55 protein-coding genes and 3 tRNA genes (2 of these 58 only partly in view) are annotated in these 57,671 nt (G+C 40.0%); 35 read left to right on the top strand and 23 right to left on the bottom strand.

Translation table 11 applies throughout. The features are described from left to right. The 11 genes from ACK2WI_RS14170 to ACK2WI_RS14120 form a co-directional block, all read right to left on the bottom strand. A protein-coding gene (locus ACK2WI_RS14170; protein WP_409151412.1) for a WD40 repeat domain-containing protein crosses the window boundary here: on the bottom strand, window positions 1-73 show its 5' portion. The gene continues 845 nt to the left of window position 1, outside the view; only the first 73 of its 918 coding nucleotides appear in the window; the start codon lies at window positions 71-73; its stop codon lies beyond the left edge, outside the window. 917 nt (window positions 74-990) lie between these two features. Continuing rightward, on the bottom strand, window positions 991-1,578 hold the full coding sequence (gene hisIE / locus ACK2WI_RS14165) for a bifunctional phosphoribosyl-AMP cyclohydrolase/phosphoribosyl-ATP diphosphatase HisIE (protein WP_093100628.1): 588 nt from the start codon (window positions 1,576-1,578) through the stop codon (window positions 991-993). A 13-nt stretch (window positions 1,579-1,591) separates the two neighbouring features. Next, window positions 1,592-2,347 carry an imidazole glycerol phosphate synthase subunit HisF gene (gene hisF / locus ACK2WI_RS14160; protein ID WP_093100629.1) on the bottom strand — a complete coding sequence of 252 codons (756 nt, stop codon included), beginning with the start codon at window positions 2,345-2,347 and terminating at the stop codon, window positions 1,592-1,594. A gap of 1 nt (window position 2,348) precedes the next feature. Further along, window positions 2,349-3,101, bottom strand: coding sequence for a HisA/HisF-related TIM barrel protein (locus ACK2WI_RS14155; RefSeq protein WP_093100631.1), 753 nt, complete (start codon window positions 3,099-3,101; stop codon window positions 2,349-2,351). A gap of 15 nt (window positions 3,102-3,116) precedes the next feature. Further along, window positions 3,117-3,707: an imidazole glycerol phosphate synthase subunit HisH gene (gene hisH / locus ACK2WI_RS14150; protein WP_093100632.1), complete on the bottom strand. Its 591-nt coding sequence runs from the start codon at window positions 3,705-3,707 to the stop codon at window positions 3,117-3,119. A 39-nt stretch (window positions 3,708-3,746) separates the two neighbouring features. Continuing rightward, window positions 3,747-4,886 carry a bifunctional histidinol-phosphatase/imidazoleglycerol-phosphate dehydratase HisB gene (gene hisB / locus ACK2WI_RS14145; RefSeq protein WP_093100633.1) on the bottom strand — a complete coding sequence of 380 codons (1,140 nt, stop codon included), beginning with the start codon at window positions 4,884-4,886 and terminating at the stop codon, window positions 3,747-3,749. Between the two features lie 6 nt (window positions 4,887-4,892). After that, complete coding sequence (gene hisC / locus ACK2WI_RS14140) at window positions 4,893-5,945, bottom strand: histidinol-phosphate transaminase (protein ID WP_093100635.1); 1,053 nt, start codon at window positions 5,943-5,945, stop codon at window positions 4,893-4,895. A 55-nt stretch (window positions 5,946-6,000) separates the two neighbouring features. After that, window positions 6,001-6,915 carry a ribonuclease Z gene (locus ACK2WI_RS14135; RefSeq protein ID WP_409151411.1) on the bottom strand — a complete coding sequence of 305 codons (915 nt, stop codon included), beginning with the start codon at window positions 6,913-6,915 and terminating at the stop codon, window positions 6,001-6,003. 1 nt (window position 6,916) lies between these two features. Next, window positions 6,917-7,294, bottom strand: a complete 378-nt coding sequence (locus ACK2WI_RS14130; protein ID WP_093100638.1) for an STAS domain-containing protein — start codon at window positions 7,292-7,294, stop codon at window positions 6,917-6,919. Between the two features lie 31 nt (window positions 7,295-7,325). Further along, window positions 7,326-8,273 (bottom strand): phosphoribosylaminoimidazolesuccinocarboxamide synthase, encoded by a 948-nt coding sequence (locus ACK2WI_RS14125; protein WP_312697350.1) that lies wholly within the window; start codon window positions 8,271-8,273, stop codon window positions 7,326-7,328. Window positions 8,274-8,305: 32 nt separating this feature from the next. Continuing rightward, window positions 8,306-9,277 (bottom strand): PhoH family protein, encoded by a 972-nt coding sequence (locus ACK2WI_RS14120; protein ID WP_093100641.1) that lies wholly within the window; start codon window positions 9,275-9,277, stop codon window positions 8,306-8,308. A gap of 256 nt (window positions 9,278-9,533) precedes the next feature. Here ACK2WI_RS14120 and ACK2WI_RS14115 point away from each other — a divergent pair, with 256 nt between their 5' ends. After that, window positions 9,534-10,322: an S-adenosyl-l-methionine hydroxide adenosyltransferase family protein gene (locus ACK2WI_RS14115; protein ID WP_093100642.1), complete on the top strand. Its 789-nt coding sequence runs from the start codon at window positions 9,534-9,536 to the stop codon at window positions 10,320-10,322. Window positions 10,323-10,627: 305 nt separating this feature from the next. Here the strand turns inward: ACK2WI_RS14115 and ACK2WI_RS14110 are convergent, their stop codons facing one another. Both ACK2WI_RS14110 and ACK2WI_RS14105 read right to left on the bottom strand, forming a co-directional pair. Next, on the bottom strand, window positions 10,628-11,242 hold the full coding sequence (locus ACK2WI_RS14110) for a hypothetical protein (protein WP_409151410.1): 615 nt from the start codon (window positions 11,240-11,242) through the stop codon (window positions 10,628-10,630). A gap of 6 nt (window positions 11,243-11,248) precedes the next feature. Further along, window positions 11,249-12,550, bottom strand: coding sequence for an LVIVD repeat-containing protein (locus tag ACK2WI_RS14105; RefSeq protein WP_409151409.1), 1,302 nt, complete (start codon window positions 12,548-12,550; stop codon window positions 11,249-11,251). A gap of 209 nt (window positions 12,551-12,759) precedes the next feature. On the opposite strand from ACK2WI_RS14105, the gene ACK2WI_RS14100 reads away from it, so the two are divergent. The 18 genes from ACK2WI_RS14100 to ACK2WI_RS14015 all read left to right on the top strand — a co-directional run bounded on the left by ACK2WI_RS14100 (window position 12,760) and on the right by ACK2WI_RS14015 (window position 30,235). Next, window positions 12,760-13,311: a hypothetical protein gene (locus tag ACK2WI_RS14100; RefSeq protein WP_093100647.1), complete on the top strand. Its 552-nt coding sequence runs from the start codon at window positions 12,760-12,762 to the stop codon at window positions 13,309-13,311. A gap of 58 nt (window positions 13,312-13,369) precedes the next feature. Then, window positions 13,370-15,205 carry an ABC transporter ATP-binding protein gene (locus ACK2WI_RS14095; RefSeq protein WP_093100649.1) on the top strand — a complete coding sequence of 612 codons (1,836 nt, stop codon included), beginning with the start codon at window positions 13,370-13,372 and terminating at the stop codon, window positions 15,203-15,205. A 96-nt stretch (window positions 15,206-15,301) separates the two neighbouring features. Beyond that, window positions 15,302-15,679, top strand: coding sequence for a YtxH domain-containing protein (locus ACK2WI_RS14090; protein ID WP_093100650.1), 378 nt, complete (start codon window positions 15,302-15,304; stop codon window positions 15,677-15,679). Between the two features lie 53 nt (window positions 15,680-15,732). Beyond that, window positions 15,733-16,392: a heme exporter protein CcmB gene (locus tag ACK2WI_RS14085; protein WP_093100652.1), complete on the top strand. Its 660-nt coding sequence runs from the start codon at window positions 15,733-15,735 to the stop codon at window positions 16,390-16,392. An 11-nt stretch (window positions 16,393-16,403) separates the two neighbouring features. Further along, entirely contained in the window at window positions 16,404-17,066 is a 663-nt protein-coding gene (gene ccsA / locus ACK2WI_RS14080; RefSeq protein ID WP_093100653.1) for a cytochrome c biogenesis protein, read from the top strand. Between the two features lies 1 nt (window position 17,067). Beyond that, entirely contained in the window at window positions 17,068-17,271 is a 204-nt protein-coding gene (locus tag ACK2WI_RS14075; RefSeq protein WP_093100655.1) for a CcmD family protein, read from the top strand. A gap of 14 nt (window positions 17,272-17,285) precedes the next feature. Then, window positions 17,286-18,269, top strand: coding sequence for a DUF6427 family protein (locus ACK2WI_RS14070; RefSeq protein WP_312697345.1), 984 nt, complete (start codon window positions 17,286-17,288; stop codon window positions 18,267-18,269). Between the two features lie 175 nt (window positions 18,270-18,444). Next, window positions 18,445-19,788 carry a hypothetical protein gene (locus tag ACK2WI_RS14065; RefSeq protein ID WP_409151408.1) on the top strand — a complete coding sequence of 448 codons (1,344 nt, stop codon included), beginning with the start codon at window positions 18,445-18,447 and terminating at the stop codon, window positions 19,786-19,788. 18 nt (window positions 19,789-19,806) lie between these two features. Beyond that, window positions 19,807-20,391, top strand: a complete 585-nt coding sequence (gene lptC / locus ACK2WI_RS14060) for an LPS export ABC transporter periplasmic protein LptC (RefSeq protein ID WP_236736560.1) — start codon at window positions 19,807-19,809, stop codon at window positions 20,389-20,391. 148 nt (window positions 20,392-20,539) lie between these two features. After that, window positions 20,540-22,639 carry a SurA N-terminal domain-containing protein gene (locus tag ACK2WI_RS14055; protein ID WP_312697343.1) on the top strand — a complete coding sequence of 700 codons (2,100 nt, stop codon included), beginning with the start codon at window positions 20,540-20,542 and terminating at the stop codon, window positions 22,637-22,639. Window positions 22,640-22,704: 65 nt separating this feature from the next. After that, window positions 22,705-23,220, top strand: a complete 516-nt coding sequence (locus tag ACK2WI_RS14050; RefSeq protein ID WP_169918970.1) for a DUF2480 family protein — start codon at window positions 22,705-22,707, stop codon at window positions 23,218-23,220. A 30-nt stretch (window positions 23,221-23,250) separates the two neighbouring features. Beyond that, window positions 23,251-24,042 carry a DUF3108 domain-containing protein gene (locus tag ACK2WI_RS14045; RefSeq protein ID WP_093100662.1) on the top strand — a complete coding sequence of 264 codons (792 nt, stop codon included), beginning with the start codon at window positions 23,251-23,253 and terminating at the stop codon, window positions 24,040-24,042. Between the two features lies 1 nt (window position 24,043). Further along, window positions 24,044-24,610, top strand: coding sequence for a DUF3109 family protein (locus tag ACK2WI_RS14040; RefSeq protein WP_185211363.1), 567 nt, complete (start codon window positions 24,044-24,046; stop codon window positions 24,608-24,610). A gap of 53 nt (window positions 24,611-24,663) precedes the next feature. Continuing rightward, window positions 24,664-25,638, top strand: coding sequence for a polyprenyl synthetase family protein (locus ACK2WI_RS14035; RefSeq protein ID WP_312697342.1), 975 nt, complete (start codon window positions 24,664-24,666; stop codon window positions 25,636-25,638). Window positions 25,639-25,641: 3 nt separating this feature from the next. Then, window positions 25,642-26,697: a TerC family protein gene (locus tag ACK2WI_RS14030; protein ID WP_093100666.1), complete on the top strand. Its 1,056-nt coding sequence runs from the start codon at window positions 25,642-25,644 to the stop codon at window positions 26,695-26,697. Between the two features lie 164 nt (window positions 26,698-26,861). Further along, window positions 26,862-28,043: an aminopeptidase C gene (locus ACK2WI_RS14025; protein ID WP_093100668.1), complete on the top strand. Its 1,182-nt coding sequence runs from the start codon at window positions 26,862-26,864 to the stop codon at window positions 28,041-28,043. Between the two features lie 101 nt (window positions 28,044-28,144). Further along, complete coding sequence (locus ACK2WI_RS14020) at window positions 28,145-29,380, top strand: thioredoxin fold domain-containing protein (RefSeq protein WP_409151407.1); 1,236 nt, start codon at window positions 28,145-28,147, stop codon at window positions 29,378-29,380. A 213-nt stretch (window positions 29,381-29,593) separates the two neighbouring features. Continuing rightward, the gene (locus ACK2WI_RS14015; RefSeq protein ID WP_409151406.1) at window positions 29,594-30,235 is read left to right on the top strand and encodes a hypothetical protein; all 642 of its coding nucleotides are present in this window, start codon (window positions 29,594-29,596) and stop codon (window positions 30,233-30,235) included. Between the two features lie 54 nt (window positions 30,236-30,289). Here the strand turns inward: ACK2WI_RS14015 and ACK2WI_RS14010 are convergent, their stop codons facing one another. Continuing rightward, a complete protein-coding gene (locus tag ACK2WI_RS14010) occupies window positions 30,290-32,437 on the bottom strand; it encodes a prolyl oligopeptidase family serine peptidase (protein ID WP_409151405.1) in 2,148 nt (715 codons plus the stop codon). A 288-nt stretch (window positions 32,438-32,725) separates the two neighbouring features. Between ACK2WI_RS14010 and ACK2WI_RS14005 the strand changes: the two genes are divergently transcribed. From ACK2WI_RS14005 to ACK2WI_RS13955, 11 genes are all read left to right on the top strand, one after another. Next, window positions 32,726-35,860 (top strand): SusC/RagA family TonB-linked outer membrane protein, encoded by a 3,135-nt coding sequence (locus tag ACK2WI_RS14005; protein WP_093100672.1) that lies wholly within the window; start codon window positions 32,726-32,728, stop codon window positions 35,858-35,860. 10 nt (window positions 35,861-35,870) lie between these two features. Beyond that, a complete protein-coding gene (locus ACK2WI_RS14000; protein ID WP_093100674.1) occupies window positions 35,871-37,484 on the top strand; it encodes a RagB/SusD family nutrient uptake outer membrane protein in 1,614 nt (537 codons plus the stop codon). 25 nt (window positions 37,485-37,509) lie between these two features. After that, entirely contained in the window at window positions 37,510-38,190 is a 681-nt protein-coding gene (locus ACK2WI_RS13995; RefSeq protein ID WP_409151404.1) for a hypothetical protein, read from the top strand. An 18-nt stretch (window positions 38,191-38,208) separates the two neighbouring features. Continuing rightward, window positions 38,209-39,204 (top strand): DUF5007 domain-containing protein, encoded by a 996-nt coding sequence (locus ACK2WI_RS13990; RefSeq protein ID WP_093100677.1) that lies wholly within the window; start codon window positions 38,209-38,211, stop codon window positions 39,202-39,204. 168 nt (window positions 39,205-39,372) lie between these two features. Beyond that, window positions 39,373-40,128, top strand: coding sequence for a UDP-2,3-diacylglucosamine diphosphatase (locus ACK2WI_RS13985; protein ID WP_312697338.1), 756 nt, complete (start codon window positions 39,373-39,375; stop codon window positions 40,126-40,128). Beyond that, window positions 40,110-40,673: a Crp/Fnr family transcriptional regulator gene (locus ACK2WI_RS13980; protein ID WP_093100680.1), complete on the top strand. Its 564-nt coding sequence runs from the start codon at window positions 40,110-40,112 to the stop codon at window positions 40,671-40,673. The genes ACK2WI_RS13985 and ACK2WI_RS13980 overlap by 19 nt, the downstream gene beginning before the upstream one ends. Window positions 40,674-40,743: 70 nt before the next feature. Continuing rightward, on the top strand, window positions 40,744-41,073 hold the full coding sequence (locus tag ACK2WI_RS13975) for a multidrug efflux SMR transporter (protein ID WP_312697336.1): 330 nt from the start codon (window positions 40,744-40,746) through the stop codon (window positions 41,071-41,073). Between the two features lie 91 nt (window positions 41,074-41,164). Then, window positions 41,165-42,238: a peptide chain release factor 1 gene (prfA, locus tag ACK2WI_RS13970; RefSeq protein ID WP_093100683.1), complete on the top strand. Its 1,074-nt coding sequence runs from the start codon at window positions 41,165-41,167 to the stop codon at window positions 42,236-42,238. Between the two features lie 73 nt (window positions 42,239-42,311). After that, a tRNA-Asp gene (locus tag ACK2WI_RS13965) sits at window positions 42,312-42,385 on the top strand. A 58-nt stretch (window positions 42,386-42,443) separates the two neighbouring features. Next, a tRNA-Asp gene (locus tag ACK2WI_RS13960) sits at window positions 42,444-42,517 on the top strand. A gap of 54 nt (window positions 42,518-42,571) precedes the next feature. Next, window positions 42,572-42,648 (top strand) — tRNA-Asp (locus ACK2WI_RS13955). Window positions 42,649-42,709: 61 nt separating this feature from the next. On the opposite strand, the gene ACK2WI_RS13950 is transcribed toward ACK2WI_RS13955, so the two are convergent. Next, window positions 42,710-42,937, bottom strand: coding sequence for a (4Fe-4S)-binding protein (locus ACK2WI_RS13950; protein ID WP_093101640.1), 228 nt, complete (start codon window positions 42,935-42,937; stop codon window positions 42,710-42,712). A 186-nt stretch (window positions 42,938-43,123) separates the two neighbouring features. Here ACK2WI_RS13950 and ACK2WI_RS13945 point away from each other — a divergent pair, with 186 nt between their 5' ends. The 3 genes from ACK2WI_RS13945 (at window position 43,124) to ACK2WI_RS13935 (ending at window position 45,358) form a co-directional block, all read left to right on the top strand. Beyond that, a complete protein-coding gene (locus tag ACK2WI_RS13945) occupies window positions 43,124-43,483 on the top strand; it encodes a DUF4870 domain-containing protein (protein WP_093101642.1) in 360 nt (119 codons plus the stop codon). A 205-nt stretch (window positions 43,484-43,688) separates the two neighbouring features. Next, window positions 43,689-44,273: an RNA polymerase sigma factor gene (locus ACK2WI_RS13940; protein ID WP_409151403.1), complete on the top strand. Its 585-nt coding sequence runs from the start codon at window positions 43,689-43,691 to the stop codon at window positions 44,271-44,273. An 11-nt stretch (window positions 44,274-44,284) separates the two neighbouring features. Further along, window positions 44,285-45,358: a S1C family serine protease gene (locus tag ACK2WI_RS13935; RefSeq protein ID WP_093101645.1), complete on the top strand. Its 1,074-nt coding sequence runs from the start codon at window positions 44,285-44,287 to the stop codon at window positions 45,356-45,358. 398 nt (window positions 45,359-45,756) lie between these two features. Here the strand turns inward: ACK2WI_RS13935 and ACK2WI_RS13930 are convergent, their stop codons facing one another. Next, entirely contained in the window at window positions 45,757-46,392 is a 636-nt protein-coding gene (locus ACK2WI_RS13930; protein ID WP_093101648.1) for a peroxiredoxin, read from the bottom strand. Window positions 46,393-46,652: 260 nt separating this feature from the next. On the opposite strand from ACK2WI_RS13930, the gene ACK2WI_RS13925 reads away from it, so the two are divergent. Next, window positions 46,653-47,789: an acyl-CoA dehydrogenase gene (locus ACK2WI_RS13925; RefSeq protein ID WP_409151402.1), complete on the top strand. Its 1,137-nt coding sequence runs from the start codon at window positions 46,653-46,655 to the stop codon at window positions 47,787-47,789. Window positions 47,790-47,885: 96 nt separating this feature from the next. Here ACK2WI_RS13925 and ACK2WI_RS13920 read toward each other — a convergent pair whose 3' ends face one another. The 5 genes from ACK2WI_RS13920 to proB all read right to left on the bottom strand — a co-directional run bounded on the left by ACK2WI_RS13920 (window position 47,886) and on the right by proB (window position 55,574). Beyond that, window positions 47,886-49,370 carry a RagB/SusD family nutrient uptake outer membrane protein gene (locus ACK2WI_RS13920; RefSeq protein WP_409151401.1) on the bottom strand — a complete coding sequence of 495 codons (1,485 nt, stop codon included), beginning with the start codon at window positions 49,368-49,370 and terminating at the stop codon, window positions 47,886-47,888. A gap of 3 nt (window positions 49,371-49,373) precedes the next feature. Continuing rightward, window positions 49,374-52,547, bottom strand: coding sequence for a SusC/RagA family TonB-linked outer membrane protein (locus ACK2WI_RS13915; RefSeq protein WP_409151400.1), 3,174 nt, complete (start codon window positions 52,545-52,547; stop codon window positions 49,374-49,376). A gap of 347 nt (window positions 52,548-52,894) precedes the next feature. Next, a complete protein-coding gene (locus ACK2WI_RS13910) occupies window positions 52,895-53,278 on the bottom strand; it encodes a hypothetical protein (RefSeq protein WP_409151399.1) in 384 nt (127 codons plus the stop codon). 2 nt (window positions 53,279-53,280) lie between these two features. Continuing rightward, window positions 53,281-54,531: a glutamate-5-semialdehyde dehydrogenase gene (locus ACK2WI_RS13905; protein WP_409151398.1), complete on the bottom strand. Its 1,251-nt coding sequence runs from the start codon at window positions 54,529-54,531 to the stop codon at window positions 53,281-53,283. An 11-nt stretch (window positions 54,532-54,542) separates the two neighbouring features. Continuing rightward, window positions 54,543-55,574, bottom strand: a complete 1,032-nt coding sequence (proB, locus tag ACK2WI_RS13900; RefSeq protein WP_409151397.1) for a glutamate 5-kinase — start codon at window positions 55,572-55,574, stop codon at window positions 54,543-54,545. 308 nt (window positions 55,575-55,882) lie between these two features. Here proB and ACK2WI_RS13895 point away from each other — a divergent pair, with 308 nt between their 5' ends. Then, a complete protein-coding gene (locus ACK2WI_RS13895) occupies window positions 55,883-56,389 on the top strand; it encodes a hypothetical protein (RefSeq protein ID WP_409151396.1) in 507 nt (168 codons plus the stop codon). Window position 56,390: 1 nt separating this feature from the next. Here ACK2WI_RS13895 and ACK2WI_RS13890 read toward each other — a convergent pair whose 3' ends face one another. Together ACK2WI_RS13890 and ACK2WI_RS13885 are read right to left on the bottom strand one after the other, a co-directional pair. Continuing rightward, on the bottom strand, window positions 56,391-56,648 hold the full coding sequence (locus ACK2WI_RS13890; protein ID WP_409151395.1) for a hypothetical protein: 258 nt from the start codon (window positions 56,646-56,648) through the stop codon (window positions 56,391-56,393). 676 nt (window positions 56,649-57,324) lie between these two features. Then, on the bottom strand, window positions 57,325-57,671 hold the final stretch of the coding sequence (locus tag ACK2WI_RS13885; protein WP_093101614.1) for an exodeoxyribonuclease III. The gene runs 418 nt beyond the window's last position; the window shows 347 of its 765 coding nt (coding positions 419-765); its start codon lies beyond the right edge, outside the window — the gene reads right to left on this strand; it ends in the stop codon at window positions 57,325-57,327.

Raw genomic sequence — 57,671 nt, 5'->3', positions numbered from 1 at the left:
CCAAAGCAAATACTGGATTTTGATGACCGGATAAGGTCCCATTTAGGTTGATATTAATCTTTTCTAGATTCATGTTATACAAATATACCCTTGATTGCACAGAAATAAAAGGAATGTCCGCCTCTATCCCAAATGCTGACATAAGTCTTACGATACGGGCGATTTGAACCAGGATGCCCTTCGACGACGCTCAGGGTACGGGATGGGAGGATAGACCAAGATCTGGGTGGAACCAGGATTAATGGGATGCGGAGTTCGGCTCCGCTCACCCACCGGATGGACCAAGATCTGGGTTTGAAAATGGCCTCCTAGACTATTTTTGGCCACAATTCCGTAGGGGCGTATCGCATACGCCCGCCGCATATTTTGAATAAATAAAAGGTTTGTATTGGCGAACAGTTCCTGTACCTTCGGTACCGGATGACAGGACATGAAGGTGATGAACCGTTCAGATTCTTCACTTATCATTCAGAATGGGAAATTCGCTAAGGAGTGATTCTTCGTTTCACTCTGAATCTATTTTTTATTATTTTAAGGGTCAGTGTCATCGTAAGTTTGAGAAAACCATTTCAAATGAAGAGTGGATTATTCCGAGACCCATCGGGCAGGCCTTACCAATAAATAATTTAATAAAAATGTTTTTCAAGCCATTCAGGCCCATATTTATTTATCAGAAGAATATTTTTATCCGCCATACATCCCCTGCGGGGATGAATTATTTTAGCTATGGTATTGAAAAATATAGGGCTAATGCAAAAACGATGTTCGATTAATCGAACATCGTTTTTGCGCGACTTTCAGGCTAACGTACCATGCTAGCTAAAATAATGGAACCCCAAGAGGGGTTCAATTACGCAGTTCAATTAAATTTGAAATGGGAGTATCGAATAAGTCTGCCACATGCAGATGAACCAGGGTTCGGTTCGGCTCCCAAACAAAAAATCCCCAGCCAATGGCCAGGGACTCCTCTATTAAAAATATCTTGACCTCTTATTGATGCCTTCCTTCTAGGTTCTTTGCAATAGTTTCCAGGCTCATACCTTTCTCCTTCAGCAATACGATCAGGTGGAACATCAAATCGGACGTTTCATTGATGAAATCCTTTTCGGTTTCGGTTAATGCCGCAATAACGGTTTCAACTGCTTCCTCGCCGACCTTTTGTGCAATTTTATTGATCCCTCTAGATCTCAAGCGGTTCACATAGGATTCATCAGTAGGAAAGTCGATACGATGCTGAACGATCCGCTCCAATTGCAATAAAAAGTTTTGGTTGAATTCCGTATTAAAGCAGCTACGGTTTCCTGTATGGCAAGTAGGCCCTACGGGGTCTGCTTTGACCAAGATGGTATCTTGATCACAGTCGATATGAGTACTAACAACATGAAGAAAGTTTCCGCTTTCTTCGCCTTTTGTCCATAGTCTATTTTTGCTCCTTGAAAAGAAAGTCACCTTTTTCTCCTCTTGGGTTTTGTTCCAGGCCTCTTCGTTCATATAGCCAAGCATCAGCACTTCCAAAGTCTGGTTGTCTTGGATAATTACTGGAACAAGTCCGTCACCTTTGTTAAAATCAATACTCATGTTTTATGTATTATCAACGCCTAATGGAAATTCCATTGGCGTGCAATGTTTCTTTTAATTCAGGGATCAGTATCTCCCCATAGTGAAATACCGAGGCTGCAAGGGCTGCATCCACATTAGACTGTTGGAATACATCAACAAAATGTTGCTGATTACCTGCTCCACCCGATGCAATCAATGGAATATGTATAGAATCATTGATCTTTTTCAACAAGCCATTATCAAATCCATTTTTAGTTCCATCATGGTCCATGGAAGTTAACAGGATTTCACCTGCACCTCTATTTTCTGCTTCCTTGATCCAATCTTCGGTTTCAATATCGGTAAGGTCCCGTCCTCCACGTAAGTGGACAAAATTCTTACCATTTACTAATCGGGTATCAACCGCCAACACCACGAATTGAACCCCAAATGCCTTTGCAAATTGATCCAAGAGTTCCGGATTACGTACCGCAGCTGAATTGATGGAGATTTTATCCGCACCAGCATTCAGCAGTACATCCGCATCCGAAAGCTCATTGATTCCACCTCCAATGGTAAATGGAATATTGATCTGACTGGCTACTGCCTTTACCAAATCCACAGTCGTCTTACGACGCTCATGGGTGGCTGTAATATCCAGAAAAACCAGTTCATCAGCTCCCTGTTGCGAATATTGCCAAGCTAATTCAACAGGATCTCCTGCATCTCGAAGGTCTACAAAGTTCACCCCCTTTACCGTTCGGCCATCCTTTACATCCAAACAAGGAATAATCCGCTTTGCTAGCATGCTATAAACTGATTAATGCTTTTAGATTCCAAGCCTTGATCTCTTCAATGCTGATCCTATTTTCATAGATCGCCTTTCCAACAACCACGGACTCCATTTTACCTAAATTGTTCAATTCTTCAATATCTGCCATAGAGCTGATACCACCAGAACCGATCAGTTTGATAATTGGTGAATGATCCAATAATTTCTTGTACAATTCTACACCAGCACCACCTAATTTCCCATCTTTACTGATATCAGTGCACAAAAAGCGGTAAAAACCTAAGGCTAAGCATTTATCAATGTATTCGATTAATTTGATCGGGGAACTCTCCAACCATCCTGAATATTTGATGACTTCATCCAATACATCGATGGCGATCACAATGTGATCAGCATATTTAATCCTTCCTTCGTTCAGCTTGCTCAGCTCTTCCAAAAAGGTCGGGTTTGTAATAGCTTGCGTACCGACAATAACGCGATAAACACCTGCATCAACCAATTCCTTAACTTTCTCGATACTACGGACACCACCACCATATTGGACTTTCATTTCGGTTCTCCTAATGATGTCAAACAAGTACTCTTGATTACTGAAATCTCCTTTAGCACCATTTAAATCAATGATATGGACGATTTCAGTACCATTTGCATGGTATTTCTCAATTTGTTCTTCCAAAGTAATGGAGTAAGTTGTAACATCTTCATAGTTACCCTCTCTCAAACGGACAACCTGTTTGTCCAATACATCAATTGCAGGTATAATATACATAGTCTAAAAATTCATTTATAATTCATTAAAATTCAGCAACAATTGCTCCCCAAATTTCCCTGATTTCTCAGGATGAAATTGTACCGCCCAGAAATTATCCTTTGCTATTGCTGCCGAGAATGGCAATCCGTACTCACAAGTTGCTATGCCGTAGGTTAATTCATGTTCAATGTAATAAGAATGAACGAAATAAAAATAGGAATTATTAGGAATTTCCTTAAAAAGTGGACAATTCTCGTCAAAATTAATGCTATTCCAACCCATATGAGGCACCTTCTCTTTTACCCTATCTTCAAAATGTAACGTCTTTAATGGAATAATCCCCAATAGGTCCGCATTTCCTTCCTCCGAATAATCTGTCATCAGTTGCATCCCCACACAGATCCCTAAAACAGGCTTTTTTAAGGTTCTGATCGTTTCGGAAAGGCCAGAATCCAGCAATTTTTGCATGGCAGCCCCTGCATGTCCGACCCCTGGAATAATAATCCTCTCATACTGCTCAAAATCCGCTGGAACATTGATCATTCCATAAGAAATGTTTAGGCGCTTTAAGGCTGCAGTTATGGAGAATATATTTCCAGCTCCATAGTTTACTATCCCAATCATAATTCCTTTATATATAACCCATCAAATCCCATTTCGTTTTTATAGAAGTCCTTTTGTACTTGGAAGTTGCATATTGTCAACATCTCTGCGTACTGCTTTTTTGATGGTTTTCGCGAAAGCCTTGAAGATCGCCTCTATTTTATGGTGTTCGTTATCTCCAGTTGCCTGTATGTTCAAATTAGATTTTGAAGCATCTGAAAAGGATTTAAAGAAATGGAAGAACATTTCTGTTGGCATGTCTCCTATTTTCTCACGCTTGAATTCAGCATCCCAGACGATCCAATTCCTACCTCCAAAATCAATGGCAACTTGCGCTAGACAATCATCCATCGGTAAGGTATAGGCATAACGTTCAATTCCACGCTTATTTCCCAGCACATTCAAAAAGATTTCACCCAATGCAATCCCTGTATCTTCGATGGTATGGTGCTCATCGATATGCAGATCACCTTTGGCTTTAATCGTTAGATCCAAAGCACCGTGGCGGGCTAATTGATCCAACATATGGTCGAAAAATGGAAGTCCGGTCTCTATATCGGATTTTCCACTTCCGTCTAAGTTCAATTTAATATAGATATCCGTTTCATTGGTCTTACGATGGTGCTCACCAGTACGGCTACCCAATTTCAAGAACTCATAGATGGATTTCCAATCACTGGTTTCCAATCCAATGCAATCTTCCGAAATCGCTACATTTTCGAGTTTACCCAATTCATCGTTATTCCTTAACCAAATGGCTTTTGCGCCAAGGTTCTGGGCCAACTTCACATCATTGACACGGTCTCCGATGACAAAGGAATTCGCCAAGTCAAACTTGCTTTCATCGAAATATTCTTTTAACATTCCAATTCCTGGCTTACGGGTCTCCGCATTCTCATGCGGAAATGTCTTGTCTATATGTTCTTTGACAAAGGTCACCCCTTCACCTGAAAAGGTATCCAATACAAATTGGTGTACTGGCCAGAAGTTTTCTTCTGGATGGGAGGAAGTCCCCAATCCATCTTGATTACTTACCAATACCAATTCAAAATCTAGTTCTTTTGCAATTTTAGGCAAGTACTGCAAAGCTCCCGGATAAAACTTCAACTTAGCAAAGGAATCGATCTGCTCATCCTCCGGCTCTAATATCAAAGTTCCATCTCTGTCGATAAACAATATTCTTTTTAATTGATCAGCCATGCTTACTTATTTATAAAATTGTTGGATCTCTTCTAATAATTTTTCGTTTTCAACCTTAGTACCGATCGTAATCCTTAGACAACCCTCACATAAGGCCACTTTGGAGCGGTCGCGAACAATAATGCCTCTACCCACCAAGTGTGCATATAATTCTTTAGGTTGCTCCAGTTTGACCAAGATAAAGTTGGCATCTGATGGTGTGATATGTTCAACCTGCGGAAAGGCCTCCAGTTTCTTGGCCAGCTCTTCCCTTTCTGCAACAGTTGTTTTAATCCACTCATTGACCACCTCTACATTTTCCAAAGCTTCCAGAACTAAATCCTGTGTAGCTTGATTGATGTTATAAGGAGGTTTGATCTTATTGAAGACCTCGATGATTTCCTTACTCGCAAAAGCCAAGCCTAAGCGCAATGCAGCCAAGCCCCAAGCCTTTGAAAGGGTCTGTAAAATGACCAAATTTGGAAACTCCGGTAAAGAATGGGTAAATGATTTCTGTTTCGAATAATTGATATACGCCTCGTCTACTACTACTAAGCCGGAGAAATTCACCAAAAGTGTTTCTATATCTAATGGATCGATACTATTCCCTGTTGGATTATTTGGCGAGCATACAAAGATTATTTTAGTATGCATATCAATAGCTTCTGCAATTCCGTCCAAGTCCAATTGAAAATCTTTGGTCAGATTGACTTTCCTCGTTTCAACATCGTTGATATTGGCGGAAACCTCATACATCCCATAGGTTGGAGGCACCAAGATCACATTATCTAATTTCGGAGTGCAAAAAGCACGGTATAGAATATCAATGGCTTCATCAGAACCGTTCCCCAAGAAAATATTTTCCGCAGGCACGCCCTTGATCTTGGAAAGTTTATTCTTAAGTTGATGTTGTAGGGGATCTGGATAACGGTTGTAATCATGTGGAAGTGGGGAGCCAAAAGAGTTCTCATTAGCATCTAAAAAGACAGATGCTTCTCCCTTAAATTCATCTCGTGCCGAAGAATAGGGCACAAGGTTCTTGATGTTATCTCGAAGAAGTGCGGTTAAGTTGAATGACATTGTAGTAGTCTAAAATTTTTCGAGCTGTAAATATGGCCAAAAATAAACAAAATCACTAAACTAAAAACCATTTCCCTTCTACTGAAAGTTCGGTGTTCGGAAAAACCTGCTGCGCTTCCTCCAATAGTGGCTGTAAAGTCCTGTATCTTGCTGAATAATGGCCAAGTAAAAGCTTCTTTACATGGGCTTCCTTTGCTATTTCTGCTGCCTCTAAAGAGGTGGTATGGAAAGTTTCCTTGGCTCGGTCTACCATTTCATGTAGAAAGGTACTCTCGTGGTACAATAGATCAGCTCCTTCTATTGAATTCAGATAAATCGGATGCCTTACGGTATCCGAACAATAGGCATAACTTCTTGATGCCGGTGCAGGCAAGGTCAAATCACTGGCTGCATAGACCTTTCCTTGGGGATCCACATAGTCAATCCCTTTTTTCAAGGCTGCAAAGTATACTTTTGGTATTTGTAATTCCTCGACTTTATCCGCTCGCAGAGTAGCAGCTCGCTTGCCTTCATCAAATCGAAATCCAGTACAGGAAATTCGATGGATCAAAGGAAAGGTCCTGACAGTTAACATTCTCGATTCAAATATTACCTCTTCCTGATCTGGATTCGTTTGGTGGAAGATGATATTATAACGGATAACCGTTTCGGAATATTTAAAATGTAGTTCCAAGATTTCCTGCAAAGGTGCAGGCCCATAGATATGAAGATCAGCCTTTCTTCCAACCAAATGCATGGATGATACCAAGCCTACTAGGCCCAGATAATGATCTCCATGCAGATGGCTAATAAAGATATGATCTATGCGATTGCTCTTGATCCCATATTTTGAAAGTTGCATCTGCGTGCCCTCGCCACAATCGATCAAAAACAATTGCTCGTTATAATTTACCACTTGAGATGTAGGATGACGCTCGAACATAGGTGTTGCCGAACTGTTCCCTAAAATTAATACCTCAAATCGTAACATATTACTCTTGCTCTTCTTTTAAATCTAAACGGATCTCGTTTCCAAAGATCAAGTCTTTGGCTTTTTCAATGTTCTTTGTAATGATCAAATATTTATCCAAACCCAATGATTTGATATACGTCAATATCTCCTCATTCAGATTGGTCAAGATAAATAATCCCCCTAGTGATTTACATAGACGACGAGCCAAAAGACCTGTGCGAATCCCCGTTTCGTCCGTAGACTTCACGTTGTTCATGTCTAATACTATATTGCGTTGCCCACCAGTATTGCGCAACATAAACTCGCCTTTCAAACTTGCGGCAGTTTCTCCGTCCAACCTCTCTTGTAGAGGCTCTATTACAACATATCGATCGTATTTGTCTACCGTAAATTTCATCTTTTCAATAAATTAATAGTTGTGTTAATGCTTAAATTAGTTTTTCCAAAGCTTTCTCTACATTCTTTTCCACCCTCACAAGCACATCAGCTTCTTCTGGAATCAGAAATTTCTCTCCAGTAATGTGTTCGTAAAGCTCAATATAGCGCTCAGAAATGGATTTAACAATTTCCTCGGTCATTTCAGGTACTTTTTGTCCATCTTTTCCTTGGAATCCATTTTCAATCAACCATTGCCTCACAAATTCTTTGGACAGCTGTTTCTGAGGTTCTGCCTTTGCTTGGCGTTCCTCATAGCCCTCTGCATAGAAATAACGAGAAGAATCTGGTGTATGGATTTCATCAATCAAATAGATCTGACCGTCTTTCTTCCCAAACTCATATTTGGTATCCACCAAGATCAAGCCTCGCTCAGCAGCAATCTCAGTTCCCCTTTGGTATAAAGCATGGGCATACTTTTCCAGTTGCGAATAATCCTCCTCCGAGACAATCCCTCTTGCAATAATATCTGCTCTGGAAATATCCTCGTCATGACCCACATCAGCTTTAGTTGATGGAGTAATGATTGGCGTTGGCAACTTATCATTCTCTTTTAATCCCTCAGGAAGTTCCACTCCACAAAGCACTCTTCCTCCATCACGGTAGGTTCTCCACAGATGACCTGAAACATAACCACGGATTACCATTTCAACCTTGAAGGGTTCACATTTTTTTCCGATTGTAACATTAGGATCTGGAACGGAAGCGACCCAGTTTGGAAGGATATCAGAAGTGGCAGACAGAAATTTGGACGCAATTTGGTTCAATACCTGTCCTTTATAAGGAATTGGCTTTGGCAAAACTACATCAAAAGCAGAGATGCGATCAGATGCTACCATAACTAGGTAGTCCTCGCCGATGCTGTATACATCCCTTACTTTTCCTCTATAAAATGCTGTCTGTCCCTTGAAATTAAAATTTGTTTCTTTTATTGTATTCATTGTGTGTGCGTCTGAAACGCGTTAATTTAATCTTAAATGTCACCGTAAGCTTCCAAGATCCGTTTCACCAACTTATGGCGAACGACATCCGAACCGCTTAGGTAAATCATGTCTATCCCTTCGATCCCATCCAAAATTTTCACGGCATTTACCAAACCAGATTGGGTCTTTTTAGGCAAATCCACCTGGGTCATATCACCAGTCACGATAAACTTTGCTGTTGGTCCCATACGCGTTAAAAACATCTTCAACTGCATATCGGTAGCATTTTGTGCCTCATCGAGAATAACGAAGCAATTGTCCAAGGTTCTACCACGCATAAATGCCAATGGTGCCACTTCAATTGTTCTGTTTTCAAGATATCCCTTAAGTTTTTCTGCTGGAATCATATCATCCAAGGCATCATATAATGGACGTAAATAGGGATCAACCTTTTCTTTTAGGTCTCCCGGCAAGAAACCTAAGTTCTCTCCGGCCTCTACCGCGGGTCTGGTCAGGATAATACGTTTGATTTCTTTATTCCTTAACGCCCTTACCGCTAGGGCAACTGCAGTATAGGTTTTTCCGGTACCAGCTGGGCCGATCGCAAAGAGAATATCATTCTTATTGATACTGTCCACCATCCGTCGCTGATTTGGGGTTCGAGCACGGACGACGATACCATTTGGACCATAAACGATTGGTTCACCTTTAAAAGCCGCAGCCTTCTGTTCGCCTTCTTCCTTTTCTGCAATTACGGGTTTTACACTCGATACAGATCCTAACAAACTTTCCAATTCCAACAAGGAAAGCGTCTGAAATTGGTTGATATGAGCTAGAATATCATCAAATACCTGTTGAAACCTTGTCCGCTCCCCTTCTTCACCTAAAACCTTCAAGGTACTCCCTCGCGCTACTAGACGTAACTTCGGAAAAGCTTTCTTTATAAACTCAAAATTTTCATTCTGAGCCCCCCACAATGTCACCAAATTGACAACATCTAAATTGATTTCTAATTCGCTCAAATTGTTTCCTAATTAATTTCCTGAATATTTCACGTCCTGTCCGATTGGCGTGCAAATAAAGATATCAAAAAAACGAAAATATTATGTCCTTTTCACTCTTTCTTGAATCAAAAATACAAACTAATTGAGCAGAATTAAAAGCAATTGCAAGTATTAATTCATAATAGATTTAGCAATCGATTTACTTTTTCTATTTTTGTAATTCGCTTAACAAAATAACAATATAATTTTTTTAGCTTCAGGCTTGCTGAACACTATGGGAGTAATTACGTTAACCACCGATTTAGGTCATCGCGATTTTTATCAAGCTGCACTCAAAGGCAGTATCATTTCGCAGTTGCCGAATGTTAGGCTTGTTGACATATCACATGATATCCCTTCTTTCAGTATACAACATGCGGCTTTCGTCATCAACAACGCTTATCCGTACTTCCCTAAGAACACCGTACACTTAATCGGTATCGACACCGTCTTCCAAGAAGACTCCCGTTACCTAGCTATGGCCTACAAAGGTCAGTTCTTTGTCGGTGCTGATAATGGGATCTTCAGTATCATCATCGGAGAAGACAAACCCACTGAAATGGTCGAGATCAATATCATGCAGGATCTGCGGTACCTGCATTTCCCGCTTGCTGATATCCTGACCAAAGCAGCCTGTCATATCGCGGATGGCGGTAAACTCCAAGATATTGGCCTCCCAATCGACAATGCGGTACAGAAAGTTACTTTTCAACCCATCTACAACCAGAACAGCATCAAAGGTCATGTCACCTTCATTGACTCCTTTGGTAATGTCATCAGTAATATCAGCAAGGACCTGTTCAACCAAGTCCAACAAGGTCGAGATTTTATCCTACGATTCAAACGAAACGAAACGATCAGCAACCTGTCTTGGCACTATAATGAAGTTGCCGAAGGCGAGAAGCTATGCCTTTTCGGAATCAGTAATTTCTTGGAGATAGCGATCAACAAAGGCCATGCAAGCCAACTACTAGGACTTTATCAAGATGAAACCATTCTTGTGGAGTTCTTGGACAAGAAATAAGTTTCTTGTCTCCGTCTGAACGATAAAATGTTCCACGTTTTTTTCCCGCCTGCAATCCACTAAACGATAAATTGTTAAGTGTGAATTTTACAGGTAAGTCCCGCTAGAATTTATCCCAATCTCATTCGAGAATCATTCCGAAATTTCCGAACGCGAATCGGATTTCCCCGAACATGTCTCGAATAAGACCAAAAGAAAACCCGAATAAAGAACCCCTTTTCTGACCTTAAAAAACAAAGGCTAGCAAATCACTTTGCCAGCCTCCCAAATTATGGTTATTAGGATTATTTTAACGTGAAATTCGCTTAGAAACCGAATCCAACTTTTAGGGAGAACCTATGCACATCCATTTTTTTGGTCTCCTCATAACCCTCAATGGGATAAGCCTGGATGTAGTCCATGTGGGGCTCAAAAATAGGTGGCTTTTGTTGGGTATATTTAGCTTTAATGGCTTGGTATTGATAACCTAGAGTGAACGATATAAATCCAGTCCCTTCGGATAATTTCAATTTAACACCCAATTCCGGTGCAATCCGTATTCCACCAGCTATATCCGCCTTTCGTCGAGGTTCATCTTCCCAAATAATACCGTAACCTGCATCTAATCCGGAAATTAACCGAGCTTTACCGGGCTCCAAAAAGGTATAGCGTACAGCAAGGGAAATCGGGACCGAGGAAAAGGTATGGATGCCATCAACAGCATATTTTTCGAATCCTGCAGTTCCGCCAATGGCAAGGTCCGGATTCAACAGGTATCCATTAAAGGTTTGGGCTGTAATGCCGGCTTCCCTAAAAGTCATATCATAGGCCATGACCCCAAATTCGGTATGGTTCATATATCTTTTCTCTTGGGCTATTAAAACTTGAATACCGTTCAGTCCTAATAGGAGGACTAAAAACAATTTGAAACATTGCTTCATAAAGGGTTATTTTTTCTGGTTAATGGAAATACAGCTCAATTGTTTCAAATTGGCTTTGTTAGCATAATCAAATTGGCAAATACCTTCAGGGCCGAATACAATCAATGATTTCGGTCCGGCAATGACATCAAAGCTCTTTAGGTTTTCTAAATTCTGCATGATGTTTTTATCAATGGCATTGACATCCGACACCTTGAAGCTCTTCAAACCGAATTGCCCTTCACAAACATAGAGGTGATCACCCGTCAAAGCCAATCCATGTGGGTTTTTAAGCGTATAGCTCTTCAATAACTGTGGTGCGGTCAGATCACGGATATCGACAACCTCCAGGACATTTTGGTTGCCATTACAAATATTACCGGTCCGCAAGGTCACAAAGGCATAATGATCATTGACAACAACAGGATCACATGCAAAGGCATGACTATAGTTAGCAAGCTCTTTTGGGTTCGTTGGGTTGCTGATATCTAAGATATGCATGCCATTATTGGCACCGACAAACAGAGATTTCTTGAATGGGAACAAGGTTTCGATCCCAAAACCTAAACTCACTTCATTGATCAATTTTGGAGCACGGGCATTTTGCAGGTCGAAGTTTTTCACTTTATCCTGGAAAATGGCAAAAAGGAAGTTTTCAGCAATGGCAAACCTTGCCAATGAACCTGCCTGTCCAACGCTGTTTCCACCGCTACCCCCTCCATTTGAAGTGGTATAATCATTTCCTAGATTTTCATAAACCAAATAACGTTGTCCATCCGGCTTATATTCGCGACCATCGGCAAAGCTCACCAAAGAGTCCCGGTAAGCCACCGGTACAGGATCATCATCTCTTAAAACATTAACCGGTTTGTTGTCAACAATATATTTGACTGCGAACACATCCTTTTGCCGATTAACCAAAACAGGCTTGTTGATATTGGAAATGTCAAAGGTCAACAGATCGACGATGTTATCAACATAGAGTAAATCATTTTGAACCCCGAGATCAAAATTCCCAACGATCGGCAGAAAGCCTAGGGCCTTGGGCGTGGCAGGATTGCTATTATCATAAATATGAATACCTTTATTAGGTTCATTGATCAATAAGTAATCTTTATACAGATAAATTTTACCGGTTGCTGCCATCGTTTGAGGCTGAGCCATGCTAATATTGCTTGCCCTGACTTCACGTAAGGTTTTGTAGATGGGAATCTTGGCGATATAGCTTCCCTCGGAGTCAATTTTGTCACAGCCCCAAAAAAGAGAAAATAGCAGGACTGGCAAAATCAGCAATAAGCATCTTTTCACAGTTAGTGTTGTGGATTTCATAAGTTTAAGAATTGGAGTATATAAAATGATATACGTTAATCAAAGTCCAAGTGCTACAGCTGCTTGTATTTTTTCACATGGATGAGATTTCATTGATCAAATCCGGATAAACTGACCAAAAAACGACATCATTACAAAAATAGGCAGCAAAATTGCGGGTAATGAACCCATGTTAAAAAAACAATAAAGCAAGCATCATCCATACGAATATGAAAAAACATAGTCTCTTCATTATAATTGCACTCTTTTTTGTCCAGCTGCTACACGCTCAAGATAGCACGGCGGTCAAGGCAGACTCCTTAACTTTCGAGGCACAGCGCGAGCGCGTGAACCATTTGTTGAATGAACGGAGCCGCCGATTTGGGGAATATGATCAATCCTTGGAGAAAAAAACTGGGGTCTTCGGACTGTTCAAGACCAAGAAGGACATGCAGAAATCCATTGATATCCTGAGGCAGGTTGTACTGAACGACAACAATATCTTTTTGGAAACAAGAAAATTACTAGATCTGAAGGATGCCCAAAGTGAACGATATCAGCGTTTGGCGAATGAATACGACATGCAGGTTTCTGCGTATATGAAAACCATTACCAAACTTCAGAATGAAAATGACAAACTACGGGAGGAGTTGAAATCTATGGAAAGCACGGATACAGGCAATGGCGTGTTGATTTATTTGGCTGTTATCGTCATCATAGCATTAATAATCCTTCTGATTTATCAGTACAATAGGCATAAACCCAAAAAATTGACGGAATAGTGATAAGAAGACCTATTTATATTGGTACTTTTGCTCAAAAAGAGAAAGAAATTAGTACATGGCCAGACCGAGATTGAACAGTGGAGACACCCATTCGGGGGATTTACCCAAACCGAAGCTGAACAAAGAAATTTTCCAGAAAGCATTACGGATATTTTCCTACATCAAGCCTTTTAAATGGAAATTTATAATTGGGATGGTTTTCCTTATCCTTTCCAGTTTGACGATGTTGACCTTTCCTGCGCTTTTGGGTGCTATGATTGATGCAGCACAAGGAAGGGTAAAATACGAATGGCTACCGGCCAGTGTCATGTACATTGGCGGATTATCATTGGTTATTCTTTCCTTTCAATCGGTAATTTCTTTTTTTCGGATCCGATTGTTTGTGGAGATTGCCGAAAAAGCATTGGCCAATATCCGCAAAGATACCTACCATCGCTTGATTACCTTGCCTATTGATTTCTTTGCTAACCGTCGGGTTGGGGAATTGAACAGCCGTCTATCATCAGACCTTTCACAGATCCAGGACACGATGACAACCACTTTGGCAGAAATGCTGAGGCAAACCATTAGTCTAGGTTTTGGCGTAGCCTTATTGATTTGGGTATCGCCTAAGTTGGCTTTGATGAACTTGTGCATCCTGCCCTTGATCATTATAGTGGCGATTGTTTTCGGAAGATTCATCCGAAACCTATCTAGGGAAGCACAGGATAAATTAGCAGAGTCCAATTCTGTCGTTCAAGAAACTTTATTGGGCATCAGCAATGTAAAGGCCTTTGTGAATGAATTCTTTGAATCAAAACGTTATGCAGAAAAGCTGAACCAATCGGTGGCACTAGCGGTAAAAGGCGCAACTTACCGTGGTATTTTTGCCTCCTTTATCATATTTGCCATCTTCGGAGCGGTCATTATCGTAATTTGGTACGGGGCGTCCTTGGTATCCATCCATGAAATTTCAGTTGGAGATCTAACTACATATATCCTTTATTCCATGTTTGTTGCAGGCTCAATGGGTAGTTTCCCGGAGCTCTATGCGACCTTGCAGCGCTCTCTTGGAGCAAGTGAACGTGTCCTAGAAATATTGAACGAGCCCAAGGAAGATATCCAGGTTAGTGATGAGGATAAAGAGATCAAGGTTGAATTGCATGGTGACATCCAATTTGACCATGTCAGCTTCGCCTATCCAACTAGACCTGACCTAACCATATTAAAAGACATTTCCTTTCATGTTGCTGCGGGTAAAAAGTTGGCGATCGTTGGTCCTAGTGGTACTGGGAAATCGACCATTGCTTCCTTGATTTTAAAATTTTACCAACCAAGCAGTGGACAGATCAAGTATGATGGCATTCCTGCAGACCAGTTGGCACTGACCGATATCCGGAACCAAGTAGCCATTGTTCCCCAGGATGTACTCTTGTTTGGCGGGACCATCCGTGAGAACATCAGTTATGGCAATCTGACTGCCGATGCGGAGGACATCATTACTGCAGCAAAACGTGCGAACGCGCATCAGTTTATCATGGACTTCCCAGAAGGCTATGATACGGTCGTGGGTGAGCGCGGGGTCAAATTATCAGGCGGACAAAGACAAAGGATTGCGATTGCTCGTGCCCTATTAAAGGACCCAGCTATCTTGATCTTGGATGAGGCAACCTCTTCTTTGGATTCAGAATCTGAAAGAATGGTTCAACAAGCTTTGATCGAGCTGATGAAGAACAGAACGTCTATTATTATCGCACACCGACTGTCCACTATTCGAGACGCTGATAAGATCATCGTAGTGGAAGATGGCATTATTTCAGATATGGGAAATCACCAAGAATTAATGGAAAAAGGCAGCGGATTATACCATCATCTCTATACCTTACAGTCCCTTCACGTGGTTGAAAGTTAATTTTTGTTAATTTAGGGAAGCAAAAAACATTTTGGCTTATACCTTGTTTATCATTAACAGAACATATTAGACTAAATAGGATAAAATAATAGAATCATGGAAAAAAATAGAAACGGATTAGTGGCATTTGCCTTACTAGGTTTAGCAGTTGGTACTGCAGCATACTACTTATTAGGAACAGAAGACGGAAAGAAACAACTAGATCGTGCGAATGATGGCATAAAGAGCTTAACTAAATCGATCAAGGATCTTTCTAAAAAAGAAGCAAAAAGAGCACAAAAACTTGCTAAATCAGCGAAAGATGATTTAGAAAACCTTAAAGACCGTGCTAAGAATGCTGGCCGTGATGCTTTAGACAAAGCTTCATCAAAAGCAAACGAATGGGCAGGTAAAGCATCAGATGCGGCGCATAATTTAGCAAACAGAGCTGAAGACGCAGCAGACAAAGCGAAATCAGAAATTAAAAACGCTTAATTTCTAGCGCAATCATACATTGCTCAGCAGATTGATTTGTATCTTTGCGATACATGAATCTGCTCGAACAAGTAAAAACATTAATATATAAAGATGTTATTTTAGAATGGCGATCTAAATATGCCATCAACAGCATCTTACTTTATGTGGTATCCACAGTATTTGTATGTTATCAATCATTCAAATCTGTGGATACTATAGTTTGGAACACTTTGTTCTGGATCATCCTCTTATTTGCGGCAATCAACGCCATGAGCCGTAGTTTCATCCAGGAAACCGGAAATCGCCACCTCTATTATTATGCGATCGTTGGACCTAAGGCAATCATCTTAGCCAAAATCATTTACAATTCATTGGTGATGATCTTGATGACCGCCATTGCCTTTATCGTCTATAACCTGATCTTCAAAACCGAAATTGGAAACCTGCCGGTCTATCTATTAAGTATATTCTTGGGCAGCATTTCCTTTGCCACAGTTTTTACGATGATTGCGGGAATCAGTGCAAAGGCAGGCAACAACAGTACGATCATGGCGATATTGAGTTTCCCAGTGATCATTCCTTTATTGATCATCTTGATCAAACTTTCCCGATCTGCATTAATGGGCGGCTTTTTATCGGGCAGCTGGGCTGATATTGCTGTTTTATTGGCAATTAATGTCGTTACAATTGCTATTTCTTTGCTGTTATTTCCTTACCTTTGGCGAGATTGATTTTTGTTCTTATGAAAAAAAGTTGGTGGAAAATTTTAGGGGTTGTCATGGTCGCTAGTACCATAATTGCAGGACTCCTTGGCCCCGTTCCCGTATTATCTATTTTAAATGAAACCATTCGTAATGTATATTTCCACGTTCCAATGTGGTTTACGATGATGGTTTTGTATTTGATATCCCTGATCTATAGCATTAAGTATCTGAATACTGGCAAACGTGAGTACGATTTTATGGCAGTTGAGGCTGTAAATACAGGTATTTTGTTCTGTGCATGTGGATTGATGACGGGTATGCTGTGGGCAAACATAACTTGGGGTGCTCCTTGGACCAATGACCCACAATTGAATGGTGCAGCTATTGCCACCTTGATGTACTTAGCTTATTTAGTACTTCGAAATGCAATGGAAGAAGAGCAGAAACGCGCCAAGATCTCAGCGATCTACAATATTTTTGCTTTCCCGATCATGATCGTATTGATCTATATCTTACCCAAGATGAATGATTCATTGCATCCAGGAAGCGGAGGCAACTCTACTTTTGGGGATTTGGATATGGATAATTACATGCGCCCCGTGTTTTACACGGCTGTTATTGGCTGGATCTTGATTGGTTGTTGGATAGCGAGCTTACGCTACCGTGTTCGTATAATTGAAGATAAAAGAAATAGTTTTTAATATGAGAAATTTCCTATTGTCCCTAGTGGCTTTAATGATCAGCTTTTCGTTGAATGCCCAAGAAAAGGTACAGATGGCTGATGGTCTTCGTGCTGAAGGAAAAATCTATGTAGTAGTAGCGGTGATGCTGGTAATCTTTTTATCGGTTGCCATCTACTTATTTAGCATAGACAAAAGAGTCAAAAAACTAGAAAAAGATAAATAAGGGAGTACACCTCTATGCTGATCAACCAACATCGAACTCTTTCGGGACTGAACGTATTCCTCGTTATTTTTGTTGGTACGGTATTATGCTTGGGGGTCTTCTACCATCTTCCTGAAAAACTAACGCCAGTTTTATTTGAACCTGGACTAGACCGATTGGCTGGCATCCGCTTAGGGTCTAACTTTTCACCATCGGGAAATGTCTTGATCACCTTGGTCCTGACTTTGCTTCAAGCCTTTTCCTTGAATCGGGTGGTAAACCATTTCAACCTATTGGGCAAACCTAGTTTCCTGACGGCATTGATGTTTATGACCTTGGTGAGTCTGTTCATTCCCTTTTTGGTTCTATCGCCTACCTTAATCTGTAATTTCATCACTATTTGGATGCTCCAAAAGCTGTTCAATATCTACAAACATGTGGATATTAAAGGGATCATGTTTGATCTTGGCCTATTGGTGGCATTAGGGAGTTTGATCTATTTCCCATTCATCGTGATGTTGTTATTGATCTGGTCGAGCTTGGTTATTTTCAGACCTTTTTATTGGCGGGAATGGATTACTCCATTATTAGGCGTAATAACGGTTTATTTCCTATTGGCGGTCGCTTATTTCTGGTTGGAAAGAATGGATGAGTTCTATCAGATATTCTTACCCTTTACCTATGCTTTTCCAACGAAACTGAACATGGATGTGCACGATTATTTTGTGCTGATCCCTATCGTTATTTCTTTGGGAGGTTTCTTGTTTATCCTAAAGGACAACTTTTTCAAGAGTGTGGTACAAATTAGAAAAAGCTTTCAGTTATTGTTTATCATGCTGTTATTGATCTTTGGTTCATTTTACCTGAATGAGGAAAGATCGATCAATCACTTTTTGCTCTGTGTACCCCCTCTATCCATTTATCTGGCCTATTTTTTCACGCATGCCAAGGTCAAATGGTTTTACGAAACGCTATATTTAGTCATATTATCCACAATTATCTATTTTCAGTTTTTCTAAACAACTGACCAATAGGTGTTTAACCTTTTTTAACAAACAAAAAGCTTGTGATATTTAAAAAATAGATAGTTTTGTAGCAAAAATTCGGATAATACAGCCATCATATAAGATTTAAGCACATCGATTTGTACAGAAGATATTTTGAAAGAATGATGCAGCGATAAATCCACTTAAAATGTTAGAACAGTTGAAACTATTTTACTCTAATACGTCCTTACTTATTTTATTAGGAATAAGTTCCATCTTACTCTCGAGTACACGCTCTTATGGACAGTCCTCAACCTCACATTCGCCATATTCTCAATTTGGATTGGGACAGATGCGCGAAGATTTACTTCCTCAGACCCGAGGAATGGGAGGGATTTCTACAGCGGTTAGATTTCAAGGCGGCTTACCGGTTTTAAATATTTCAAACCCTGCATCCTATTCTGGATTCAACAGAACGATTTTAGATGCTGGACTGTATGGCAACGTGACTCAATTGCAAAAAAACAACCTGACTGACCATACTGCAGACTTTGCATTCAGTCATTTTGCGTTTGGATTCTCTTTGAACAAGAACAATGGACCAAAATTAGGCGGTATCTCCTTCGGATTGATGCCCTATTCTGATGTAGGTTATAGCATTTCATCTAAAAGAGATATCAGCAATACCCCTTATTTGACCAAATTGGTTGGGGAAGGTGGCTTGAACAAAGCTTATGTGGGTTATGGGGTATCTCCATTCAAGAACTTCAGCATTGGTGGTAATATCGGTTTCCTATTTGGTAACCTTTATGACAAATCCATTATTGAGTTCCCAAGCAACTACGATTTCTACAACACCTCCAAGACCGATACCAGAAGAGTTACCGGTATTGTCTATGATTATGGTGCACAATATTTCATTCCATTGGGAAACAGAAAGAACTTAACGATTGGTTATTCAGGATCATTGGATAATTCAGTAAAGAGCAAGGTTTCTACGATTGTGACCCGTACGATGACCGGAACTGGAAACATTACGGAGCAAGTTCCTATTGATACTTCTTATTCCGATATTTTATCAAACCGTAAAATCAACTTACCTTTAAGACATAATGTAGGTTTTACCTTCAGCAAAGGTGTCAACTGGATGGTTGGTGCAGACTTTAAATATGCAGATTGGTCGAAGTACCAAGTACGCCAAGGTGAAGATCCATTAGGCAAGAATATTGGTTTTGCAGTGGGTGGACAGATCAAGCCAGATCCAACCTCTTTGAATTATTTAAAAGTGATCGATTACCGTTTAGGTTTCAGATATAACAAAACACACATGACCATCAACCAGCAACGTATCAATGATATGGCGGTGACAGTGGGACTAGGTTTACCATTACCAGAAACAGGCTTTGGTAGGACCTTCTCGAATGTGAACATTTCGGCTGAGTTTGGTCAACAAGGAACAATACAGAGCAATTTGGTGCGGGAGCGATATATCAATATCAACTTAGGCTTCACCATCAATGATGCTTGGTTTATCAGAAGAAGTTACGATTAACAAATGCGAATTACAGCAATGAAAATATCGAGAATATTGCCCCTAACAATTGTTTTGCTAGGGGCAATCTTGTCAATTGCCTGTGAAAATGACACCAAGGACATCGATCGTTTGGCGAATATCAAGCAGGAAGAGGCTGTGGATATATCCAAGGATGTAACGGTGGTATACAGTGATTCGGCGAAAGTAAAGGCGGAATTAAAGGCACCTGAAATGCGGGTATACCATGACAGTACAGGAAATTATGAATTCAAGAAAGGTGTTTTGATCATATTCTTTGATGATCAAGCCAAGGAGATGCAAAGGGTGACCTCCGAGTATGCTTTGCAGAAAAGGATTGAGGGATTGACTGAATTCAGGAAAAATGTGGTGATCACCAAGGTTGATGGGACGATTATCAAGACGGAAGAGTTGATTTACGACGAAAAGAACAAGAAATATTATGGTAGCCAACCCATTACCGCTGAATATAATGATGGCCGGACCTCTGCGCAGGGCACATCATTTACAGCAGATGCAGATTTCAATGACATTCGATTCATGAATGGTACTGCTATTCATATTCCATCGGCAGACTCCCAACTTCCTTCATTTGGGAACTAGCAGAAATTGAAGGAATTGGCGAAAAGAAAATAGAAATAGGCTAAATATAAATTTTTACCTTATTTTTTTATAAAAGTTGTATCTTGCGCCTTGTTTTTAAGAAAAACAAATTAATTAAAATATTAGCATAAAATTATAGAATATCGTTATGGGATTAATGACCTCTTTGCGAAACCGTGCGGGCTTAGTCATTTTCGTGATTGGTTTGGCAATTGTTGCATTTTTATTGGGTGATGCCATCAATGTTGGTACCCCATTTTGGCAAAGAAGCCAAAATGAAGTGGGTAGTATCAATGGAGAAGGTATTGATTATCAAAGCTTCAATGGACAAGTTGACCAAGCAAGCCAAATGTATCAACAACAGATGGGAGGGGCTGCCTCACCACAGATGCGCGGATTTGCGGTTCAACAAGTTTGGAACCAATTTTTAACACAGAACTTATTAAATCAAGAAATTGATAAAATCGGTCTACAAGTAGGTAAGGAAGAGTTGAACAGCTTATTGTTCGGCAACAATCCTTCTCCACAGATCATTCAAGCCTTCACTAACCCTCAGACTGGACAGTTTGACAAGAACTACCTTTCAGCGGTTATTGAACAAGCGAAAACTAACCCAGAGATGAACGCTCAATGGGAAGGTTTATTAGAGAATGTGAGAAACGAACGTTTAAACCAAAAATACACGAACTTAATCAACAACAGCATCTACACCACTTCTTTAGAAGCTGAATATGATTACAATTCACGTAATAAGCTTGCTAACTTCAAGTATGTGATGTTAGACTATGCATCGGTAAAAGATTCAGAGATCAAATTGACAGATGCTGACTACAAGGAATATTATGACAAAAACAAAAATGCGTTCAAAAATCCAGAGGAGATTCGTACGTTAGAGTATGTTTTGTTTGATGCAAAACCTAATTCGGCTGACTCAGCATTGGTATTAGGCGAGATCCAAAAATTGAAAACTGAATTACAGGCTTCAACCAATGATTCAAGCTTTGTAACGATCAACTCGGAGAACAAATACCCAGTAAGATATTATACAAAAGGTCAATTGAGTCCAGCATTGGATTCAGTAGCTTTCAAAACAGCAGCTGGTACCGTTGTAGGTCCATTCTTGACTCAGAATGTTTATGAGATAGCGAAAGTAATCGCAGTAAAAAACAGTCCGGATTCAGTGAATGCAAGTCATATTTTGATCAATCCAGCTACAGAAGGTGGTGTTGATAAAGCGATGGCGAAAGCAGATTCCATCAAGAACTTGATTCAAGGTGGAGCCAACTTTGCAGCATTAGCTGTTGAATTTAGCGCAGACCCTAACAGTAAGAACAATGCTGGCGAGATCGGTACATTAACTCGCGGAGCATTCCCTGAGCTAGATGAAACGTTATTCGAAGGTAAAGCTGGAGATGTAAAAGTAGTATCGACCAATTATGGTGTGCATATCGTTAAGATCAACAGACAAATTGGAAATTCTCAAATTGCTAAACTTGCTATTGTAGACAAGAGTATCAATTCAGGAAAAGAAACAACAGATGCTGCTTATTCAAAAGCAAATCAATTCTTCACAGCAGCAAACAAGGATAACTTCAACGATATCGCAAAACAACAGAATGTTGAGATCTTGAAAAATGACCGTACGGTTGCTATGGACAATATGTTAGGTGGCGTTGAGGTTCCTAGAGAGCTTATACGTTGGGCATTTGAGGCTAAAAACGGTGAGACCAGCGACAAAGTTTATGAAACTACAGATAACTTTATCGTTGCTAGAGTAACCAATATTCAGCCGAAAGGCATTCAACCATTGGAATCAGTTAAGACCTTAATTGAGCCAGTTGTTAAAAATCTAGTTAAAGCACGTATGTTGAAAGAGAAAATGAACAATGCTTTGTCAGGAGCTGGGAACATCGATCAGGTGGCTCAGAAATTAGGCAAGAATGTTCAAACTGTAGACAACGTGGTTTTAGCAAACCCAGTAATTCCAGGAGTAGCTGTTGAGAACGCTGTCGTAGGTACAGTATTCGGTTTACAGCCAAACAAACCATCGAAGTCTATCGAAGGAAAACAAGGTGTTTATGCTGTTCAAGTAGCAGGCTTTGTAAATCCTAAGGCATTAGCGGGTGAGGAATTGACTACACAACAAAAGCAGATCACAGACGCAAAATCTCAGCGTGCATGGGGAACAATCTTGAAAGCCCTACAAGACAACGCCAAGATTGTTGACAATCGTATTAAATTCTATTAACATAGAATTGTTTAAATTTGCAGCTGGATGACGAATGTTATCCAGCTTTTTTTATTTTTATAGAAATGGACATTCAAGAAAACATAATAAACAAGGTCGCACAGAGCGGGTTGATTACGATTGATTTGGCAGAGCATGCTCCAAAAGCTGCTATTGAGATTTATGATATCAAGGATAATTTATTTCATGGTCTAATCTTAAAGGAAAAAGACTTCAGGGAATTCATCAAGAGCCATGATTGGTCCCAATATAAAGACAAACATATTGGCATCATCTGTTCTGCAGATGCGATCGTGCCTACATGGGCCTATATGTTGCTATCCACAAAGCTGGCCGACCAAGCCCTATCCATCCATTTTGGCGATGAGGAATATGTACGCAAGGTCTTATTTGACCATGCCCTATCTACATTGGATTATAGCCAATACCAAGATCAACGGATTGTGGTTAAAGGATGTGGTGATATTCCGGTTCCAGAGTCTGCTTTTGTTACATTCACAACACAATTAAGCAAGGTTGCCAAGAGCGTTATGTATGGCGAGCCCTGTTCGACTGTTCCGGTATTCAAGCGAAAATCTTAAACTTTCCAATATAATTGCTGTCAAACCCGTATGAAAAGATTTATTTCATTATTTGTATTTAGTGTTTTTTTGATGACCACGGTCATTGGACAAACCCTTCCTTATTTAAAAGATCCTACTTTCAAACCAGGCGAAATATTAAAATATAAGCTTCGCTATGGTTTTATTTCGGCAGCTACTGGAACACTTTCCGTACAGGAATCCAAATATAGCTTTGGGGTAAACGATGCGATCCATCTGTCTGCCTTTGGGCAAACCTCTGGAGCCTTTTCCAAGTTTTACACGGTAAAGAACCAATATGATTCCTATATAGATCAGTCGAATTTCCTTCCAATTCTCTATACCGAGAATATTAGGGAGAACAATTACCGCAGGGTGGAATATGCGACTTTTGATCATAAGACCAAGAAGGTAAAAGGCAAAAAAGGAACTTTCACCAGTCCGACACAACAGACTTTTGATTTGGTATCCGCTTATTATTTTTCCAGGAATCTTGATTTCTCAGGCTTAAAGTCAGGTGATAAATTCAAGATCACATACTTTTTGAATGATGAGGTTGCACAACTTGGTGTGGAGTATATTGGGGTTGAAAAAGTAAAGTCAGTACTGGGTGAACTGGAGTGTATAAAGCTTAGTCCAGAAATATCTCCAGGAAGAATCTTTAAAAAGAGCAGTCGTTTGTATCTTTGGGTTACCAATGATGGCAATCGTATACCTGTGAAGGCTCAAGTGGAAATCTTGATTGGATCAGTGACTATGGATTTAGTGAGTGCTGATGGTCTAAAATATCCATTGGGCAAGAGGGTAAGTTATTCAAAATAAAATGATAGAAGTAGGAAATGTCCTTGTTCATGAGGATATCATCAACAATGACTTTGTGTGTAATCTCAGTAAGTGTAAAGGGGTATGTTGCATTGAAGGCGATGCAGGTGCTCCATTGACGGAAGCTGAGACCAAGATATTAGCGGAGATTTATCCGAAAGTAAAACCCTACCTCACCGAGGCTGGGATAAAAGCCATTGAGGAGCAGGGTACCTCAGTGGTCGATGCAGATGGCGATCTTACGACTACTTGTGTGGGAGGTAATAAGGAATGTGCCTATGTAACTTGGGAGAACGGAATTACCAAATGTGGTATTGAAAAAGCCTATGAAATGGGAGATGTACAATGGAAAAAACCCATCTCTTGCCACCTCTACCCTATCCGTGCTACCCATTATCCTGAGTTTGATGTATTGCATTATGACCGTTGGTATATCTGTAAAGATGCCTGTAGCTTTGGGCAAGAACTGAAAATCCCAGTTTATAAGTTCTTAAAAGACCCTTTGATCCGTGAATACGGTGAAGAATGGTACCAACAGCTTGAAAATACCTTAGCTTCTAAAGCATAATTTTAGTATTTTTATTGCGATTCAGTTTGATCTGAAGGTCTTATACCCACTACATGTTAACATTAGACGAAATACAACTTCCTATAAAAGAACACCTCAAACGCTTTGAAAAGACCTTCAAGGCTTCTATGCAGAGTTCCGCCCCGTTATTAGATCGTATTACACGTTATATTATTAAGCAAAAGGGAAAACAGATGCGACCAATGTTTGTTTTCTTTTCAGCTGGATTGACCGGAGGTATCACAGAATCTACCTATCATGGCGCTTCGTTGGTTGAATTACTTCATACAGCCTCCTTGGTACATGACGATGTAGTGGACAATTCCAATGAAAGACGAGGTTTTTTCTCGATCAATGCCTTATGGAAAAACAAGGTTGCTGTATTGGTTGGTGATTTTTTGCTTTCCAAGGGTTTATTGTTATCAGTAAAGCATAAGGAACATGACCTGTTGCGTCTGGCATCGGAAGCTGTTGAGCAAATGAGCGAAGGGGAATTGCTACAGATTGAGAAAGCTAGGCATTTGGATATCGAAGAGGGTATCTATTATGATATTATCCGTAAGAAAACGGCCTCTTTGATCGCTTCATGTTGTGCTATTGGTGCTTCTTCTGCTGGCGCTGATCCGGAAACGATTGAGAAGCTTCGTTTGTTTGGAGAAAAGGTTGGGATCGCTTTTCAAATCAAGGATGACCTGTTTGATTTTGGTCTGGATGATGTTGGAAAGCCAGTTGGAAATGACATCAAGGAAAAGAAAATGACCCTACCATTGATCCATGCCTTATCTATCGTTGATAAAGCGCAGAAAAGGAAGATCATCAACTTGGTGAAGAACCATAATGAAGATTCGCAAAAAGTGGCTGAGGTCATCAATTTCGTTAAGATCAACGGTGGATTAGATTATGCTACGGAGCAAATGTTGAAATATCAACAAGAAGCTTTTGATATTTTGGATACCATCCCGAATGGCGGAGAATATAAATTAGGATTAGAACAATTAGTACGTTACACTACAGAAAGAAAAAAATAGAATATGAGCCACGAAGCACTTTTTATGATCGGATTTATAATATTTATAATCCTGATGCTAGCGATAGATTTAGGTCTATTTTCCAAAAGTGACAAACCAGTATCTTTAAAAGTTGCAGCAATCATGAGTGCCATTTGGGTAACCTTTGCCCTCTTATTTGGCTTGCTCCTTTACTATTGGGGAAATGAACTCCATAATGTTCATGACATGGCTCGACTCAAGGAAGTCATTGCAAACCACTTCCATAACATTACCATTAATGAAAATGACCTAGCGGCCAGTATACATATCTACAATAAGAACTTGACCCTGGAATACTTGACCGGTTATGTGGTGGAGTATGCCCTTTCCGTAGACAATATCTTTGTTATGGTTCTATTGTTCAGCTCATTTGGTATTCCTGAAAAGTATTACCATAAAGTATTGGTATGGGGAATCCTAGGTGCGATTATCATGCGTTGTATCTTTATTTTCGTAGGTGCAGCATTGATCACGAAGTTTGGCTGGATCCTTTATGTATTCGGAGCATTTCTTGTATATACCGGATTTAATATGTACATCAATCGCAATAAAGAAGAAGAGGTTGATCCCGAGAACCACCCTGTGGTAAAATTTGCATCAAAACACTTTAAAGTAACCCATAAACTAGATCAAGGAAGGTTCTTCCATATTGAAAATGGTGAAAAATATATGACACCATTGTTCTTGGTTCTATTGGTTATTGAGTTTACCGATTTGATCTTTGCAGTTGACTCTATTCCTGCGATCTTCTCGGTAACGAAAGACCCTTATATTGTGTTCTTCTCCAATATCTTTGCGATTTTGGGCTTAAGGTCTATGTTCTTCTTATTGGTCAACATTATCCACAAGTTCCATTACCTGAAAGTTGGATTAGCATTCCTATTGATTTTCATCGGTCTGAAAATGTTATTGCACAGTTACTTGAAAGAATGGGGCTTTACTACTTCCCATTCCTTGATCGTCATTATAGGAATTTTAGCACTGAGTATCATCGCATCCCTTGCTTTTCCAAAGAAGCAGGATTTCGATAAAGCATAAAGAATTAAAGAAACGGGCTGGTGGTATCACCAGCCCGTTTCTTTTTGCAATAGGCTAATCTTAATCCTATTGAAATATTTGTGCTAATATTTTTACAAATTCTACCCTTGTTCGCGGCTAATAATTAATAAATTCGTGCACAATTAAAAAAACACACAAATCATATGAATTGGAGTAAATCTATTCTAATTGCAGCTGCGTTCTTTGCTGCTACACAAGTACAAGCTCAAGACAATCTAATAAATGCCCTGAAAGGAAATGCAAGCGACAATAGCAAAGAAGGGTTCAAGTTTACAGAAGTTATCAACTTAGGAAGAACTTCTATCAAGGATCAAGGATCATCAGGTACCTGTTGGTCATATTCAGGAAACTCATTCCTAGAGTCAGAAATGATCCGTATGGGTAAAGATCCTGTTGAGATTTCCCAATTATACACCGCTCGTAACACTTATGTGGAAAAAGCGAAGAACTTTGTTCGCTTACATGGAGAACAAGCCCAGGGCGATGGTGGTCAATTGCATGATGTATTGACGATCTTCAAGAAATATGGTGCTGTACCTTATGATGTTTACACTGGTTTACCAGAAGGACAATCAAGAAACAACTTCAGCGAGATGAGTCCAATCTTGCAATCTATCACCGAGACGGTTGCTAAAAGCAAGAAACCTTCCAAAAACTGGATGAGCGCTTTTACTGGAGCAATGGACTCTTACTTAGGAGAAGTTCCTGAGTCCTTCCAATACAAAGGAAAAACCTATACGCCAAGAACATTTGCTGACCAAGTAATCGGTATCAATCCTGATGATTACGTAGGAATCTCATCATTTGAGGAACATGCCTACTATAAACCATTTGTTCTATTGATTCCAGACAACTGGTCTTTCGAAAGCTTCTACAATGTGAAGATCAATGATCTGACTGATATCATCGACAAAGCTTTAGAAAAAGGATTCACTGTTGCTTGGGCTACGGATGTTTCTGAGAAAACTTTCAGCTGGAAAAATGGTGTTGCTTTTGTTCCAGAGAAACCTATTGAGAAAATGAGCAAAGAAGAGGTCGACCAATTGTTTAATGGTCCTAAAGCAGAACCAACTATCACAGCTGATCAAAGACAAGAAGCTTTTGATAATTACGAAACTACTGATGACCACGGTATGCACATCGTAGGAAAGGTAAAAGACCAAAACGGAAAAGAATACTATATCGTGAAGAACTCATGGGGAGTTTCCAATGATTACCAAGGATACCTATATGCAACGAAAGAATTTGTTCGCTACAAAACAATTTCTTTATTGGTTCACAAGAAAGCATTGGATAAAACCATGCAGAAACAGTTAGGTATTTAATATTAAATAAAATTTGAAAAGTCCCGATAAAAATCGGGACTTTTTCATTTAAATAATTAACTTAGTTTTTACAATTCCACAATATGTAATAAACACTGATTATGAAAAAGTTATTTTTATTGTTATTCATTATTCCATTCATGGCTATTGGCCAAGAGAAAGGAATTTCCTTTGAGCACAACACGACTTGGGCCAAAGTAAAGGAAAAAGCTAAAGCGGAGAACAAACATATATTTGTAGATGCCTTTACGACATGGTGTGGACCATGTAAGTGGATGGCGGCCAATATTTTCCCTCAAGAAAAAGTGGGCACATTCTTCAATGAGAATTTTGTGAACCTGAAAATCCAAATGGATGAAACTCCGGAGGACAATGAAGATGTGAAATCATGGCGTGAAGAGGCAAAACGCTTTGCGAAAAACTATAAAGTTGCGGCTTATCCAACCTTCTTGATTTTCAGTCCGGAGGGCGAATTGGTGCACCGCATCGTGGGTGGTGGTGAAGCTGATCAGTTTATTGCCTTGGCAAAAGAAGGTTTAGATCCAAACACCCAATATGAAACTTTAGTGAAGAAGTTCACCGAAAAACCTAACGATAAGGCTATTGCTATCGCTATGGCTGCAGCAGCAGAAAAAGCTTATGATCGTGACATGACAGCTAAAGCTATCGAGAGTGTTATCAACAATTCTTCAGCAGATGAATTATTGCAAGACGATATATTGAAGTTAATCAGCAAAAATGTTGGTAAACCAGGATCAAAAGCTTTCAATACCCTGCTTGAGAATAAAGAGAAAGTGGATGCTAAGCTAGGTGCTGGAAAAACAGATCAAATCTTATCGGTTTCCATTATTAACTCAGAGATCGCTCCTGTGGTCATGAAATCTGAAGCTGATATCTTCGATAAAACAGTAGCAGAAGTGAGCAAGAAATATCCTAATGTATCATTGACGAACAGCATTGCGAGCTTTAAGCCAAACTTCTATGCTAGGAAACAAAACTGGCCAGCATTTAGGGACGCTGTCCAAGCTTATATCAACATAGATCCTGCAAAGGTAAATGCAGCTCAATTGAACTCATTTGCTTGGGCCATATTTGAAAACTGCGATGATCCATCATGTGTTGAATCGGCCTTGGCATGGAGCAAGAAATCGCTTGAATCGGAAAATGACCCTGCCTTAATGGATACTTATGCAAACTTATTGCACAAAGTTGGCAAAACGAAGGAAGCCATCGAATGGCAAGAGAAAGCTATTGCGGCTGTTGATGAAGGTAGTAAAGCGGAATACCAAGCTACCTTGGAAAAAATGAAGAAAGGCGAACCTACTTGGGCGAAATAGTTTAAACAAAAAATCCAGAGTTAGACCACCTATACGCCTCATTATGAGGTTGAAGAAAATTTAATTTAGGAATAGAAGCTATCTAAAATAGGTAGCTTCTTTTTTTGATATGGATACGTTTTGGTAATTGTAACGAAATTTAGATAGTTAATTTTTCTCTTTGATAAACATTATTTCTAATTTTGTTGCATATCCTATTATGACCAAGATGCTATGAAATTTACACTTAACTTGAAGAATCCGCTATTTTACGTTTTCCCTTTATTATTTATTTATTCCTGCACGGATGATCCCATTGAACCAGAAGAAAAGGAGGATCCAGATAAGTCAATGGTTTATAAGTTTGACCGATTTGAGCTTGTCAATGCCAAATTGTATGTAGGTTCCAAGGACGGGGCCGTAGATAAATCCGAAAGCTTCAATCCGAACAGCTATTTTACGACCTCTTTTGGGAAAGAGAGCAAACTTTCCTATTTCAAATATGATTCACTGATGGTGAAAAGAGATTCATTGACAGAGTTTCCGAATAAATATGAGAGTAATGTCTTTGGATTCAAAGTAGGTGAAAAGGACTCCTTATTCCGATGGAATATTTATGCTGATTTTTGGCAATACTATGGTACTTATCCAAGCACTAAGGAAGAAATCATTTATGAAAGCAATTATAGCCGCTTGATTAAAAAACGAAAAGAAGCTTCTTTCTATCTGGATAACCAGAGTGAGGGACTTGTTTCTGACAAGGATTTCTTTTGGGGAAATACCTATCATTTTCCGAGTAAGGATGATATGACCGAAACCACGGACACCCTAGCTTATGCCAACGTGAAGTATTATTATAAATTGATTAAAAAATAAGGCACAAATACCTAATAAAAAAGAGGCTCGGAATTGTTTCCGAGCCTCTTTCAATTATTTAACTTCTTTATAGCCCTGCTTCATGTTTTGGAACATGAAGGCCCATTTATCAGTCTGTTCAGCAATTACCATGGCAGTAGACTTTCCTGCGCCGTGGCCTGCTTTTGTATCGATCCTGATCAACACCGGATTAGTCCCTTTGTTGTATTCTTGCAATCTAGCTGCAAACTTGAAGGAATGCGCTGGTACTACGCGGTCATCATGATCGGCTGTGGTAACCATGGTCGCTGGATAATCAGTTCCTGCCTTCAAAGCATGATAAGGGGAATATTTCAATAGGTAATTGAACATTTCAGCATTATCGTCTGCAGTACCATAATCAAAAGCCCAACCTGCACCAGCAGTAAATTTATGATAACGCAGCATATCCAAAACGCCTACCGCTGGAAATGCCACCTTGTAAAGTTCTGGTCTTTGTGTCATGCATGCACCCACCAAAAGACCGCCATTGGATCCTCCAGAAATTGCTAGTTTCTCCGAGGAGGTATATTTCTCGCTGATTAAGTATTCTGCAGCCGCAATAAAATCATCAAATACATTCTGTTTTTTAAGCTTCGTCCCTGCAAGGTGCCAATTCTCGCCATATTCACCACCACCGCGAAGGTTAGCGACCGCATAAACTCCGCCTTGTTCCAATAGGATGACATTGCTGACACTGAAGGAAGGTGTTAAAGAGATATTGAAACCTCCATAACCATATAACATGGTTGGGTTGGTTCCGTCCAGTTTAATTCCTTTTTTATAAGTAATGATCATCGGTACTTTGGTCCCATCCTTAGAGGTGTAGAATACTTGTTTGGATTCGTATTTGGTTGGATCAAACTGGACTTCAGGTTTTTTGTAAATTTCTGATTTACCTGAAGCAATCTCGTATTTATAGATCGTGCCTGGATTCACATAATTGGTAAAAGAATAGTACAAGTCTTTTTCTTCTTTCTTTGCACTAAAACCACCTGCTGATCCTACTCCTGGTAATTCAATATCATGTTCAAACTTACCGGTTCTATCGTATTGCTTCACTTGGGATGTTGCATCCTTTAGGTAACTAGCAAAGATTTTACCACCACCAATAGATGGACTTAAGACTTGATCGGTTTCTGCGATCAGGTCTTTCCAAGTATCAGGAGTTGGTTTAGCAATATCCGTTTGCACGATACGACCATTTGGGGCATTTAATTCTGTATAGATCAAGAGACGGTCCCCATCATTATCTAAGACATAATGGTTTTTCTCCATATTGTTAACCATGGTAACAAATGGAGATCCTGCCTTAGAAAGGTCTTTGATGTAAAGTTCATTTCCAGAAGTGGAATTAGCGGCAGTAACCACTAAGAAGCGTTCATCTTCAGTAAGTCCTGCACCGATATACCTTCTTGGGGTTTCCGGGCCACCAAAGACAAGCTCATCTGTGTTTTGAGGCGTATTTAATTTGTGGAAGAATAGCTTATGTTGGTCTGTCATAGCAGATAATGCGGAACCTTCTTTAGGTTTATCATAAGAGCTATAATAGATCCCTTCATTACCTTTCCATGCCATTCCACTGAATTTCACATTCATCAGAGTATCTCCTACAATGGATTTATCCTCTGCATTCAAGATGATGACCTTGGTCCAATCAGAACCTCCTTCAGAAATCTGATAAGAAATCAAAGATCCGTCTTTGCTAAAGGATAAGCCCGCTAAAGAGGTCGTACCATCAGAGGATAGCTTATTGGGATCCAAGAATACTTCTTCTTTACCCTCATCGCCTTTTTTGCGGTATAAAACGCTTTGGTTTTGCAATCCATCATTTTTGAAAAAATAGATATAATCTCCAGAAGTGAATGGGGAAGAGACTTTTTCATAGTCCCAAAGGTGTTCAAGACGTTTTCTGATATTCTCACGGAAAGGGATTTGGTTAAGGTAGTCTTCAGTTACCTCATTTTCTGCTTTAACCCAATTTTTGGTTTCTTGGGAAAGGTCATCTTCCAACCAACGGTATGGATCTTCGACTTCGGTTCCGAAGAAATTATCTTTTTGTTCTATTTTTTGGGTTTTAGGGTAGGGTTTCACGCTAATGTCTGCTTTAGATTCAATTACTTTTTCTTGTTGGCAAGCTGTCAATCCAACAGCTAGGATGCCAATACTTAAATATTTCATCATAATGATCTTACAATTAGTTCAGCACAAAACTAATGAAATAATTTGCATGAAGAAATCCCCAGAAAAACTGCTTTCCGTATTATCACAACAATTTTATAATGCCTAACTATTATATTTTTTCTAATTGATTTAAAATAAATCCCCATAAGAAGCTGAAAGGGTAATTTACGCAAACTCTTGGTTAAAATACGGTTGAAGAAGTAAGAACTACTGGTTTAAATTTGAATTAATAAAACCACTTAACACCAATTAATTTCAATTACTAATTAACACCTAAATTAACCATCCATGAAGACATTTATCATGCTAATGGTTTCGATTCTGGTATCCGTTCAGGTACATGCTCAGCAGATTCGGGGAAAGGTCCTTAATCAAGACAATCAACCCATCGTAGGCGCATCAATCCGGAACCTGAGTACCACAATTGCTACCCAAACAAACCAAGACGGGGAGTTTATTATTGGAGGTCAGTTACAACAGAGGCTTGAGGCCTCTTCGATTGGTTATGAGCGCAAGCAAGTAACCGTAACGCAGAATGACTTGACCATCATCTTAGTAGAAACCTCGAGTACTTTAGAAGAAGCTGTGGTGATCGGTTACCAGACTGTAACCCGAAAAAAAGCAACAGCGGCGATTTCCAGTATTTCTGGAAAGGAATTGGAGAATTTACCAGCAGCAAGTTTTGACATGCTCTTGCAAGGTCGCTTAGCTGGTGTAAACGTCCAGAACTTTTCAGGAGCCCCTGGAGCATCGCCTACCCTATCGGTGAGAGGTACATCCGCGCTTAGCACCCAGTATTCTGGAGATGATTACTATAATGTAATCAGTAGCCCATTGTATGTTATCGACGGAGTTCCACAGCCTACCGAGCAATTCGTAAGCCCTAACACCGGAACTGGAACCAACTACCTGGCCGGATTAAACCCGAACGACATTGAGTCCATCGACGTTTTAAGGGATGCCTCGGCAGCTGCGATCTACGGATCAAGGGCAGCAAATGGTGTTGTGATGATCACCACCAAGAAAGGCCGAAGCGGCGAACCTCGCGTCATCATTACAGGTTATAGCGGTATGACCCAAAGACCTGAATTGCGTGAAGTGACCTTAGGAAGAATTGAAAGGGAACAGAAATTGGACATCATCAGACGCCAAGTGTCTATTAACGACCAAAAGAACCTGCCAAAGTTATTGACCGACTCCTTAAACCCAGCGTTCAATGGTCATACCGATTGGCAAGACCTGTTTTACCAATCTGGAAAAGTAAACAATGCTAACCTATCCTTATCAGGTGGTGGAAACTCAACGACATATCGCTTCAGTGGAGACTACTTCAATGAGGAGGGAATTGTTAAGGCCACTGGCTTCCAACGTTATTCCGGACGCCTGAACCTAGCCACCAAAGCTATCCAAGAAAGGTTGACCATTAACCCGATCGTATCCTATTCTTATAATGCTAGGAATCGAGGAAATGGTAATAGTGTGAGTCCAATAGCATTAGGTGCCGGCAATATGCCGACTTCATTATTGAATCTCTCCCAAAAGAGGGCGGATTTCCTGCTGGGGCAATATGAAGACAACCTGGATGTTAACAGAAACACCAATTTTAACACCAATTTAAATTTAAGTTTGGTCATCTTACCTGGATTGACCTTTACTTCACAATCGGCATACATTGTCAATGAATCGAAACGGGATTATAACCGTCCTAGCATGTTGACCAGTGGTGCAGGAAACTATTCTTATTCTGTAGCTTACGGCGATTCCCAGTTAAGGATTTCAAACATATTAAGCTATAACAAACAATTTAACAAGCACAGCCTAAGCATCCTTCTAGGTCAAGAAGCTGAAAAGAACAAGATCGATATGGTACAAGCATCAGGTAGCCAAGGGGTATCTGACCAGATCCAAGTAGTTAATGGATTCTTGCAGAACAATATTGGAGCTTATTCTGACCTTCAGCGTTATTCACTTCTATCCTATTTGACTCGTGTGTCCTATGATTTTGATAGCAAATATCTATTCTCAGGAGCATTCAGGGCTGATGGTTCTTCAAGATTTGGAGCGAACAATAAATGGGGTTATTTCCCATCTGCATCAGTAGGATGGATTATTTCCGAGGAAGATTTCTTGAAAGACCATGAAGTATTGACCTTGTTAAAACTAAGAGGTAGTTATGGACTTACAGGTGCATTACCAACCAGTAATTACCTTCAATACAACTTATACGATGTTAATGCTGGAGGTTTTGCCGGTAGTAACGGTTCTTCTTCCTACAATGGCCAAGTGGTTGTTATGCCTAACTTTGTAAGTGGTGTTGCGCAGAAAAACCTAAGCTGGCAAAAAAACAGACAATGGAATGCGGGTTTAGATATTGAGTTATTGCGTGGCCGTTTTTCCATGATGATCGACGTGTTCAACAAGGAGAACTACGAAGGTCTATTTGATGTAGAACTTCCATTGACAACTGGATATGATTACGCGAAGACCAACTCCGTTGGTATCCGAAATTCAGGTGTGGATGTTCAATTCTCTGCTGATGTATTATCTAGGGAATCAGCAGTTAAATGGCGTTCAAACTTCAATATCTCTTACGTAAAAAACAGGATCATGAACCTTCCGAATGCAGGCAGGGATTTAGTTATGGGCGGAGATCGATTTGACAAGTCCCATATCCTTTCTGTAGGAAGTCCGATCAATGCTTTCTATCTTTACAATACCCTAGGGGTATTCAGTACGATGGATGATATTCCTGTCAACCCTAATACTGGAGAACGTTATAGAAACTCAAACGGAACATTTAATGCGGGAGATTTCTACTTCCAGGATCTTGATGGTGATTACTTTATTGATATCTTCAATAGCGGTATCAATCCAGATAAAATCCCGATGGGTGACCCGAACTTCAAATGGGTCGGCGGTTGGAACAATGTCTTCTCTTATAAAGATTTCACCTTGACCTTCCAATTCAATTATGGATTTGACAGAGATGTATTGAATTTATTTGAATCGGATCAGTTCTCAAACTCAACGTCTGGCGATCCGTTAAATAATTTTATTTTCTACTCCACTCCTAACCTCAAGAACTTGAACATGTGGAGAAATCCGGGTGACCAAGCAGAATACGCTAAATATGACCTGGGAACCTATCGCTACTATTACACCTCCGCACAATCCTTCTTCTTAGAGAGCGGGTCCTATGTGCGTTGGAAGAACTTTATTGTTTCCTACAACCTGCCATCGAACCTATTGAAGAGCTGGAAGCTATCCAACCTTCGCGTATTTGGTATCATGGACAATGTGTTGATGTGGCAACAGTCTAAGAAACTGCCTGATGCAGAAGCGGTGAATCCTTATGGTGAGTACAATGGAGCTGGGTATCCAATTCCTAGGAAATACACTATTGGTCTAGAACTAACCTTATAAAGCAATCAACATGAAAAGAATAATAAAAAATATAGTACTGTGCAATGTTGCTATTGCGATACTACTCGTTTCTTCCTGTAAGGACTTTCTGACTGAAGAGCCTGTAAACTCGACCTATTCTGAGGCCTTTTGGAAAAGTTCAAGGGACTTGAGCAGCGCTTTGGCCGGCAATTATGCCCTGATGCGTAATGTGATGAACACCGGAAACTGGAATCCAAGTCCAAGCTATTTTATGTATGGGGATGCTGTGGCAAAACAGTATTTCACCATTCAATACACTGGAGATGGATTGGAAGGCATTCAAAACGGGGATTATACCTTTCAATATAATGTGGAATCCTTTGCTGACTGGCGTAGGTTTTTCAAGTCTATCACGATGAGCAATATTATTTTGAATAGGGTGCCTAAAGTTGATGACGCCTTATTGGATGATGTAGCTAATCCCGATAAATTCAAAAACAAGGTTATGGGCGAAGCTCATTTCTTGCGTGCTCTTGCTTATTTCATGATGGTCAGGGTATGGGGAGATGTGCCGTTGGTGACTCAAGAATATGAAGATCCGATTTCAGCCGAGGAATTACCTAGAAGCCCAAAAACGGATGTCATGAAACAGATCGAGGCAGATTGCCTGAAAGCAATCGAGCTCCTAGACTGGAATTATACTTCGCAAAACGACGCGAAAGTAACCGCGAATAAGGGTTCTGCTCAAGCTTTACTGGCCCACTTATACCTTTGGAGAGCAACAACTACCAACGTGACGGTGGACCAACCGATAATGGCTGATATTGACAAAGCGGAAGCTGCTATCAATGCGATCACTGCCAACGGAATGTATAGCCTGACGGATACCGCTAACTATTACAATACGTTTGTAGGTAAATCTAGAGAAGGGATCTTTGAGATCGCCATCAATGATGATCTTCGGGAAGGCAGTAACTTGCATATCGCCAATATGTTCCTAAGAACTTCTCAAATCGCGTATTACGGCACTAACTCTAGATGTTATGTGAACTCAGAATACCTTAGCAACCATTTCTATAAGATGGGGAAAGTTTGGGATTGGTATTGGAACTCCACCATTGGTCAATGGGAATGGAGAGAGGGAGATGTTCGAGTGATCGATGATGGTGATGTTCGATATCGCAAGAACTTCACAGATCTTGATACCGAAAGGCCTACCTGTATCAAATACCATAATGTGAAATACAGAAATGCTGCGCAAAAACAGGATGCCTTTATTAGCAACAACATTATTGTATTCCGTTTAAGCGATATGATGTTGCTTAAAGCTGAAATAGCATTGTATAGAGGCAATACCCGTGCTGCCATCGATATCATCAATTCATTTAGAAAAAGAAATGGCGCTGATCCAACGGCTATGCTTGCGAATACCTTGACCAATGATGAGGTCTTCTATGAATATGCCTTGGAAAGAGGAAAGGAAATGTACCTGGAAGGACATATCATGTTTGACCTGATCCGTACTCGCCAATACAAAAACTTTGTGGGCTGGTTGAGTGAGTCAAGATTTAAACAAGAAGGTTTCTACTGGCCAATTAACCCTGCACTATTTAAGAACAACAACAAACTTGTGCAAACAAGTTACTGGAGAGGTAAATTATAACACTTAACAATTAGAATTTTAGATCATGAAAAATGTATTATATATCTTATTCCTCCTGTTGTTGACTGCATCCTGTTCTAAGGATGATTACAGGAATGATGGCGGAGTAAGTGATCCACATGTGAACAAAACCACTTATGATTTCCTGAAGGAGCATGGAAGTTTCGACTCGCTAGTCCGAATCATTGACCATGCCGGCATTAAGGATATCATCAATTCAAAAGTCACGCTGTTTGTCACTTCTGACTATGGAATCCGCGATTATGTGGCAGCCAAGAAACAAGAGAAAATTGTGGAAGTGGGTGATGAGAACATCAAGTTCAGCATTACTGACATTCCGAAGAATGAGCTTCGCGATTCCATGATGATCTATGTGTATGACGGCGCGATCAATCGGGAAAACCTGACCACCGAAAACAAATATTTCACTTCTAAATTTGGCCCTATTCCGAACGTTAGATTCAACATCAAATTGCGTAGAACAAGGGAATACAGCGATTATGTGGACTATGTTGATTACTTGAACTTTACCAAGGTCATTAAATCATTAGATGCTGATGAACCAGACCGTAATGCTATTCCTGAGAATGAATTGGACAGGTCCTTTGACTGCCAAACATCAGGCATAATCACTACAACTGGGATCGTTCATGTGTTAGACAACAACCATCGGCTATTCTTTAACAGTGGAAAAATGGCTCAATAACCTAAAATTGAAAAAATTATGAAAAAGAAAATCAATTCGATCGTCATTGGTCTAGGGGTTATAACAGCACTGGCAGCCTGTTCGAAGATTGAGAATGGATTCCAGAGTGATAATATCCGTTATAAATCAAATATCATACAGGCTAAACGTGGGATGTCCCTGACCATGTCTGACCGCATTAACGCGGACGGATCTACCCCACCCTATAAATTCGAACTGCTGAACCTTCGGGATGCTGAAACAGGTGCTGCAGCTCCGAAAGAGTTTTTCACAGATTACGAAATGTTGGTGTTTAAGCAAGGAATGGTATTCAATGCGGAAACCGACACTACCGTAGAGCTGTTAAACCAGAAAAGGGAGAACGTGAAAAAACCTCCCATGGAATTCAACGAGATCAGTGGCCAACTGATCTTTAATAGGGCATCGGCAAACCTTCCATTAGGACGATATGCCTTTGATGTCAATTTCACCAATCAACGCGGCACCAAGCTTTTCGAAAACTTGGCAACCATTGAGATTGTGGACCCTTCCATTGAAGATATGTTTGAGGTAACTTATCAAGCAGCGACTGGCTCCAGTGCATCTGAAGTTTTTACCACCATAACTGCTCCTAAGGTGACCAGTAAGAAGGTTTCAAACGAAGGTGCTAGGGTAATCTTAAAAATTGTGGATAAAACCGGAAAGCCATTCAATCCTAAAGCTGGTGAAATCGTAAAAAGAGGTGACCGCCCAATGTTTGAATCCCACGTGAAATTCAATCCGGTGATCACAACGGATACCGCATTGATCTGTGATTTTGAGGTGGCACCATTTCCATTGACAAAGCTGATCGATAAGAATGGAACCGATTGGAGTTACCTGAATTATTACCGTATCCCGATGAAGTTTGCATCCATCGATGGCCTGCCAAACAACAACGTAAACCCCGTATTCGGTTTTAGGGTGTTGATGGAAGGTACTTACATCGTGGAAGTAAAACTACCTAGCGTAACGAGAGTTTCAGTGATTAAATAGTTAATAATATCAGTTTGGACAGCAAGGAAATCGCAGTACTTGTTGTTCAAACTTTTTTCATTTCTCTTCCATCCTTCCTATTCCCTTCATTATATTGGTTTTAATTCCACTAAACCAAATATTACCCTGTCTTGATAATCCGTAATTATTATGCTAGTTTTGACCTGAATGAGCCCAGGCAGTAAAATATATTTTGCATCAGATTTTCACTTAGGTTCCTATCCTATGGATCAATCCAAGGTTAGGGAACAGCATATTATTTCTTGGCTGGACTTCATTAAGCGCGATGCTGCTGAGCTCTATCTGGTCGGTGATATCTTTGATTTTTGGTTCGAATACAGCACCGTAGTCCCTAAAGGCTATATCCGTTTCTTGGGCAAACTGGCCGAATTAGCCGATCTAGGGATTAAAATCACCCTATTTAAGGGTAACCACGATATGTGGATGTTCGGATACCTGAAAGAGGAACTGAATGCAGAGATTATCTCCAATGAGAAAGTCATTAACCTCAATGGGAAATCAATCTATATCCATCACGGAGACGGATTGGGTCCCGGAGATGCCAAATACAAATTCCTTAAAAAGGTTTTTCGAAGCCCTCTTTGCCAATGGCTATTTGCCAGATTGCACCCCAACCTGGGAATTGGGATTGCACAACGCTGGTCCAAGCACAGCCGTATTTCAAATAATGCCGAAGAACGCTTTCTTGGTGAGGAGAATGAATGGCTGGTCGTTTATGCCAAAGAAATCCTTGAGCAACAGCATTACGACTATTTCATCTTTGGACATCGACATCTACCCTATGACATTCAATTAAAGAACAGTAGCCGAATCATCAATCTCGGCGAGTGGATCAATTACCACACTTATGCTGTTTGGGACGGGCAAGAAATTAAACTTGAAAAATGGAATTCAGAGAAATAGCAAACTCGATCTACCCAATGAATGATGAGCAGTTTTCCTTATTGGAAGAAATCTGCGAACTGGTTGAAGTCCCCAAAAACACGACAGTCATCTATGCGGACAAAACCAGTCCCTTTCTCTATTTCCAGAAAGATGGCATCTGCAGAATATATTACCATAAAATTGAAAAGGAAATCATCCTTGGATTCACCTTCCCCGGTGAAGTCTTGATGTCCTTGAACAGCTATATTCACCAGCAACCCGGCTATGAGACCATCCAAACCTTGGAAAAATCTCAATTATATCGTCTTTCTATACAAAAACTCCAAGAGCTTTACCAAAGCCATACCTCCATCAGCAATTGGGGTCGCCGCTTAGCCGAGCTTGAAGCCTTAAAGATTGAAGAAAGACTGATGCTAAGGCTTTTCAGATCCTCTTATGAGAGTTATGAAGAGCTGTTGAAAAAGGCACCCAATATTACCAACCGCATCAAACTAGGCTATATCGCCTCCTATCTAGGTATTTCCCAAGTTACATTGAGCCGTATACGCGGCATAAAAAGGTAAAATTTTTAACAATTGTAAAAAGAATTGGCTAAATTAAACTAGACCTTTGCGCCATTAAAAATTTACAGCAATGAATTGGATAATATTAATAATTGGTGGTTTATTTGAAGTCGCTTTCACCTATTGTATTGGCCGCGCCAAAGACGCAACTGGAGCCGAAATGTACCTTTGGTACTTAGGTTTCCTGATCAGTGTGACCATCAGTATGGGATTGTTGATCAAAGCTACCCAAACCCTTCCTCTAGGAACAGCATATGCCGTATGGTCTGGAATCGGTGCCGTAGGTACTGTTTTAATGGGTATATTCTTCTTTAAAGAGCCTACAGATTTCTGGCGCATCTTCTTTATTATCACTTTAATCGGGTCAATTGTTGGACTAAAAGCAGTTTCTTCGCATTAGTATCTTTAAAAGCGCATAAAAATCTTTATTTTTGTCGATTAATTACCGTGTATGGTATTCAAAAGCCCTGCGGTAAAGCAAGATGTAATTTATGTTAGAGAAACTACAAGCCATAAAAGAGCGCTGGGAAGAAGTTGAAAGAGAGTTAAGCAATCCCGATACGATCAGCGACATGAAGCGCTTTGCAAAGTTGAACAAGGAATACAAAGACTTGGGCAAAATTGTTGAGCAATACCATATTTATAAAAATATGGTCAGCAATATCGACACCAACAAAGATATCCTAGCCAACGAGAAAGATCAGGAACTGAGAGAGATGGCCAAAGAGGAACTGGATATCTTATATACGGAAAAAGAGGAAAAAGAAGAGGAAATCCGCTTAATGTTGATCCCTAAGGATCCGGAAGATGCTAAGAACGCCATCATCGAGATCCGTGGCGGTACAGGCGGTGACGAAGCAGCCTTATTTGCCGGCGATTTATACCGTATGTACACTCGTTTCTTTGAAACCAAAGGTTGGAGAAACGAAGTAATGGACGTAACGGAAGGAACTTCAGGCGGTTATAAAGAGGTAATCTTGAAAGTAATCGGCGAAGATGTATACGGACAATTGAAATATGAATCAGGAGTTCACCGCGTACAGCGTGTTCCAGATACAGAAACCCAGGGTCGTGTCCACACTTCTGCAGCTTCAGTTGCCGTATTACCAGAGGCAGAAGAAGTTGACGTGGAGTTGAACCCAGGCGATATCGAAATGCAGACCTCTAGATCAGGTGGTGCTGGTGGACAGAACGTGAACAAGGTAGAAACCAAAGTTCAGTTGACCCACAAACCATCGGGTATCGTAGTTGTTTGTCAGGTAGAACGTTCGCAGTTAGCAAACCGTGAATTGGCGATGGAGATGCTTCGTAACAAACTTTATGAGCTAGAAGTACAGAAGAAACACGGTGATATTGCTGCAAAACGTAAAACCATGGTTTCCACTGGTGACCGTTCGGCAAAAATCCGTACTTATAACTATCCACAAGGTCGTGTAACAGAGCACCGCATCGGATTGACGATGTACAACCTTCCGGCAATTATGGATGGTGATATTCAAGACATTATAGATGCATTGCAGTTTGCTGAGAATGCAGAAAAGATGAAAGAAGGCGCCGTAGAGTAAGATTTTTCAAAAATATATTAGCAGATATAGAAATAAACACTATATTTGCACACCTTCTGAAAAGAAGGAAAAAGGTCTGGTAGTTCAGCTGGTTAGAATACATGCCTGTCACGCATGGGGTCGCGGGTTCGAGTCCCGTCCAGACCGCTAGCAAAAAGAGAAGCGAAGCTTCAACAAGTTCTTTTTTTTAATTTTAAAGATTTTAGGTCTGGTAGTTCAGCTGGTTAGAATACATGCCTGTCACGCATGGGGTCGCGGGTTCGAGTCCCGTCCAGACCGCTAAAATTAAAATGAAGCTCGTCTTCTATTTGTTCTTTTTAAGTTTATTTTTTTGGTCTGGTAGTTCAGCTGGTTAGAATACATGCCTGTCACGCATGGGGTCGCGGGTTCGAGTCCCGTCCAGACCGCCAAAAAAATCAAAAGGTATCATGTCTCCATGATACCTTTTTTATTTCCTGCCTATCCCTGCATTTAACCTCCATGTAATTCATACTGCAAAGCTCCTGAAGGACAGCGATCGATCTGCTTGATCAACTCTTGGGTACTTGCATGTTCAGGCTTAACCCAGGGACGATCCCCCGGATCATACACCCGGGGCAATGTGTTTATACATACCGCCGAATGAATGCATTTCTTAGGCCGCCACAACACCGTTATCTCTCCATTAGGATGTTTATAGCGAATAATCTTTTCTTCCATGGTCTCCTTTCTCCTATTTTAACTATTAACAAGCAGTAATTCCTTTTGTTTATGAAAAACTTCCTCCAAGACCTTGTCCAAGAATTCCTCCCTGATGCAAACAGGATAAAACATTGCGTTGATCGATTGGATTGAAACTTATTGAAATATTTGTTTATTTTTAATCTAAATTATAACCTTAATCTTATGGAAAATCCACAAACTCCGATTGAAAGTGGCGGAAACAATACCATCAATGATGGTAAAAACATTGCCATAATTGCTTATTTAACAATCATTGGTCTTATAATTGCCTTTGTATTGAACAATGAAAAACGGAATGACTTTGCAACATACCATATCCGTCAATCGTTGGGTATATTTTTGACACTATTCGTTTCCGGTATATTGAGCTATATTCCATTTATAGGATGGATTATTTCAGTTGCTGCGTTTTTTTTAATGATTATCCTTTGGATCATCGGGATCATCAATGCAGCCAATGGCAACAAGAAACCGGTACCTTTGTTGGGTGAATATTACAACAATCTATTTGCGGGGATTTAAACCCTATGAACCAAATAAATGAAAGACACCCCCAATTGGAAGGTGTCTTTTATATTTTCATTCGTTCAAATTTTTAAAAATTGTCAATAGATTATAAATAGGATTGATATTCCATAAAAATTCTCTTACGTTTGGAAACGAAATCACAAATAACAAAAATTTTAACAATTCTTGGGTTACTATTTGAAAATTAGGGTATTAATAAGTGAGTAAAATAAGACAAATATTACCAAAGACCCGTGAGGACAAGGAACTACTGGAAGGTTTGCGAAAAGGGGACAATACAGTAATTTCCGACATCTATCAACTCTGCTATCCTTCCGTATCCCATCTTATTACTGGCAACAAAGGTACTGAGGATGAAGCCAAGGATATATTTCAAGAAGCGGTCATGGTATTGTACGATAAAGTTACTCATGAGAATTTCGAGCTCAGCAGTAAGTTAAGTACGTTCCTGTATGCAGTATGTAGGCGATTGTGGTTGAAGCAATTGAACAAAAGGAGCAACAGCATGGGTACTTCTGACACCGAGGGATTGGAGATAGCCGATGTTGAAAGCGACATACAAAGCCATATCGAGAAAGAAAATGACTTCTCAAAAATGGACAGCGCAATGAGTCAACTAGGAGAACCTTGCCAAACGATCTTAAAGGATTTCTACATCAGGAATAAATCGATGAATGAAATCTGCGAAAAGTTCGGCTACACCAATACGGACAACGCTAAAACTCAGAAATATAAATGTTTACAACGATTGAAGAAGCTTTTCTTTGATCAAAAATCTGATTAGTAAAAGTTGAAATGAGACAGCAAGAATTTTTAGAATTGGCAGACCGCTACATCAATGGGCAAATGGATCCTCAAGAAAAGGCTTCCTTTGAACAGTTGTGCGATCAAGACCAAGATTTGAATGCGCTATTCCTATCGCATGCTGAATTCGTGCAAACCATGAAGCGCCATGAAGCTCGTGCTGAGTTTAAAAATCAATTAGAAAAAACCGTTCAGGCACAGCCTTCTGAGGCCATTGTGGTCCGACTGTGGAAGAAACTTAAGATCAATGCCGTGGCAGCAGCCGCTGTAGCCGTTCTTTCTTCTTTAGCGACGCTATATTCCACTGGATATTTTTCTACACTGCGTAGGGCCAATTCTGATTATAGTGCCCTTAAAAGAGAGATAAATAGCGTTAAACGCAATGTCAATGCGCACCACAATGCCATTAGGAATATCAACAAGGAAACCAATGCCCCTCAAGATGCTCTTCAATTTGGTGCAACAGGCTTTATGCTGACCAAGGATGGCTACGTCGTGACCAACTTCCACGTAGTGAGTGGAGCAGATTCCATCCATCTACAAAACAATAAGGGCGATTCTTTTAAAGCGACAATTATCCATATTGATTCGGAGAAAGACCTGGCGATCCTTCATATTTCAGATTCCAGCTTTATTGCACAATCTGCAAATATCCCTTATACATTCAGAAGACAGAACACCGATCTTGGTGAAGGCATCTACACCATCGGTTATCCAAGAGATGAAGCTGTATATGGCGAAGGTTACTTGAGTTCCTCAACAGGTTACAGTGGGGATACCACAGCCTACCAAATTTCTATTCCAGTAAACCCTGGTAACAGTGGAGGTCCTGTACTTGATAAAAACGGAAATATCATCGGTATTATTTCCGGTAAACAAAAAGGTCTAGATGGCGCAGCTTTCGCGATCAAAACCAAAGCGCTCATCGAAACATTGAACCGCATTCCAGAAGAATCCTTAAAAGGAAATATCGTTCTGAACAATAAAAATAGCCTATCAAATTTACCTCGTACCGAGCAGATCAAAAAGTTGCAAGACTTTATCTACATGGTCAAGGTCTATTAAAAATAAATTGGACTTTTGTATTAAACAAGGTGTTACATTCATGTAGCACCTTGTCTGTTTTTACACCCCAACATCCTCACAAAACTATATCCCTTTGATTTTAAATATCTTATTCATTATATTTAATAAAAAAACAAAGTGAATATGCGGACCTTTTGGACCTATTTTTTCATCTTTCTAGCATTGGCAATCTTTATACAGGTTTTTCAATTCTTTTCATCACACAGCGCTTTTGAACTCGATTATGAGGCCATCCTAAAGCAACTAGCCCTAGTGACCTTAATCGCTCTGATCACTTCGTATATCGTACCTAGAAAAAAGAAAAATCCATTTAAAGAAAAAGCCAACTAGTATTAGTTGGCCCTATTCTTTTACCTATCCAAATAATCTGGATGGGATTACTTGTTTGGTTGTGGAGTTGTTCTCAAATATGGTTTGATCTCTTTATAACCTTTCGGGAACTTCGCTGGAATATCCTCAGTCTTAATAGCAGGCACAACGATTACATCCTCGCCATCTTTCCAATCAGCTGGTGTTGCCACTTGATAATCCGCAGTAAGCTGCAAAGAATCAATCACACGCAAAATTTCATCAAAATTTCTACCGGTTGAAGCTGGATAAGTCAGAGTCAGTTTAACTTTCTTGTCTGGCCCAATAACAAATACCGAACGTACTGTTGCTGTTGCAGAGGCATTCGGATGGATCATGTCGTACAATTGAGCTACATGCCTGTCCTCATCGGCAATAATTGGGAAATTCACTTCGGTATTCTGGGTTTCATTGATATCCTTAACCCAACCATTATGGTCCTCAACAGAATCCACGCTCAAGGCCAAAACCTTAACATTACGCTTGTCAAATTCGGATTTCAATTTTGCTGTACGACCTAGTTCTGTAGTACATACAGGGGTATAGTCTGAAGGGTGAGAATATAGAACAGCCCATTTGCCGTCAATATAGTCATAGAAATTTATATCACCCTCGGTGGTTTTTGCTTGAAAGTTTGGTGCGTCATCACCTAATCTTAAACTCATATCTAATAATGTTTATAATGAACGAAATTGTTTACTCTATCAATATAGTAGATTTTATTGTAAATCGCAATACAGGCTTTTCATTTCAGCCTTTTCTTACAATCATTTTACTTTTATGGATCGCAACTAGATAACACTCAAGGCACAACAAAGGTTTATCACAAAAAAATATATTTGATTCTCCCCCGGATTATTTTATATTTTATTATGCTTGCATAATAAAATATAATTATATTTGAGATAACCTTATAAGCAAAGAGATGAATTTCGAACTATCAGAAGAACATAAAATGATCCGCGAAGCTGCCAGAGAATTTGCTCAGGAGCTTAAACCTGGAGTTATTGAACGGGATGAGCAGGCAAAATTCCCAACTGAGTTTGTCAAAAAAATGGGCGAGCTGGGTTTTATGGGCATCATGACGCCAGAACAATATGGCGGCGCCGGAATGGATACCCTGGCTTATGTATTAGCCCTGGAAGAGATCGCTAAGATTGATGCCTCAGCAGCGGTTATTATGTCGGCCCACAACTCATTGGTCCTGTTTGGACTGAACGAGTTCGGGACCGAAGAACAAAAACAGAAATACCTCAAACCTTTGGCTTCCGGAAAAAAATTAGGCGCATTTGCCCTCTCTGAACCTGAAGCAGGCTCTGATGCTTCTTCCCAACATACCATGGCGGAGGATAAAGGTGATCATTATCTATTGAACGGAACAAAAAACTGGATTACCAATGGTGGTAATGCGGATATCTATATTGTCATTGCACAAACCCACCCAGAATTGGGACATCGCGGCATCAATGCACTGATCGTTGAAAAAGGAACCCCTGGTTTTACCATTGGACCGAAAGAAAACAAATTAGGGATCCGCAGTTCTGACACCCATTCCTTAATGTTCTCCGATGCCAAAGTACCGAAAGAGAACCGCATCGGTGAGGATGGATTTGGATTCAAGTTTGCCATGAAAACCTTGGATGGTGGTAGGATCGGTATTGCTGCCCAAGCTTTAGGCATTGCGGCTGGAGCTTATGATCTTGCATTGGCCTATTCCAAGGAAAGAAAAACCTTTGGCAAACCTATTTCAGACCATCAAGCTATACAATTCAAATTGGCCGATATGGAAGTTGATATCGAAGCAGCTAGATTACTGACCTATAAAGCTGCCTGGACCAAGGACCAAGGCTTACCTTACGGAAAGATTGCTGCCATGGCGAAGTTGAACACCTCAGAAGTGGCGATGAAGCATACCGTGGAAGCTGTACAGGTCCATGGTGGCTATGGATACGTCAAAGAGTACCATGTAGAGCGCCTGATGCGCGATGCAAAAATTACGCAGATCTATGAAGGAACTTCCGAAATACAGCGTTTGGTGATCGCAAGAGAAGTATTGAGATAAGAAACTGGTATAATTATTAATAAATCAAAGTGTAACTAAGAAAAGAAAGCCAGGCAAATTGCCTGGCTTCTTTTATAATATATAGTTTGAAACCTCTTACGGATTCTGAGTAACAACCCCTCCTGAGTTCAGGATTTCAGATTGTGGAATCAAAAGCTGCCATTCTTTTGTACCCGCAGCTTGATTCATTTTCAACGCCACAGTAGCATTATGATTTCCACCAGTCCTATCTAAAGCAGTGTTCGTTCTCTTCAAATCATAAAACCTGAAGCCCTCTCCCCATAATTCAGACCTTCTCTGCAACATGATTTCATCAATTAGAGCTTGTCCTGTTTTAGTAGATTTCACGTATTGAGGATCCCTCTTTGAAGCAAAATCAAACAAAGCTGTTGCTGCTTCTGCAGATTTTCCATCCCTAGCTAAAGCTTCAGCTTCGATTAAGAACATTTCGGCACCGCGCATGTATGGAACATCCCCAATACTCATCGCTTCATTCGCTACCCTGAATTTCCGGCTATGGTATTTAAAACGATTGAATGTACTCAACGGAAGTTTGAACTCCTCCACATTGGTACCCGTCGGATCCCATAATTTCTTCCTTACGTCCGTATCTGAAATCTGATCGTAAAGTTTAGAGAAAATCAATTTAGGAGTACCTCTAATAACACTTGAACTGTAGTTAATAGACATGTATGCAAAGAAAGAATAGAAGTAGTTGGTTTGGTCGGCTACAATTTTTGAAGACCACATCCACTCACCTACTGCATAGTTATTGAATCCTGAAAGATATTCAGCTTCGTTCATCAATGGCGCGTTCTTTCTTGCTTCTTTTGCAAATTTTGCAGCATCAGCATAGTTCTGTTGTGCTAAAGCAACACGGGCTTGAAAACCTTTCACCACATCCACATTGATCTGTGATTTGTCAGTACCCCTATTGTAACCATTCAACAAAGTCGCCGCCTGTTGCAAATCTGCATTAATTTGCGTGTACACTTCTTGAACCGTATTTCTTGCTACAGCTGCCGTACTTGGTTTCGTAACCAGGGAAACCGCTAATCCTGAATTAGCTTGCCCCTTTACAAACCTTTCACCAAACAACTGAACCATCTGAAAATAACTCCATCCTCGGTACGCCAAGGCTTGTCCTTTGATATAGGCTTTATCGACTTCAGAACCTTCTGCTGCATCAACGTTCTCAATAATCATATTGGCATTACCAATAATCACATAGTAGAACAAATAATTGTACATAACATTTGTCGATGTTGCATCCCTATGGTCAACCCATTGGTAAGATGCACGCATATGCGAACTTACTCCGGTTGAAAAAACAACATCTTCTCCCATTAAATCCATCAACATCATGTTTCCACTTTGTCCACCTTGTGGCTGGGAACCAAAAATCTGTTGGTATAATATCCTGTGGATCCCGTTCAATGCCGCCCAAGAGTTATCGACGGTTTTGAATGCGGAACCAGTGGCTACTTGGTTAGTGGGTTGGGTTTCAAGATAATCTGACTTACAACCAGTAAATTGAAACATGGAAAGCAACCCTAAAAATATAATAAATGTCTTTTTCATGTCTTAAAATTTAATTCGTGCACCAACTGTAAACAATCTGTTGAAATTGTAAGTATTATCTACTACTCCATTAAAGGCTCCCAAATTGTTCATCCCTTTTCTCTTATTGAAAAATGCAAGGTTTTCTCCCGAAAGGAAAATATATGCCTCTTTTACCGCTACTGTATTCAACATGTTTTTAGGTAAATTATACCCTAATGTGATGCTGTTCAGGTTTAGGTATGATGCTTTAGTCAAATATCTTGAACTTCCTCCTGAAAGATTAGAAGTATTCCCTCCATCCATTCTTGGAATATTCGTTTGATCTCCTGGTTTTTGCCATGCATTCAAAACATCAACATGTTTTGCGTTACCATAATTTCCTGATGACATCAACGATGCATACTGTGAGTCATATACATATCCGCCCAATTGGAAAGTAAACAATACATTCAGGTCAAATCCTTTATAGGATAAATTGTGAGACATTGATCCATATAGATCTGGAATGGCTGTCTTACCAATAAATCTTAAGTTCGCTTCACTAAGCACATTGGTCACCGTATCTGCTCCTATAATCTTCGCGTTAGTAGTCATTTCATTTGTTCTATAAAGCGCATCCCCATTTTCTGAATCTACACCATAGAAATCACGTAAATAGTAATCATAGATCGAATGACCAACAGAATATGCCTTGGTGCCACTGGTGATCAAAGGAGTTCCTGGAGGCATGGAAGTAATTTGGTTTTTCAGATGCGTTAGGTTCAACGTTGTTGAATAACTCAAGCCTTCTTTTCTAACCACATGACCAGTCAAGGACATCTCAACACCGCGGTTGTAAAGGTTACCGATATTCATATCAATGGTATGGTAATAAGGTGAAGAGTTAACAACACCACCATTCATCAAGGCCATTGGTACAGGGAAAATCAATCCCGTAGTTCTTCGGTCGAAATATTCTACCGATCCTGAAACTCGTCTATTGAATAATTCAAAATCAACACCAACGTCAAAGTTCTTGGCGGTTTCCCAAGTAATACTATCGTTTGGCAATGAGCTTTGAGTAAATCCAGGATTTGATGCGTTATTCACACCTAAAGTATACAAGGCTTGGTAAGCATAGTTGCTAATTCCAGCATCATTACCTACCGATCCATAAGATGACCTAATTTTCAACATGTTGATTTTATCCTTATTGATAAAATCTTCCTCTCCAATATTATAAGCTCCACCAATCGACCAGAAGTTTGCCCATCTGAAATCTTTATGGAACCTAGAGTTACCATCTCTTCTTAAGGTACCTGTGAAAATATATTTGCCTTTATAATCGTATGATAATCTAGAGAAGTAACTTTCAATTGCTCTATTATCTTCATAAGATGAAGTTCCTAATACAGTTGCAAAGTTTGGAAGTTCTGTAATACCATCAACGATCATTTCCGAGCGGCTTCCTGAAAGGTAGTTGTATTTGTAAGAATAATTTTCATGACCTACCATTAATCCAACATTGTGATCATTGAAGGATTGGTTATATTCCAAGATTTGGTTCCAGGTATAACTGGTCGTTCTATACAAATAATGATATGCACGTCCCGCTGGTGAGCCATCTCCTAAAATTGGGTTATCGTAATATCTTTCATGTGAATCCTGAACATCTAAACCAATATTGGTGGATGCCTTTAACTGAGGAAGGATCTGGATCTCCAAGAAGGTCCTTCCACCCAAGGTAGATCTAACGTTCCTTTGTTCATCCAATGTATTTTCATACAGCGCATGTCGTCCAGGCGAGAATGGTCTTTTATCCCCAAAGTCAAATTTCCTTTCACCAAATTCATCAAGAATCAATTCTCCAGTAACCGGATCATGTAAATGTACCGGATAGATTGGACCTACGTTCCTGGAATAAAAGAATGGGTTAATAAAAGATGTACCACCATCACCGGCATTGTCAAACAGGTTCACATTGTAGTTACCATTCAGGTTTAAACCAGTTCTCAACCATTTGGTCGCTTGTGTAGTGATGTTTGCACGAGCATTAATTCTTTTTAAACTTGATTTTAACAAGTAACCTTCATCGTTGGTATAGCCTAGGTTTGCAAAATAAGTTGATTTTTCAGAACCACCATCATAGGTAATGCCATAGGCTTGACGTTTTCTACCACCAGATAAGATTTCATTTTCCCAATCCAAATCATCCGCCCATTTTAGTTTAGCACTTGGATTAAGCATCCCATTGACATCCACGATGGCATCATTATCAACATTGAATGGGTTGTAACCTAATTGCGAGAAAATTCCCGTATAATTATTCCCGTTATAACTTGTCAATTTCCCTGAAGCAATTTGTCTTGCAATATCATCAGGAAGACCATTTGTTACCAAGCTGTTTTTTAAAGCCTGCCACATCACAGGATAATACTGCATGGCATCTATACGATCATACTCCGGCAAACCACGGCGAATAATACCAGCCGAAGCATTTGCAGTAAAGTTCCCTGAATTGTACTTACCTTTTTTGGTAGTGATCATGATCACCCCATTGGCTCCTCTAGAACCGTACAAGGCTGTAGTTGCGGCATCCTTCAAAACCGAGATAGACTCTACGTCATCTGGGTTTACATTGGATACTGCTCCATCATAAGGGATCCCATCCACCACATACAGAGGATTGTTTGAAGCATTAATGGAACCAAACCCTCTGATACGGATGTTTGCAGCAGAACCCGGAGCACCACCTGAAAGCGTACCCTGAACACCAGGAGCAGAACCTACTAAAGCGCTGGAAACGTTGGTCAAAGGCCTGTTTTCAATTTCCTTTGAAGATACTTGTGCCGAGGATCCTACGTGCGATTTTTTACTAACTGTACCATACGCGACAACAACTACTTCATCTAAAGCATCTGCAATGGAGGTTAATGAAATATTTAAAATAGATTTCCCCGATACGGATTGGGTTTGACTCTCGTAACCAATAAATGAAAAGGTTAATCTTCCATTCTCATTCACAGTTATTGAATAATTCCCTTGATCATCTGTTTGAGTAGCAGTTGATAATCCAACAAGTTTTACTGACACTCCAGACAGCGGCGCACCTGTCGTAGCATCTGTAACTCTACCACTCACCTGACGATTTTGTGCGTGCAGCAATCCAATGGAAAGCGAAAACAGCACAAAAAAGCTGAGTAATTTTTGTTTCATAATAATTGTTTGAATTTGTTAAATAATTGTTTCCACTAAGGATGACGGTTATTTCATCCCTTTTGATTTCATAATTGCGGTAAGTATATAACAAAAACTTAACATGAAACAACAATTTTAGTCACTATTTTAACCCATTAACTTCATTTCACATGTAATCAATCAAATAACAAAGAATAAATTGCTTATTTTTTTAATAAATAAAACCAATCTGTAACAAATGAGATAAAGGATGACAAATTCTCTTGCTTTTGAACCAAAACAAGAGATGGTTATATGATATTTTTAATTGTTGGGAATTAAAAATATTATTAAAACAAAAAAACCTCATATTAATGAGGTTTTTTTTATAATCTACTTTCAATCTTTGACAAATAGTCAAAATCTTCAAAAGAGAAAGATCCCGTCTTTTTCATATTCCATTCAAAGAGAAACTTAGCTTTATGCAATAATTCCTGATCAGAGCTCATAAACCCATCGTACATCAGCAACTGCGCCAATGGCCTAACCTGTTCTGGTTCCAAACTCCCAACGAATTCTTCTAAGCCCACTTGGTGGGTATCCAAAAAGAATGCCCTATCTTTCTTAAAGAAATCCGTATAGCCTTCGTCCAAGTCCATCGGCTCTTGCGTTTCATCAAATGCGCTGTAGCGATCTACTACCAAACGCATGTACTTTCCCATCTCATTGATCCAATTCAGGATCGTATCTTTTTCAAATCTAATTCCCATACCTATCTAATTTGTCCTTCACCCGTCACGAACCACTTCTCGGTCACTAATTTCTCCAAAGCAAATGGCCCACGGGCATGTAATTTCTGCGTAGAAATGCCGATCTCAGCACCTAAACCAAATTCACCACCATCTGTAAATCGTGTGGATGCATTGGAATATACGGCTGCGGCATCTACCGCATTCATAAAGTTCAGAATATTTTCTGAATCAGAAGAAACAATACACTCAGAATGTTTAGAAGAATAATTTGAAATATGATCTAAGGCTTCGTCCAGACCTGAAACCACTTTCATCGAACAGATCAGGTCCAAAAACTCCCTGCCAAAATCATCTGCTTCCGCCCTTCCCAATTCCGTATAGCCATTTTCCTTCAAGCTGGCATAGCTTTTTTCATCGGCCAGCACCTTTACCTGAGACTCCGCAAACAAGGGAACTAAATTCTTTACAAACCCATCCACAATCCCCTCATCCAACAGTACACAATCCAAAGCATTACATACCGATGGCCTTGAAATCTTGGCATTGGCCACAATTCTAGCTGCCAATTCCAGATCTGCAGTCTGATCCACATAGGTATGGCAAACTCCAGCTCCAGTTTCGATTACCGGCACCTTGGCATTTTCTCTAACAAAGTCGATCAAACCTTGAGAGCCTCTTGGGATAATGATATCTACATATTTGACCGCCGTCAATAGCTCGGCGACAAGTTCCCGATCGGTGGGTAACAATTGAACGATATTCGGATCCTGTCCAAAAGAATTCAACACATTTTGGATCAAACTTACCAAATAAGAGTTGCTGTACCAGGCATCAGATCCGCCCCTCAGCAGACAAACATTACCCGATTGAATACAAAGGACCGCAACATCGATGGTCACATTAGGCCTGGATTCATAGATGACCCCTACTACGCCCAATGCTACCGACCTCTTTTCCACCAAAAGACCATTATCAAGCGTTTTGCTGCTCAATAGCTTTCCCGTAGGGTCATCCAATTTAGCAACGGCTTGCACGCTGGCAGCAAGGTCCTGGATCCTAGCCTCGGTCAACTTCAACCGATCATATTTGGAATCAGAAGAATCCATTCTTTCCAGATCCTTTTTGTTCTCTCCTATGATCTGGTCAGAATTCTCCAATATTTCATTCGCAATGGCATTCAGTATTTCAGCTTTCTTTTCAATCGACAATTGCGCAATGGCTCTCTTGGCTTTCCTGCTATTTTCAAGTTCGGTTAAGATCGTTTTCTTCATTTTAATGTTCATTATAATAGCACAATATCATCGGCATGCGCAATTTCAATATTCTTCTTTTCTGACTTACTCCGCAGGGAAACCGAATCTATCTTCGATTTGGCAACCGCATGTATCACATGGTCTTCATCAGCAATCTGAAAAACCTCGCCGACCTCAAAATCTTGGATGATCTTGTTTACACCCACCGCCAATAAGCTTTTCCTTTTATTCAAAGCCGCCAAAGCCCCCTTGTCCACCTGCACCAAGCCTGTAATCAGGCTACCACTTGCCAACCATTTATTCCGGGAAGAAAGCTTCTTCACTTGAGCTTGGCATACCGTACCGGTTTCTCCAACCACCGCTTTCAAGATTCCATCTTCCGTTTTCATGGAGAAAATAACTGCTTTGATACCCATTTGATTTGCCAACCTTGCAAAATTTAATTTAGAGATCATTCCACCTAATCCTACAGCAGATTTCTCCTCTTTTGCTAATGCCAATGCCGCTTTGTCAATGATCTTCAACTCCGGTATTACCTTTCCATGTTCGTCCAAGACCCCCGGCACTGAAGTACTGAACAAGATCTGTTCAGCACCAAATCCCACCGCAATCAGGGTCGCCAATTCATCATTATCAGAGAACTTAAGCTCTTTATTGCTGACCACATCATTTTCGTTGGCGATAGGAATTACATTATTCTTCCAGAGCGTTTCGTATGTACTCTTCAATTGCAAGAATTGACTCCTATTCGCAAAATGATGCCGCTCACATAGACTTTGTGCCAATGCAATCTTAAAAGGCTTAAAATAGGTCCCGTAGGTCCGCACTAACAAAGGGTTTCCAATGGCTGCTGCAGCTTTTTTCTGAGCAAGGGTACCCGTGTATTTGGGAATAAATTTCTTTCCGGCAGCAACTGCACCAGATGAAACGATTACAATATTATATTTCGGCTGTAATTGAGCACATTGACGAGCGATTTCCAAAACAATTCTTTCATCAATTTCTCCATCGGTCGTTATGGCCGCCGACCCAAACTTGATGACCAGTATAGGCTTCTTCATTTTATGATACAATCAAAAGATTAAGTGATTTATTATTGAAAAATCAACAATTGTAAATAATTTATATAAAAATATGAATTATTAAGCGATTTTCAACCGAATTATCTCATATAGCGAAGGGAAAAGACGGAAAAAGGGTGATGGAAAGGTTCTCTATTTTTGATTGATTTTTAGGATTGAATTTTAAAAAATACAATTTTTAATAATTAGCTTTATTACTCAAATACTTGCCAACACCTTTCTGTTAAATCTTACAAGATTTAGTCTCATCAAGCTCCCTCGCCGGAAACTATTAATCTAAAATCATTATGGAAAAAACTAAATACCCAAAATTCTTATTCCTGGTCATTGGATTCATGGCATTGATCCAAGTTCGATGTGGAGAATCCATTCCTGCGGACTGCCTTGAAGAAGAGGTTGCCTTTACAGCTATCAGCATTGATCCCACTTGCAAATTCCGTATAGTCGATGAAAAACTAGAAGATAGGTTTCTGCACATTGAGTCAAAGACAGAACTTGAAAAAGCAATTGCCTTTGTCGATTCAGACGCCAATGGACCTTGCAAAGAAGTTTCAAAAAAGTTGTCTGAAATAGACTTCAAGACTCAGAGTTTATTGATAGGCAAGAAACTTGTACAAGGCATTCCCGCCACATTAATTAGTCAGCAGGTCAATAGAGACTGTGCTAACCAGGGCATCGTCTATTCTGCAAAAATCAAGAACGGCAACTATACAGCTATGGGCACTTATTTGTTTGCAGTCACTGTTCCAAAGAACCATGGAAATGTCCAATTCGAGATCGAAGTGATCAAGTAACCTAATTGACAATAGCCCAAACTGAGAAGTAAAAATTTAGATTCTTCGTTACTTTTGAAGCCCAAAAGTAACCAAACCGACGAACGATCTCAAGGATACCAATTCTATTGTTACTTTTGAAGCGCAAAAGTAACCAAAACGCTTCGGCCCATTTAAGGTGGCTTTTCGCACAATCCAGCGCACATGGATAGAATGCCTTGTTGTCGGGAATATCTTTCAATAGATCATCCCTTTTGATGGGATGATCTATTGAAAGCATTCCAAGGCCAATCCCATCGCACAGGGCATCGGCATTCTTTCCATTTTTCCGCCAAGGAAATGAGCCGGGGGCTAAAGGACTTCCTTCGGAAGGATGGTTGTTTGCCTGGATAGGCAACCCCCAGTGGGGGTGGAATATTTGTAGAAAAATTGGACTGTTTAACGGAGAACCCCTAGCGGGGGTGAAATATTTTTCTGAAAATCCCTACTGAATTCATTTCCAATTCTGAACGATTAGTGAAGAATCTGTACGGATCTCCTTCTAGAGGTTTGTTCATCTTCAATCGAAGATTGTAGAACTGTTTGTCAATTCAATAAAGGCCGTCGTTGAGTTTGAAGGTTCGCATTTCTCCGAGATGCTTCGGATGAACCTCAGCCTAGAAACACAGAATTAACAAACTTGTCATCGGTAGGGCAAAAAATCATCCCAAAAAACAGGGGTTTCATTCGAGGCATATTCGAGAATCATTCGAGAATTATTCGGAACAACTTTGGCTTTTCTACTAAAAAGCTCCAATGATAAAAGGGCATTGGTTGAGAACATATTGCAAAAATTCCGAATGTCTCTCGAATAAGGTCAAAACCGAATTAAGGATCACCCAAACTTCTGACAAAAAAAGAAGTGGTCAGAGTATTGCTCTAACCACTTCCAATATAAATCTTGTATTCTTCTCTTATTAGTCTAGGACCAATTCAACCGGACAGTGATCGGAGTGAACTGCCTGAGAAAGGATTCGAGAAGACTTGATACTGTCTTTCAGATCATTGGAGACCATATTGTAATCAATACGCCAACCTAAGTTTCTTCCTCTTGCTCCTGCACGATAAGACCACCAGGTGTAATTATGCGGTTCTGGATTGAGATGCCTAAATGAATCGGTATAACCCGAGTTGATAAAGTTCTCCATCCATTCACGTTCAGCCGGCAAGAAACCGGAACTATTCGCATTGGATTTAGGATTATGGATATCAATGGCACGGTGACAGATATTAAAATCGCCACAGACTACCAATTTTGGCTTCT

Origin of the sequence: Sphingobacterium sp. BS-2 (genome assembly GCF_046161205.1) — a bacterium.
Classification (GTDB): domain Bacteria; phylum Bacteroidota; class Bacteroidia; order Sphingobacteriales; family Sphingobacteriaceae; genus Sphingobacterium; species Sphingobacterium mizutaii.
The sequence above is the reverse complement of the archived record's forward strand: the minus strand, read 5'-3'. Positions and strand labels throughout refer to the sequence as shown.

Coding starts and splice junctions, on each gene's coding strand:
- hisIE (WP_093100628.1), bottom strand. CDS start 1,578: ATGAGTATTGATTTTAACAAAGGTGACGGACTTGTTCCAGTAATTATC.
- hisF (WP_093100629.1), bottom strand. CDS start 2,347: ATGCTAGCAAAGCGGATTATTCCTTGTTTGGATGTAAAGGATGGCCGA.
- ACK2WI_RS14155 (WP_093100631.1), bottom strand. CDS start 3,101: ATGTATATTATACCTGCAATTGATGTATTGGACAAACAGGTTGTCCGT.
- hisH (WP_093100632.1), bottom strand. CDS start 3,707: ATGATTGGGATAGTAAACTATGGAGCTGGAAATATATTCTCCATAACT.
- hisB (WP_093100633.1), bottom strand. CDS start 4,886: ATGGCTGATCAATTAAAAAGAATATTGTTTATCGACAGAGATGGAACT.
- hisC (WP_093100635.1), bottom strand. CDS start 5,945: ATGTCATTCAACTTAACCGCACTTCTTCGAGATAACATCAAGAACCTT.
- ACK2WI_RS14135 (WP_409151411.1), bottom strand. CDS start 6,915: ATGTTACGATTTGAGGTATTAATTTTAGGGAACAGTTCGGCAACACCT.
- ACK2WI_RS14130 (WP_093100638.1), bottom strand. CDS start 7,294: ATGAAATTTACGGTAGACAAATACGATCGATATGTTGTAATAGAGCCT.
- ACK2WI_RS14125 (WP_312697350.1), bottom strand. CDS start 8,273: ATGAATACAATAAAAGAAACAAATTTTAATTTCAAGGGACAGACAGCA.
- ACK2WI_RS14115 (WP_093100642.1), top strand. CDS start 9,534: ATGGGAGTAATTACGTTAACCACCGATTTAGGTCATCGCGATTTTTAT.
- ACK2WI_RS14110 (WP_409151410.1), bottom strand. CDS start 11,242: ATGAAGCAATGTTTCAAATTGTTTTTAGTCCTCCTATTAGGACTGAAC.
- ACK2WI_RS14105 (WP_409151409.1), bottom strand. CDS start 12,550: ATGAAATCCACAACACTAACTGTGAAAAGATGCTTATTGCTGATTTTG.
- ACK2WI_RS14100 (WP_093100647.1), top strand. CDS start 12,760: ATGAAAAAACATAGTCTCTTCATTATAATTGCACTCTTTTTTGTCCAG.
- ACK2WI_RS14095 (WP_093100649.1), top strand. CDS start 13,370: ATGGCCAGACCGAGATTGAACAGTGGAGACACCCATTCGGGGGATTTA.
- ACK2WI_RS14090 (WP_093100650.1), top strand. CDS start 15,302: ATGGAAAAAAATAGAAACGGATTAGTGGCATTTGCCTTACTAGGTTTA.
- ACK2WI_RS14085 (WP_093100652.1), top strand. CDS start 15,733: ATGAATCTGCTCGAACAAGTAAAAACATTAATATATAAAGATGTTATT.
- ccsA (WP_093100653.1), top strand. CDS start 16,404: ATGAAAAAAAGTTGGTGGAAAATTTTAGGGGTTGTCATGGTCGCTAGT.
- ACK2WI_RS14075 (WP_093100655.1), top strand. CDS start 17,068: ATGAGAAATTTCCTATTGTCCCTAGTGGCTTTAATGATCAGCTTTTCG.
- ACK2WI_RS14070 (WP_312697345.1), top strand. CDS start 17,286: ATGCTGATCAACCAACATCGAACTCTTTCGGGACTGAACGTATTCCTC.
- ACK2WI_RS14065 (WP_409151408.1), top strand. CDS start 18,445: ATGTTAGAACAGTTGAAACTATTTTACTCTAATACGTCCTTACTTATT.
- lptC (WP_236736560.1), top strand. CDS start 19,807: ATGAAAATATCGAGAATATTGCCCCTAACAATTGTTTTGCTAGGGGCA.
- ACK2WI_RS14055 (WP_312697343.1), top strand. CDS start 20,540: ATGGGATTAATGACCTCTTTGCGAAACCGTGCGGGCTTAGTCATTTTC.
- ACK2WI_RS14050 (WP_169918970.1), top strand. CDS start 22,705: ATGGACATTCAAGAAAACATAATAAACAAGGTCGCACAGAGCGGGTTG.
- ACK2WI_RS14045 (WP_093100662.1), top strand. CDS start 23,251: ATGAAAAGATTTATTTCATTATTTGTATTTAGTGTTTTTTTGATGACC.
- ACK2WI_RS14040 (WP_185211363.1), top strand. CDS start 24,044: ATGATAGAAGTAGGAAATGTCCTTGTTCATGAGGATATCATCAACAAT.
- ACK2WI_RS14035 (WP_312697342.1), top strand. CDS start 24,664: ATGTTAACATTAGACGAAATACAACTTCCTATAAAAGAACACCTCAAA.
- ACK2WI_RS14030 (WP_093100666.1), top strand. CDS start 25,642: ATGAGCCACGAAGCACTTTTTATGATCGGATTTATAATATTTATAATC.
- ACK2WI_RS14025 (WP_093100668.1), top strand. CDS start 26,862: ATGAATTGGAGTAAATCTATTCTAATTGCAGCTGCGTTCTTTGCTGCT.
- ACK2WI_RS14020 (WP_409151407.1), top strand. CDS start 28,145: ATGAAAAAGTTATTTTTATTGTTATTCATTATTCCATTCATGGCTATT.
- ACK2WI_RS14015 (WP_409151406.1), top strand. CDS start 29,594: ATGAAATTTACACTTAACTTGAAGAATCCGCTATTTTACGTTTTCCCT.
- ACK2WI_RS14010 (WP_409151405.1), bottom strand. CDS start 32,437: ATGATGAAATATTTAAGTATTGGCATCCTAGCTGTTGGATTGACAGCT.
- ACK2WI_RS14005 (WP_093100672.1), top strand. CDS start 32,726: ATGAAGACATTTATCATGCTAATGGTTTCGATTCTGGTATCCGTTCAG.
- ACK2WI_RS14000 (WP_093100674.1), top strand. CDS start 35,871: ATGAAAAGAATAATAAAAAATATAGTACTGTGCAATGTTGCTATTGCG.
- ACK2WI_RS13995 (WP_409151404.1), top strand. CDS start 37,510: ATGAAAAATGTATTATATATCTTATTCCTCCTGTTGTTGACTGCATCC.
- ACK2WI_RS13990 (WP_093100677.1), top strand. CDS start 38,209: ATGAAAAAGAAAATCAATTCGATCGTCATTGGTCTAGGGGTTATAACA.
- ACK2WI_RS13985 (WP_312697338.1), top strand. CDS start 39,373: ATGAGCCCAGGCAGTAAAATATATTTTGCATCAGATTTTCACTTAGGT.
- ACK2WI_RS13980 (WP_093100680.1), top strand. CDS start 40,110: ATGGAATTCAGAGAAATAGCAAACTCGATCTACCCAATGAATGATGAG.
- ACK2WI_RS13975 (WP_312697336.1), top strand. CDS start 40,744: ATGAATTGGATAATATTAATAATTGGTGGTTTATTTGAAGTCGCTTTC.
- prfA (WP_093100683.1), top strand. CDS start 41,165: ATGTTAGAGAAACTACAAGCCATAAAAGAGCGCTGGGAAGAAGTTGAA.
- ACK2WI_RS13950 (WP_093101640.1), bottom strand. CDS start 42,937: ATGGAAGAAAAGATTATTCGCTATAAACATCCTAATGGAGAGATAACG.
- ACK2WI_RS13945 (WP_093101642.1), top strand. CDS start 43,124: ATGGAAAATCCACAAACTCCGATTGAAAGTGGCGGAAACAATACCATC.
- ACK2WI_RS13935 (WP_093101645.1), top strand. CDS start 44,285: ATGAGACAGCAAGAATTTTTAGAATTGGCAGACCGCTACATCAATGGG.
- ACK2WI_RS13930 (WP_093101648.1), bottom strand. CDS start 46,392: ATGAGTTTAAGATTAGGTGATGACGCACCAAACTTTCAAGCAAAAACC.
- ACK2WI_RS13925 (WP_409151402.1), top strand. CDS start 46,653: ATGAATTTCGAACTATCAGAAGAACATAAAATGATCCGCGAAGCTGCC.
- ACK2WI_RS13920 (WP_409151401.1), bottom strand. CDS start 49,370: ATGAAAAAGACATTTATTATATTTTTAGGGTTGCTTTCCATGTTTCAA.
- ACK2WI_RS13915 (WP_409151400.1), bottom strand. CDS start 52,547: ATGAAACAAAAATTACTCAGCTTTTTTGTGCTGTTTTCGCTTTCCATT.
- ACK2WI_RS13910 (WP_409151399.1), bottom strand. CDS start 53,278: ATGGGAATTAGATTTGAAAAAGATACGATCCTGAATTGGATCAATGAG.
- ACK2WI_RS13905 (WP_409151398.1), bottom strand. CDS start 54,531: ATGAAGAAAACGATCTTAACCGAACTTGAAAATAGCAGGAAAGCCAAG.
- proB (WP_409151397.1), bottom strand. CDS start 55,574: ATGAAGAAGCCTATACTGGTCATCAAGTTTGGGTCGGCGGCCATAACG.
- ACK2WI_RS13895 (WP_409151396.1), top strand. CDS start 55,883: ATGGAAAAAACTAAATACCCAAAATTCTTATTCCTGGTCATTGGATTC.
- ACK2WI_RS13890 (WP_409151395.1), bottom strand. CDS start 56,648: ATGCTTTCAATAGATCATCCCATCAAAAGGGATGATCTATTGAAAGAT.